This window comes from Ensifer sp. Root142 (assembly GCF_001426785.1).
Taxonomy (GTDB): domain Bacteria; phylum Pseudomonadota; class Alphaproteobacteria; order Rhizobiales; family Rhizobiaceae; genus Ensifer; species Ensifer canadensis.
In genome coordinates this window covers 545601-603271 of sequence record NZ_LMFK01000012.1, presented here as the reverse complement: position 1 = coordinate 603271, position 57671 = coordinate 545601, and the positions used below count along the sequence as shown (strand labels likewise).

The window sequence follows — 57671 nt, the reverse complement described above, 5'->3', positions numbered from 1 at the left end:
TCCACGCCGACGTATCCGTCGGTCTGTCACGGATCCAGAAGTCGGCGGAAGACATTCGCTCCAAGGGGCGCGAGACTAATGTGACGCTTGCGGCATCGACCGCTTTTGCCTCGATGTGGATGCTGCCGCGCCTCAACCGCATGCGCGAGGATCTGCCGGAGATCGATCTGAGGATCCAGACGAGCGTGCGCGATCTCGACCTCGACGAGGAGCCGATCCCGCTCGGCATCCGCGGCGGCGATCCGAGCCATTGGCCGCGCTACCATGCAGCACTTCTGGCCGAGGAAGTCGTCAATGCGGTGGCGACGCCCGCCTATATCGAGCAGCATGGACTGCCAAGCAAACCTGCCGATTTGCTGCGCCACAACCTCATTCATCTGGAAGAACCGGTCCGGCGCGCCTGCGACTGGACCGAATGGTTCGCCAGCGCCGGCCTTCCCTACCCGCCTCAGGCGCGTCGTCTCGCCATCAACGACTATGTCCTGGTGATCCAGGCGGTGCTATCAGGCGAAGGGGTGGCGCTTGGCTGGGAGCACCTGACCGATCCGCAGGTTCGCTCCGGTGCACTGGTGCCGGTCTGCGGTCACGTGCTGAAGACCGGACTGGCGTTTTACGTCGTCTGGCCGCGCTCACGCGAGCTGAACAGTCAGGCGCGACGGGTCAGGGATTGGCTGCTGGCGGAAGGTACGCGAAACCGGGCCGAGAGCGCCAAGGACTGAAACCCACTATTGCGGCAGGGTCTAAAGCTGAGCTGCAACGCCGCGATAGCGGTCCGAGAGGTAGCGCATCGTCGCGACAGCGTCGGCCGGCTTGCCGTAGAAGTAGCCCTGGCCCATGCCGCAGCCGAGCGCCTTCAGCTTCAACGCTTCGGAAAAATCCTCGATGCCTTCGGCGACGACCTCAAGTTCCAGGCCTTCGCACATCGACACGATCGCCTTGATGATATGCTCGGAGGCCCGGTCGGCGGAAATCCGCGACACGAAGGCACGGTCGATCTTGACCTTGTCGAAGGAGAAGTCGCGAAGGCGCCCAAGGCTCGACTGACCCGTGCCGAAATCGTCGAGCGAGACGCGCACGCCGGCTGCCCGAAGCTCAGTCACGATCTTCTGGGCAGTCTCCGCGTCAGCCATGACGGCCGTCTCGGTGATCTCCAGTTCCAACCGTCGCGGGTCGAGACCGATCTGGTTGATGATCGTCAGGAGACGCGTGCTGGTCGCCGGGTCCATCAACTGTGCCGACGACAGGTTGAACGACAGGAACAGCTCCTTCGGCCAGGCGAGTGCCGCATGGGCGGCCTTGCGCAACAGCGTCTCGGCCAGCGATTCGATGAAGCCGCGCTCTTCTGCCAAAGGTACGAACACGGCTGGAGAGACATAGCCGAGGTCGGCGTCGCACCATCTGGCCAGGGCTTCGAAACCGACGACCGCGTCGTTGCGCAGATCGACGATCGGCTGGAAGTGCACGTCGACCTCGTTGGCGATGATCGCGTTGCGCAGCGCCTGTTCGAGCTGCGTCGCGCGCTTCATCTCTTGGGCGATTTCCTGGGAATAGACGGTGATCTGGCCGCGGCCGCGGCGCTTGGAACGATAAAGCGCCGTATCGGCGCTCTTCAGCAGGTCGTCAAAGACCTCGCCGGCAAAAGGATAGACGGCAAAGCCGAACGAAGCGGAAAGGCGGACGTTGCGATCGCCGAGATCGAAGGGCGCCGACAGCACCTCTTTCAACATCTGCCCGACTTTCTCCGCACCCTTGCGCTCGAAGACGAGCGGCAGGACGAAAGCGAATTCGTCGTTCTCGGAGCGAATGATTGTCGCGCCTTCAGGTGCACAGGCTTGCAGCCGATGGGCAACCTGGCAGAGGATCTCGTCGCCGGCTCGCGGGCCGAACAGATCGTTGATCGGTTTGAACCCATCGATATTGGCAAGACCGATGGTAAAGGGAGCGGGATCGCTGGCGCGCTCTTCAGCCAGATCGCAAACGGTCTTGCGGAGTTGGCGCGCGTTGCCGAGCCCGGTCAACAGATCGACCGAGCCGCCGATAGCCGGAGCCTCCCTGCCGATGCGATGATAGGGAGTTTCGCCCGACATCATCGGCCAAGCCCCTGGATCTCAAAAGAACCCGCCCGTCCGTGCCGGTCGGCCGACAAGGCAAGCCGGTCCGCGAAGCGGCGGTGCGCTTCCGGCGAAGTTCCGACGTTGACGGCTGTGGGGCTGCGATGCATTCCGGAGGGGCTCTACACTTTTTGGCAATACGGTGCAGAAGATCGCAATCGGGGGTTAACAATCCGATATCGCCTCGCTCCAAGATCTGCCATCGACATCCCCAATTCTAGCGAGTTGACACGAATTCCGTTCAACCTGCCGTTCGCATGGCCATTACCGGCATGAATTTTCGCAGCACGGCCTCGATCATGTCGGGGCTAACCGGCTTCATGATGTGATCATCCATGCCCGACCTCTTGCACTGCTCCAGATCGATATCGAGGGCCTGAGCGGTCACGGCGATGATTGGCGTTCTGTCGTTTCTCGCCTTTTCCGCTGTTCGAATGGCAACGGTCGCATCGAAGCCGTTCATGACAGGCATGGACACATCCATGAGGACCAGTGCCGGCTGAAGCTCATGCCAGAGTTCGACGGCCTCGCGACCGTTGGCAGCAATGCGATGGGAGACGCCGAGCCCTTCCAGGATCTGCGTGAAGACGAACTGGTTGATCTGGTTGTCTTCGGCAACGAGGACGTCGACCTGTGAAACCGGCACGGACGCTGTGCCCTCGTCCTCAAACGAGATCGACCAGTCCGATTGTAGGAGCGGCGAGGCCTGCGGGCGCTCGGCACAAACACGGAAAACCTCGGTCAGAACAGCGGCAGCATCCTGATCGGATTCGACGGTAACGACCGGGCAATTGCGCCAGGCCCCCGGAATATGCTGCCCATCCGGAAAAGCACCATCCAGCAGCAGAATGTCGAGCTTCACGCCGGCGCTTTCGGCGGCCATGCCGAAGGCGGTCAACTCATCGAGGTTGCGCACCGCACAGGCTTCAAGGCCCGAGCCGCGCAGACGCGCAACCAGCCGATCTTCCGTCAGCCGATCGGCAGAGGCAAGCAGAACGCGCAAACCGCGCGCCGGAAGGGTCTCGATCATCGAGCCCGCCTCGACCAGTTGCTGTACGTTCAGCGCGCGGAACGGATCGTAGAAATTCTGGGCCGGCGCAAAAATGCTGTAGTCGTTGATCTGGAGACCGCCGGAGGGAGCGGAACCATCCTCGGAGCCATTGTACCAGCCGGCGATATCCGTCACGTCGCTCATGCAGGTCACGACGAAATGGCGGCCTGGCATGCCAACGCGATACTTGCGGGTGAGAACCCAGAGGTCGCTGCCATCAGCGCGGACAATATGTTCCGCTTCCGAATGCGGCTTGCCGGTTTCAAGCACGCGCCGATCGGAGTGCTCGAAACGTTCGGCAAGTTCGCTGTCGACCAGATCCCAGGCCGAACGACCGAGGATCGCGTCCTGCGAGAGATCGTGAATTAGGCAGAACGCCTTGTTGACCGCGATGTAGTTGAGGTTGCGATCCTTGACGCAGATCGGATTGGGCTGGACATCCAGGATCTCTTCGGTCAGTTCGACCCGCTCGAGGTCCGTCTGCAACTGCTCGTCACGCTTCCTCTGGTCGGAGACATCGGTGATCGAAAGGATGCCGATACCGTTGGAAAGACGACGCTTGCGCATGGAAACCCAGCGCGTGCGGCCGGCGCGCTCGACATTCTCGTAGCGCTCGCGCCAGTGCAGCGCCATATGCTCGGCAATCCAGTCTTCGCGGTTCGTCCGACGACGGCTGTTTTCGGGAACTGTGCCGGGGCGAACTCCGGTGTCGTAGACGGCGCCGAGGAAATCGCGCAATCGCGTTCCCGGCAACAGCATCTCGGAGGGAACGGGGAAGTACTGCAGCATGGTGCGGCTGGCAAAGAGGATGGTGTCGTCCCGGCCGCAGACAACCATCGCTGAGCCGAGCGCATCGCAGCTCGACTCAAGAATGATCCTGTTGATGTCCGCGCCGTTCGGCGCCCCATCGTTCATTGCGCTGTCCTCACTCGCCCCCTGCGGCGGTTTCATTTCGGGACATGCTGGGATGGCCTTGGAAGGCGTCTCTTCGAGCGGGGGTGACACGACGTCCAGCAACGCCGCGGTGCTCCAAAGACAAAACCCGTGATCATTCAGGTTGTTGTGGAAAATCGCAGCAGAATATTAAGGGGCAATTAAATCTCCGTCTCATTTTTTGGTGCACCAATGGGTTGCACAACCAAAGCCCAATAATAGAAGGCACGAGGCGGGGACAGAGCTGTATTTCCACTTCCGTTCCGTCGCCGAATCCGGGAAAATAGAGCATGGCCATCAAGCAGCTCTCCGAGACCCTCATCAATCAGATCGCCGCCGGCGAAGTCATCGAACGCCCGGCCAGTGCCGCCAAGGAACTGATCGAAAACGCGCTCGATGCCGGTGCGACCCGGATCGAAATCGCCACCGCCGGTGGCGGCAAGACGTTGCTGCGCGTCACCGACAACGGCGCGGGCATGCAGCCGGCCGATCTGGAGCTGGCGGTCAGGCGGCACTGCACGTCGAAGCTCGACGACAACCTGTTCGATATCCGCACACTCGGCTTTCGCGGCGAGGCTCTGCCGTCGATCGGATCGGTCTCCCGGCTTTCGATCACCACTCGAACGGCAGGCGCTAGCGAGGGTGCCGTCATTTCCATTGCCGGCGGCAGGACGGACCCCGTCCGCCCGTCGCCCGCCAATACCGGCACGGTCGTCGAAGTCCGCGACCTGTTCTTTGCGACCCCCGCCCGGCTCAAATTCATGAAGTCGGAAAAGGCCGAGGCCTCGGCGATCTCGGATGTGGTGCGTCGCATGGCGATCGCCTTTCCGAAGGTGCGTTTCGTGCTGTCGGGATCTGACCGGACGACGCTGGAGTTTCCGGCGACGGGCGACGACCGGCTCGCCCGCATGGCGCAGGTGCTCGGCAAGGATTTCCGCGACAACGCCATCGAGATCGATGCCGAGCGCGAGGACATTCAGCTGACCGGCTTTGCCGGGGTGCCGACCTACAACCGCGGCAACTCGCTGCAGCAATATGTTTTCGTCAACGGCCGTCCGGTTCAGGACAAGCAACTGCTTTCCGCCATTCGGGCAGCCTATTCCGAAACGATCCCGCATGGCCGCTATCCCGTGGCGGTGCTGTCGATCGCGCTCGACCCGGCACTCGTCGACGTCAACGTGCATCCGGCGAAATCGGATGTTCGCTTCCGCGATCCGGGCCTCATCCGCGGGTTGATCATCGGTGCCATCCGCGAGGCCCTGGCCCGCGAGGGTGACCGGGCATCGACGACCGGAGCGAGCGGAATGATGCAGGCGTTCCGCGCCGAGCAGTTCCGGCCGCGTCAGCCCTGGAGCGCGGAAACCTCGCCCTACCGGCCGACGCATTTCGAGACCATCGTGCGCGGCCTGTCCGAGACGCCGCAGGCAAGCTTTTCTGCCTTCTCCGCACCCTCGGCCCGCACGGCGTCGCCTTTGGCAGAGCCTGACCGGACCGTTGCGGACGCGCTGGCGCCGCAATCGTTTCCACTCGGCGCCGTGCGCGCCCAGCTTCACGAAAACTATATCGTCGCGCAGACGCAGGACGGCCTTGTCATCGTCGACCAGCACGCCGCCCACGAACGTCTCGTCTTCGAAACCATGCGAACGGCGCTGCATTCGAAGCCTGTCGCCGCCCAGGCGCTGCTGATCCCGGAAATCGTCGATCTTTCCGAAGACGATTGCGACCGGCTGATGACGCATGCGGAAGAACTGGGTCGCCTCGGCCTCGGCATCGAGCGCTTCGGACCTGGCGCCATCGCAGTGCGGGAAACGCCGGCCATGCTGGGCGAGATGGATGCCGCCGGCCTCGTGCGCCAGCTCGCCGACGAGATTGCCGAATGGGACACGGCCAACGGGCTCGCCAGCCGGCTTGAATATCTCGCCGCGACCATGGCCTGCCATGGATCCGTCCGCTCCGGCCGCCGCATGCGGACTGAGGAAATGAACGCACTGTTGCGCCAGATGGAAGCAACGCCGGGCTCTGGCCAATGCAATCACGGCCGGCCGACCTATATCGAGCTGAAGCTCTCCGACATCGAGCGACTGTTCGGCAGGAGCTGATGCCGGGAGCGGTCCGGCGCGGCGAAATGCACTGGCATTTTACCGGGCGTCGGGCTAGATCAGACAGCAGACCACGAAGACGGAACAGGCCCAGAAAATGATGAACCGGTTTGAAGGAAGCGCCTCGCGCGAAGCGAAGGTCCGTTATCTCGACGGCGACTTTCAGATCGTCCTTGCTGGCTCGCATGTCATCTGCGCGATGACGGGCAAGACCATTCCCGTGGACGAACTGCGCTACTGGAGCGTTGCCCGTCAGCAGCCCTATGTCGACGCGGAAGCCTCGCTCGAAGCGGAAAAGCGCGCAGGCGCCCTGCCGAACCAGCGCCGCTAACGTTTTCCGTCAGGAGGGCCTTCCCATGGCTCCGCTGGCGACAAAAACGCTCTAACGGCCAAATCCAGCCTTACTTCTGTTCCGCTTCCCGCAGCTTGCGGGTGCGCGCGGCCGACAGCGCGGTTGTCACGATCTTTGCCGGTGCCGACGGATCGTCGAAGTGCACGTCGATTTCGATCACCCGGCTTGCCCGAGCCAGTTCCGCTGCCCGGCCGTGGCCGGGCTCCAGGCGAACCATGTCCTTGGCCGTGGTCACGAGCGTGCAGCCGAGTGCTGCGGCCCGGTCGAGAAGGTCCGATATCTCGTCCTCTGAGAAATGATGATGGTCGGGGAAGCTGCGGGTTTCCTCGATGACGGCGCCGGTTTCCCGTACGGTGCGATAGAATTTTTCCGGGTCGGCGATACCGGCCCAGGCCAACACTCTCACGCCGTTCAGCGAGCCGTCGTCGAGCCGCACGACCTCCGCCTGGTAGACCTGCTTGCCGGCCCGGGCGGCGCGACGGATCAAGGCATCCGCCTCGGCGCCGTTGCCGATCTTCAACAGCGCGGTCGCATGGCGCAACTGATTGGAAATCGGCGCGCGCACCGGGCCTGACGGCACGAGGTAACCGTTGCCGATGCCGCGGCGGGAATCGATGACGAGCAGCGCAAAATCGAAGGCCAGCCGCGCGCTCTGGAAACCATCGTCCATGATGATGATATCGACGCCTTCGGCCACCAGCCGGCGGGCACCATCGACGCGGCGACGGCACACAACCGTCAGCGCCTCGCGCGCCAGCAACAACGGCTCGTCGCCAACATCGCGTGCCCTGTGGTGTTCAGGCTCGACGATCGTCGTCACATCAAGCGAACCGCCATAGCCGCGGCTGAGGAAACCCGGCTTCAGGCCTTTGGCCCTGACGGCGCGCGCAAGCGCGATCGCCGTCGGCGTCTTGCCGGCGCCGCCGACCGTGAAATTGCCGATGCAGATGATCGGGACCGGAACGGACGCTCGGCGAGCGCGGTCCATGCGCAGGCCGGCGATACGTCCATAGATCCAGGAAAACGGCCACAAAGCCCGCGCACGCCAATCCGCCTTTGTCCACCAGAACGGCGGCGCTTCCGATACCATCTTTGTTTCCGTGGCCCCGTCTGGTCCTTCCGGGAAGGACGATGCACATCTTGGCTGCCGCTGGCCAAAACCGGCGACGGCGTAACTGCCGACAAAAAACGTCAGAACGCGGAAAAAGGCAAGCGGCACAAGACAATGCCTGTTGCGTCAGACTTGTCGTCTAGCTGAGGTCCCGGCTTTCCACAGCAAGGCCGGCTGCTTTCCAATCCGGGAACCCGCTCTCAAGCCGGCGGACGGTAAAGCCGTTGCCTTGCAGAACCCTCACCGCGTCAAACGACAAGGCGCAGTAAGGCCCGCGGCAATAGGCGACGATCTCGCCTCCTTCAGGCAGTTCGGCAAGGCGTCGTTCGAGTTCCGCAATCGGAATATTGATCGCACCGGGAAGATGACCCGACAAAAATTCGTCCTGCGGCCGCACATCCAGCAGCGTGACGTCCCCTCCCCGCATCCGCAGCAGCAACTCTTCGCGCGAAATCGCCTCGAGGCGGTCCGGTCGGTCGAGGCGATCGGCGACGAGTTCGCGGATCTGAGCGCGATTGTGCTCGGCATATTGACGCAGGGCCGAGAGCAGGCCGATCACCGGGCCGGCACCCAGCCGATAAAGCACGCGCTTGCCATCCCGCCGGGTCTCGACAAAACCGGCGCGGCGCAACTGCTGCAGATGCTGCGACGCGTTGGCGATGCTCAGGCCGGCGAGCTCAGCAAGACGCTCCACCGAGCGCTCGCCCTGGGCGATATGCTCGAGCAGGAGCAGGCGCTGGGGGCTCGCAAGCGTGCGGGCAAGCTCGGCAAATTCCTCGAAGATATGGAGTTGAAGGTCGGTCATTGACAGAAGCCTAGCATTTCTCCATGACTCATTCAATTACTCAATTGAATGATGCTTTGACTTGTCAGATGACAGATCGAACGCCCGCATGTGCGCGATCTGTCGATGCAGCGGCCATGAAGATGATGTGAGAGGATACGAATATGGAAAAGGATCTGGTGTTGCAGGCCATCCTGATCGGGATCGGTGCGACTGCGGTCATGGATCTCTGGGCGGTGGCGGTGAAACGTTTGCTCGGCATACCTTCCCTGGACTACGGCATGGTGGGCCGCTGGATCGGACATTTTCCGCAGGGCCGCTTCCTGCACCAGCGTATCGCAGCAGCGGCACCCGTCCGTAGCGAGCGGCTGATCGGCTGGACTGCACATTATGCGATCGGCGTAGTCTTCGCCGGACTTCTGTTGCTGATCTGGGGGACTGACTGGGCGGAGCGGCCGACGCTTGTCCCGGCACTCATTGTCGGCCTCGCGACCGTGGTCGCACCGTTCTTCCTGATGCAGCCGGGTATGGGCGCGGGCATCGCGGCCTCGAAAACGCCGAGCCCCAACATTGCCCGCCTGCGCAGCCTGCTCGCACATGCGGCATTCGGCTTCGGGCTCTATCTCTCGGCGTTGGCTTTATCGGTCCTCTGGCGATCATAGGACCATGCTTGAAACTCGTGAGAGCGGCAACGAAGGAAATACAGCTCGGCAAAACCTAGAGAACGGCTTCAAGCTCGGTGATATCAGCCAGGCAATGGTCAGAGGCATCGGCGAGCGATTGGCGCGAGCCGGTGCCCGTCAGCACTGCGACGGTCATGCCGACGCCGGCGTTGCGGCCCATGTGCATGTCGTGATTGTTGTCGCCGACGACCACGACCTGCTGCGGATCAAGCCCCGTCGCGGCACAGAAGCCGAGCACCATGCCGGGCTCGGGCTTGACACCGTAGCCGCTGTCGTAGCCGGCGACGTAATGCAGATAGCCGTCGAAACCAAAGCGTCTGGCGGTTTCGCGGATCGAGCGCTCGTTGTCGCTGGATGCGACACCCAGGCGATAGCCCTTGGCATGCAGACCGGCGAAGAACGACCCGAGGTCGGTGACCGGTACCGCGTACTCGGCAGAACGGGCAAACAACCCGTCAAGCAGCGTCGTCAACGCTTCCACGGTAAACGGCGCACCGGCGGTGACGAACCCGGTCGAGATCTCGACGGTGTTGCCGGCGGCAAGCAGGCTGTCGGGCAACACATGGCCGGTGTCCGGATCCATGCCGCCGGCCTTGAGCAGGGTGCGGGCCAGGCCCTCGTCGCCCTTGGCTGCGATCTTCGCCAGTTCGTAGTTCACCGGCACCCAGCTCTTGGCGTAGTCGAGCAGCGTTCCGTCCTTGTCGAACAGGATACCGGCGATGGCTGTCGGTGCGCTCATGGTGATCTTACGTCTCCCGGTGTGGTCAGATGTCGTTGCGCGGTTCGAGCCGCGCCTTGACGACGAGCGGATTGATATAGGGCTCGAGCCCCTTCATCGTCGCCGACAGCGCTCCGCGCATCTCTTGCACGGTTTCGAGGCCGGCATCGATCATCGAACGACGCATGTCGTCGTTGGCGAGCAGGTAGTTGACGCCCTTTGCCAGCATCTCGGTATCGCGGACGATCTTGGCGCTGCCGTTCTTGGCGAGCATCTGGTAGGTCTCGCGGAAATTCTGGACGTTGCCACCCGAAAGAACGGCGCAGCCGAGCATTGCCGGCTCCAGCGGATTCTGCCCGCCTTCGGCAAACAGCGAGCGTCCGACAAAGGCCACCTCGGTCAGGCGCAGATAGAGCCCCATCTCGCCGATCGTGTCGCCAAGGAAAATATCGACGTCTGATGTCAGCGGATCGCGACGGGTGCGACGCGCAACTTTCAGCCCCTTGGCCGTTAGCGCCGCCTCGATCGCATCGCTGCGCTCGGGGTGCCGCGGCACGACGATGGTCAACAGACCGGTGCGCTCCTTGAGGGCACGATGCACGACGCCGGCAGCATTTTCCTCGCCGTCGAAGGTCGAGATCGCCGCCCAGGTTTTGCGCGTGCCGATCTGCTGGCGATATTCCTTCAACGCCTGCGGGTCGTGCGGCGGCGCGTCGGTATCGACCTTCAGGTTACCCGATACCATTACCGGCAGAGCACCGAGCGTGCGAAACCGCTCGGCATCGACATCCGATTGGGCGATGACGAGCGCGAGGTTCTCAAACAGTGCATCGGCGAGCGCCGGCCGTTTCTTCCAGCGGGCGAATGTGCGGTCGGACAGGCGGCCGTTGACCAGAACCTGCGGGATATGGCGTCGCCCAAGTTCCAGGATGGTCATCGGCCAGATCTCGGATTCGGCGATGATGGCCAGATCCGGCTGCCAGTATTCGAGGAAACGATTGACCGCCGGCTTGAAATCGAGCGGCACGTATTGGTGAATGACCGCCTCGCCCAGACGCCCAGCCGCGACCCGCGCCGACGTCTTCGTGCCGGTCGTCAGCACGACATTGATACCGCGGCGATGGATTTCCTTGATCAGCGGGATGACCGCATTGGTCTCTCCGACGCTTGCAGCGTGGAACCAGACGAGCGGACCTTGCGGACGCGGCACGCTGGCATGGCCGTAACGCTCGCGGCGGCGCGCCGGGTCCTCCTTGCCCTTCGCAGCGCGCAGGGCAAGATAGGACCACACGAACGGATAGATCGCCGAACCAATCCAGCGATAGCTGGAGAGCGCCAGCCGGGCGCGAAAGCTGCTCATGGCCTCAATCCCCAGCCCAATGGAAAGCTCGGGCGAGGGTCAGACGCAGCGCGCGCGCGGGAACGCGCCACGCATGCCCAAGGCATCGGCATCAATCGTTTTCCGGATCGAGCAGGCGATGCATGTGAACGATGAAATAACGCATATGGGCGTTGTCGACGGTCATATGGGCCTTCGACTTCCAGGCAATGTGGGCGCTTTCGTAGTCAGGATAAATGCCGACGATATCGAGCTTGTCCAGGTCACGGAAATGAACATCGGTGAGTGTGGTCAGTTCACCACCAAAGACCAAATGCAGACGTTGTTTCTTCTCGGAGTCGTGAGCCATTGGAGTTCCATTTTTTTTAGGGTATGGGCGTTGGTTTGCGGCATTCGGCCAGAAAGGTCAATGGCCCTCAAGGGTCCTTGAGGCAGCAAGCAATCCCGGCAACGTCGCCTTCGACGCCGCGCAAAGAAGCCCATGAACGACATTGGGGCGATTGTAGGACAGGGCCCGAGATTCAAGCGTATTGAGCGCCCCGCCCGCCCTTTCGAGGATGAGGTCGGCGGCGGCGAGATCCCAGTCATGTGAGTTCTTCTTGACCACCGTGCCGTCGATCCGCCCGTCCGCAACCATTGCCAGCCTGTAGGCGAGCGAAGGCACATGCGGTACCCGCACGATGCCGTTGCGATAGGACGGTGCTAGGGCCGAGACGACGTCTTCGGCGACCGCCACATGCAGCGCTTCGCCATCGTGGACGTCGCGCACGCGAATGCCCGCACCGTTCTTCAGCGCCGGACCATCCACGGTTGCCTGAAACAGCTCGTCGAGCGCCGGCGCATAGAGCACACCGGCAACCGGCAGGCCACGGTGGACGACAGCGACGCTGACGCACCAGAGATCCTTGCCGGCGATGAAGGCGCGGGTACCGTCGATCGGGTCGATGACGAAGACCGTTTCGCGGGTGAGACGGCTCTCATCGTCGTCCGTCTCTTCCGACAGCCAGCCGTAGTGCGGCCGGGCGCCCAGCAGGCGGTCCCTAAGGATGTCGTTGGCGGCGATATCGGCCTCGCTGACCGGCGAACGCCCCTCGTTTTTCCAGCGCACATCGGGCTCGTTCCGAAAGTAAGTCAAAGCCGTTTCGCCGGCGGCGATCGCGGCGGAAAGGATCAGATCCAGATCCTCCTTCCACGTCGCGATCGATGGTGCTTTGTCTGACATTCAAATCCTTATGCGTCGGCATACGGCCGAACGTTTTTGTCATGGCATCGACGTCAGCAGCTCAGAGGCCGGCGAGCGTCATGCCTTCGATGGCGAGTGTCGGTGCGGCAACGCCGAACTTCCTGTCGATGTCGTCGGCCGGCGTGATCGCCATGAACATCTGCTTGAGGTTGGACGCGATCGTGACCTCGGACACGGCAAAAGTCAGCTCACCGTTCTCGATCCAGAAGCCTGAGGCGCCGCGGCTATATTCGCCGGTCACCATATTGACGCCCTGGCCGATCAGCTCGGTCACGTAGAAGCCGGTTCCGACACTGCGGATCAGGTCTTCGCGTGAAACCGAACCCGGTTCGAGCGCCAGGTTGGTGGAAGCCGGATTGACCGTCGGGCCGCCGCGCACGCCGCGGCCGTTGGTCTCAAGACCGAGTTCGCGCGCCGCGGAGGTCGACAGAAACCAATGGTTCAGCACGCCATCCTCGACCATCGTCAGCTTGGAGCCGCTGACGCCTTCGCCGTCGAACGGACGCGAAGAGGAGCCACGGACGATCAAGGGGTCGTCCGTCACCGACAGGCCGGCCTTCATGACCTGCTTGCCCATCATATCGCGCAGGAAACTGGTCTTGCGCGCGACGGATGCGCCGTTGATGGCGCCGGCGATATGCCCGACGAAGCCGCGCGCCATGCGCGGATCGAAAACAACAGTGACATTCCTGGCAGTCGGCACCTGGCGGGGGTTGATCCGCGCGACGGCACGCTCGCCCGCAAGCCGGCCGATTTCTTCGGCAGCACGCAATTCGTCGAAGTAGATGCGGCTGTCGTAGTCGTAGTCGCGCTCCATCTTCGTGCCTTCGCCGGCAATCGCGCTCACCGAACGGCCGAAGCGGGTCGCCATGTAGGAGCCGGAGAAACCATGCGAGGTCACGAGCACGAGCCCGCCCATGCCGGCGGAGGCACCTGCGCCGCTGGAGTTGGTGACACCAGACACCGCAAGGGCAGCCTCTTCCGCGGCGAGTGCCGCCTCGGTCAGGGCGTCCGTCGAAACTTCGCGATCGTCGAAAAGCTCGAGATCCGGGTAGCATTTCGCCAGCCGGTCCGGATCGGCAAGCGAAGCGAAGGGATCTTCGGGCGATGCCTTGGCCATCGCCACGGCCCGCTCGGCGAGCACCTTCAGGTCGAACCCGGGATTGGCCGAAACGCTGGCGACGCGGTTGCCGACAAAGACGCGCAGCGAGAAGTCGTCGCTTTCGGATGCTTCGGTTGCTTCGACCTTGCCGAGGCGAACCGAGACGGAACGGGAGCGCCCGCGAACGACGACGGCGTCAGCGGCGTCGGCACCTGCCTTGCGGGCAAGATCCACCAGTTCGGCGGCGCGTTTTTCGAGGGAGGCGGAATCGATCGTTTCTGACATGATGTGGCCTTTCATTCCTGCCCCATTTATTGTGCACTGAAGCATGCATCAAGGGCATTGGCATGATTCCCGCCCATACACTGCCCCATACACTGCAATGACACTCCCGCCGAAACCTCTGCCTGCCTGGGCAGGACGAGGCCATATCGAAAGCAATCAGCATGACGACGACCCCGATCATCTACTCCCAGGCGTTGATATTGCTCGGGGGCGCAGTCATCGCGGCGCCACTGTTCAAGCGTCTCGGGCTTGGCACGATCCTCGGCTATCTCGCGGCCGGGATCCTGATCGGCCCGGTTGCCCAGAGCATCACCGATGGCGAAGAGATCCTGCACGGTTCCGAACTCGGCGTCGTCTTCCTGCTCTTCATCATCGGGCTGGAACTGAAGCCGTCGCGGCTTTGGCAGCTGCGGCGCGACATCTTCGGTCTCGGCACGGCGCAAGTCCTCATCACCGGTGTGGTCCTGTCCTACGGGATCGCCCTGACCGGACTGCTCGATCATGCCGGAAGCATCGTCGCCGGCTTCGGCTTAGCGCTGTCGTCCACGGCCTTTGCCATGCAGATTCTCGATGAGGGCAACGACCGCAATACGCGCTTCGGCCAACGCGCCTTCTCGATCCTTCTGCTGCAGGATCTGGCGATTGTCCCGCTGCTTGCGCTGATCCCGCTTCTGGCGGCGCAAGCGCCGGAGGATACGACGCCGCCACTCGAAGACTTTGCCATCGCCATCACAGCGGTTGCGGTCCTTGTGGCCGCAGGCCGCTATCTACTCAACCCACTGTTCCAGATCATCGCCCGAACCGGCGCGCGCGACGTGATGATTGCCGCCGCCCTGCTGGTGGTCATGGGAGCGGCAACGCTGATGCAGATGGCCGGCCTTTCCATGGCCATGGGCGCCTTCCTTGCCGGCGTGCTCCTGGCAGAATCCTCCTATCGCCATGAACTTGAGGCCGATATCGAGCCCTTTCGCGGCATCCTGCAAGCCCTGTTCTTCATGGCCGTGGGCCTGTCGCTGCAACTTGACGTGATCATCGACAATTACCTGGTGATCATTGTTGCCGTACCTCTGCTGATGCTGGTGAAGAGCTTCATCCTCTACTGGCTCTGCCGCCTGGCCGCCTCGCATCACAACGATGCGGTGCGCGTCAGCTTGCTCTTGCCGCAAGGCGGCGAATTCGGCTTCGTCCTGTTTACTGCTGGAGCGGTCGCTGGCGTCTTCTCGCCGGGCAGCGCATCGCTGCTCGTCGCCATCGTTACGCTTTCGATGGCGCTGACCCCGATCGCCTCCATGCTCGCCCCGCGCCTCATGCGCGAACAGGACGAGATGGCCGACGAAATGGAGGAGGACTTCGAAGGTGCTGATGCCGACGTGCTGATGATCGGCTTTTCGCGTTTCGGCCAGATCGCCGCGCAGATCCTGCTTGCCGGCGGTCGCGACGTGACGATCATCGACCACTCGGCCGCGCGTGTTCGCCAGGCGGCGACCTTCGGCTTCCGGATCTACTTCGGCGACGGCAACCGGCTCGACGTGCTGCGTGCCGCCGGCATCGAGCGGGCGAAGCTCATCGCCATCTGCACGCAAAAGAAGGAAACGACCGACCGGATCGTCGATCTGGTTCAGGCCGAATATCCGGACGCCCGTATCTTCGCGCGATCCTACGACCGGCTGCATACGCTCGAACTGAGGGCGAAGGGCGTCGACTACGAGCTGCGCGAAACCTTCGAGTCCGGCCTGCTCTTCGGTCGAAAGACGCTGGAGGCGCTGGGCGTCGGCAACGAAGAGGCGCTCGCCATCATGGACGATATCCGCAAGCGCGACGAGGCCCGCCTGGTGCTGCAGGAGGCAGAGGGCATCACCGCCGGGCGCGACATGCTGCATTCGCAGCCCGTGCGTCCCGAGCCGCTGGTCAAGCCCAAGCGCGACGTCGATCATTCCTCGGAAACGGGCGAGAGCATCCTGCCGGGATTGCCGGCTGACGAGCGGGAAAGCGCCTAGAACATTTCCAGGAAAAGGCGAAGCGGTTTTCCGTCAGGCAATGTGTTAAAATAGGGAGATAGAGCGTTTCTGCGGCTCTGTCGCTCTAACAGAAACGGCGACCGGCCGACAGCCTTATCCGGAGACGCCGGCCACCTTCATTCGCTCCTCAAGCGTCCGCTTGAACTGATCCTTGATGCCGGCGGTCGCCGCCAGGACTTCCTTTGCGCGCAGAAAATCCATCACCCGATAGCGGCCGACATCCGGCCGCAGCAGGATATCCGGCGCACCTTCCTTCAGTTTCATGGCGATGATCGACTGCATCATCAGCTGGCTGGCGCCGAACAGGCTGTCGATGCGGCTGGGGATCGTCTCGCCATCACCGTCCGGGCCGCCGACGACATCGACGCCGACGACGATCTCAGCAAGGCCGCGAAGATGATCGAAGGGGATGGGATTGTAGATGCCGCCATCGATCATCACCCGGCCGTCGATCTTGACCGGCATGAAGACCGCAGGCAGGGCTGCGGACGCCGCCAGCGCCTTCTGCAGGTCGCCTGTCGCGCAGATGTGCTCGGTCTGGCCATAGTAGTCGGTAACGACAACTTTGAGCGGAATATCCAGTTCTGAAAACGTCGCGGGGATGGCTTCGGGCAGGAACGCCTTCAAGACGCGCTCGATGTTGAACTGACCGAAACGAAAGCCGTTGGTCATCGCTTCCGACCAGCTAGCCGGTCGCAACTGCCACAGGCGATTGACGACCTCGCGGCGGTGGCCAACCGTCGCAAGCGTGTGTTCCCGGATTTCCTTGCCGCTGAGGCCCGCCGCCATACCGGCGCCCATGATGGCGCCGATCGACGAGCCGGCGATGACAACAGGGCGAATGCCCAACTCGTCGAAAGCCTCGATGACATGGATATGGGCGAGCCCGCGGGCACCGCCGCCGCCAAGCGCCAGCGCGACCGACGGTTCGCTCGCGCTGACCGGCGAAATATCCGCGGTGGAAACGTCCTGCTTCATCGACCTGCACCTCAGTTCAGCCGGCAGTCTAACTTTGCAAGCGAATCAAAAGTGTGACGTCAGACGCCACGGAAGCGGTAGAAATGCATGCGTGTATCGCCGAACACCCTGACGTCCAGCCGCTCGAAAACGGCTGTTGGCGCAGGCTGAACGTCGGCACGCTCCTCCAGCACGACAAGGGCATTCGGAACCAGCCAATTGCCGAGAGCCGCCGACGCCAACGCCTTCTCTCCCAATCCCATCGCGTAGGGTGGATCTGCAAAGACCAGGTGGAACGGCTCCATCGTGCCGACGGAACCGAGGCTGGTCGCATCCCTGCGGAAGACCTTGGCGCGACCTTGCAGGCCGAACGCCTCGATATTGTTCTGCAGGAGACCCCTGCCCTCGACGCCCTGTTCGACGAAGAGTGCCTGACGGCACCCCCGCGACAGGGCCTCGAGGCCCACGGCTCCGGTGCCGGCAAAAAGATCCAGCACCCGGGTGCCATCGAGAGCCTCCGGATACGAATGGCTCAGGATGTTGAACAGGCTTTCGCGCGTCCGGTCGGTGGTCGGACGGATATCATTCGACTTGGGCGTAGCCAGACTGCGGCCACGGAACTCTCCGCCGACAATGCGCACGACCGCTTAGTTTCCTCTGCCGCGCGGCTTGCCGCCGGCCGGGCGCCCACCGCCACCGGGACGGCCGCCACCACCGGGCCTGCCGCCGCCGCCAGCCGGTTTTCCGCCACCGGGCTTGCCGCCACGCGGACCACCCGAGCGTTCACCAAAGGATTTGCCGCCGGATGGCTTGCCACCGAAGGACTTACCGCGAGGCTTATCGCCGAACGGGCGGTCACCGCCTTCGCGGCGTGGCGGACGATCGCCCTCGGCGCGCGGGGTTCTCGGCTTGTCGGAATAGCTGCGCGGACCACCTTCGGCGCGGGCAGGCCGATCGCCACGTGGGCGGTCGCCATCTTCGCGACGTGCAGGCCGGTCGCCTTCAGCGCGCGGGAACCGCGGCTTGTCGGAGAAGCTGCGCGGTCCTCCTTCTGAACGGGCCGGCCGATCGCCGCCTTCGCGACGCGGGGGACGATCACCGTGATCGCGCGACCTGCGGTCTCCGGCATCGCCCGACTTGCGCCGGCCGAAGCCGCCATCACGGCCTTCATCCTTGCCGCGGCGTGCGGGTTCGCTGGCGCTGATCCATTCGCCCTCTTCATCCCGGCGCTTGACCGGTGCGGCGGAAGCCGGACGGTCGAAGTCCCTGGGCGCACCGCCCTTGCGGTCGGGATCGAACTTGCCGGATGACTTCGTCGCAAATCCATCCTTCGTGCGGCCGTAGCGTTTGGTCTTCGGAGCGCCATCCGGGCGCTCGCGACGGGCCGGCGTTGCCGAGGCATCGCCTTCAGCGGACTTCGGCTTCTTCTCGGCCAGCGGACGCGCACCGGGCGCCATCCACACATTGGCCGTGCGGGCGCGTTGCGCCGGCGTGCGCTTCGGCCGATCCTCGAACTTGGCGTCGCCGCGCTCTTCGCGGGGGCCACCCTTGCCGCGGGGACCTTCCTTACCACGCGGCCCATCCTTGCCACGGCCACCGTCGCGGCGGTCGTCACGACGGGTATCAAGACGGGAAAGCGCGCGCTCGCGCTTGTCTTCCGGCTTTTCCCAGCGGTTGGCACGCTCGGGCTTGCGGGTGTCGGAGGCTTCGCCTTCCGGCGCTTCGCCAGGAAGGGTTGCCGACTGATCGTTGTAGAGCGGCGCGTCGAAGTTCGCCTTGGCGTCTTCGATCAGGCGCGGGCCGAGCTGGTCGCGCAGCGTCCGGCCACGGATTTCCTGCACATGGCCTTCCGGCAATTCGCCGAGCTGGAACGGGCCGTAGGAGATACGGATAAGGCGGTTGACGTCGAGCCCGAGCGCGCCGAGCACGTTCTTGATCTCACGGTTCTTGCCTTCGCGCAGACCCATCGTGATCCAGACGTTCGAACCCTGCACACGGTCGAGCGTCGCTTCGATGCCGCCGTAAAGCACGCCGTCGACGGCAATGCCGTCCTTCAGCTTGTCCAGTTCGTCCTGGTCGATTTCGCCATGGGCGCGCACGCGGTAGCGGCGCAGCCAGCCGGTCGACGGAAGTTCGAGCACGCGGGCAAGCCCGCCGTCGTTGGTCAAAAGCAGCAGGCCTTCGGTGTTGATGTCGAGGCGGCCGATCGATAGAACGCGCGGCAGCTCGTCCGGCAGGTTGTCAAAGACCGTCGGGCGGCCCTCCGGGTCGGCATTGGTGGTCACCAGTCCGGCCGGCTTGTGGTAGAGCCACAGACGGGTGCGCTCGATGCCGCGGATCGGATTTCCGTCGACTTCGATGCTGTCGGCCAGTGTCGCGTTGACAACAGGCGTGTCGAGAATGACGCCGTTGAGCTTCACCCGACCTTCCATGATCATGCGTTCGATATCGCGGCGCGAGGCAACGCCGGCGCGCGCCAGGATTTTGGAGATGCGCTGCGGCTCGTCGCTGCTTGCGGCGGCGGGCTTCGGGCCTGCCTTGGGCGGCCGCGAGGCACCGGCTTCAGGCGCTGCCGCCTTCTTGCCAGCGAATTGAGGTTTCTTGTCCCGGCCAGCGGGCTTGCCGCCAGGCCGCGTGGGCTTGTCTTTGGATGTCATTTGTGTTGCCTGCCTTTTGCGGCTGTCCTATCAGGTCGGAGCCCGTGGGTTAAGAGAAATTATTGTTTGAGCGATGGCTGATACGACACGCTTCATGGATGCGGCCCTCGAAGAGGCCAAAAAGGCGGGCCAACGTGGCGAGGTGCCGATCGGCGCCGTCGTCGTTTTCAACGGCGAGATCATCGCGCGCGCCGGAAACCGAACCCGCGAACTCAACGATATCACCGCCCATGCCGAGGTCGTTGCGATCCGCGAAGCGTCCATGGTGCTCAACGACGAACGGCTGACGGGCGCCGACCTCTATGTCACCCTGGAGCCCTGCACCATGTGCGCGGCAGCGATTTCCTTTGCCCGCATCCGTCGCCTCTACTACGGCGCCGAAGACCCCAAGGGTGGCGCGGTCGATAGCGGCGTGCGCTTTTACGGCTCGCCGACATGCCACCACGTGCCCGATGTCTATTCCGGGCTTGCCGAGCGCGAAGCCGCTGACATTCTCAGGGATTTTTTTGCCGGGAAACGCTAAGTGAGCGAACTCTCAGCCGGCTGCGAAAGACTCTAGCGCCGCACCCGCAAGCCGGTAGCGCGTCCACTCCGACATCGGTTCGGCGCCGACGGCTTCGTAAACGCGGATTGCCGGCTCGTTCCAATCGAGCACGCTCCATTCGAAACGACCACAGCCTTCCTCGACGGCGATCTTGGCGAGATGCTTCAACAGCATCTTGCCCGCGCCGGAGCCGCGGCAATCCGGCGTTACGTAGAGGTCTTCGAGATAAAGCCCCTTGCGCGCCTGCCAGGTGGAGTAGTTGTAGAACCACATGGCAAAGCCAGCCGGCTTTCCGTCCTTCTCGCAGATCACCGCACGGGTGAGCGCATCCGGGCCAAAGAGCGAGGCCTGCAACTGCTCGACCGTCGCCTCGACTTCGTCGGGCGCCTTCTCGTAGGTGGCCAGTTCTGTGATGAAGCGCAGGATGGTTTCCGCGTCTTCCGGTCGCGCGTCGCGAATGCTGATCGTCATGGTTTAAAAGGGCCAGTACCACTTGCTGCCGGAATTCTTGATCTGCGCTTCCTTCTTGCGGCGGCGCTCCTTGAGCTTTTCCGGCTCACCAAGGTCGGCTTCCGAAGCTTCCGGAAGGCGGCGGTATTCGAGCGGCGGATCGCTCAGGAAGCGGCGCTTGTCGGCGTAGGCACCCATCTCGATCTTGCGCGCGTCGCGATAGGCTTGCTGCTGCTCCTTGGCCGAAAGGCGGCGGCCATTGGCGCTGGCCTTTGCGAGTGGCGAGACGTAGTTTGGGTTGTCCTTGTTGGCGTCGGCTTCTTCGCGCAGACGGTTGCGCGCCTCTTCCGGAGATTCGACCCACTCCGGATTGGCTTCGCGACTGGCGAGCGACTTCTGCGGCTCCACGAGGGCGGTCTGCTGGCCGGTAGGCGGCAGCACCAGGCCGGGGCGCGGCTGGTACTTGACCGGATCACGCTTCGTCGGGGTAAAGCTCACAGCGCTTCCGAGATCGTCGATCAACTGCTCGCCAGCCGATTTGTCGGTGCCGTAGGTCGGACCGCCGATGCAGCCGGAAAGTACCAGGCCGCTCGTCATAATGGCGGCAACGCTAGCAAACAGTCGCAACTCTCGCGTCATTTCCATGAAATTCCTTCTAACCGGCCACCGTCACGTGCGCGGCCACTCAGCGCCATGGCGGATAAATCCGCCAAATTTCGGGCAGGTTTTACCGGATGAATGCGGTAAGCGCAATTCATCCGGTAAATGATCCCTTAAGCCTTGAAGCCAAGTTCCCGCAGGGCGGCGGCATCGCGGGCAGACACCTCAGGGTAGAGTGCATCCGAACCGACATCGGTCGTGATCCGCCAGGAGCGGGCGCACTTGCGGCCAACGGCGGCCTCCGGAACGACGCCAACCTTGGCGACCTCAGGCAGACGGAAGGCGTCGGCAGGGCCCTCGCCCGCCTCGACGGTGATCGCCGACGTGATGCAGATCTCGGCGAAGTCTTCGCCTTCGAGCGCCTTCAACAGCTCCGGATCGGCGATGTAGACGACGGGAGCCGCCTCCAGCGACGAGCCGATACGCTTCTCGCGACGCTCGATTTCAAGCGCCCCGGTCACGACCGTGCGCACCGCGCGGATCTTTTCCCACTTCGCCTCGAGGGCGTCGTTCTTCCATTCCGCCGGGATCGCCGGGAACTGCTCGAGATGGACCGAGACAGCGTCAGGCTTGCGCGACAGCCATGCTTCTTCGCAGGTGAAGGGCAGCATCGGCGCGAGCCACAGCACCAGGCAATCGAACAGCTTGCGGATCACCGCAAGCGCCGACCGGCGACGAAGGCTCGACGGTGCGTCGCAATAGAGCGCATCCTTGCGCACGTCGAAATAGAACGCGGAGAGTTCGACGTTCGAGAAATCGATCAGAGCGCGGGCGATCCTCTTGAAGTCGAACGCGTCATAACCTTCACGAACGACCTGGTCGAGTTCGGCCAGGCGATGCAGCATCAGTTTTTCCAGCTCGGGCAGCTCGGCGTGGGCGACTTCCTCGCCCTTGTCGTGCGCCAGCGTGCCCAGCATCCAGCGGATGGTATTGCGCAGCTTGCGATAGGCGTCGATGTTGGTCTGGATGATCGTCTTGCCGAGGCGCTGATCTTCCCAATAGTCCGTCGTCATCACCCAGAGGCGCAGGATGTCGGCGCCGGCATCCTTCATCACTTCCTGCGGCGTGACGGTGTTGCCCTTCGACTTCGACATCTTCTCGCCCTTCTCATCCATGGTGAAACCATGAGTGACAACGGCGTTGTAGGGCGCACGGCCGCGCGTTGCGCAGGATTCGAGCAGCGACGAATGGAACCAGCCGCGGTGCTGGTCGGAGCCTTCGAGATAGACGTCAGCCGGCCACTTCAGATCCGGACGATCTTCGAGCGTGAAGGTATGCGTCGAGCCTGAATCGAACCAGACGTCGAGAATGTCCATGACCTGGTGCCACTTCTCGTGGTCGTGGTCATTACCGAGGAAGCGATCCTTGGCACCTTCGGCGAACCAGGCATCGGCGCCTTCCTGCTCGAAGGCTTCGAGAATGCGGGCGTTGACGGCCTCATCGACAAGGATCTCGCCCTGCTCGTCGGCAAAGATCGCGATCGGAACGCCCCAGGCACGCTGGCGCGAGAGCACCCAGTCCGGACGTCCCTCGATCATCGCACGCAGGCGGTTCTGGCCGGCGCCGGGGACGAAGCGGGTATCGTCGATGGCCGACAGGGCGCGCGAGCGCAGCGTGGTGCCGTCGCCGAAGCCCTTGTCCATGTAGACGAACCACTGCGGCGTGTTGCGGAAGATCACCGGCTTCTTGGAACGCCAGGAATGCGGATAGGAATGCTTCAGACGGCCGCGGGCAAACAGCGCGTGACGGGCGATCAGCGCCTTGATGACGCGATCATTGGCATCGCCCTTCTTGCCCTTGTCGTCGAGCACGCGGCCGGCGCCACCTTCGGCGTCCGGGCCGAAGCCATGGGCGTCGGCGGTGAAATAACCGGCGTCGTCGACGGTGAACGGAATTGCCGAGGAGATGCCGCGGGCTTCAAGCGCGCGGGCATTGTCCATCCAGGCGTCAAAGTCCTCGCGGCCGTGGCTCGGCGCCGTGTGCACGAAGCCGGTGCCGGCGTCGTCGGTGACATGGTCGCCATCGAGCAACGGCACCTTGAACGCGTAACCGCCACCCAGCCCATGCAGCGGATGGGCGCAGGTGACGGCGGCCAGTTCAGCGCCCTCGATGTCGCGGACGAAATTGAAGGTGAGCTTCGCCTTGGCGGCGGACTCGTCTGCCAGACGTTTGGCGAAGATCAGCTTTTCGCCGGGCTGCGGACCGAAATCGTTCTCTGCAGTCGCAACCTCGTAGAGACCATAGGCGTAACGCGAGGAGAAGGCGATGGCGCGGTTGCCGGGGATCGTCCAGGGTGTGGTCGTCCAGATCACGACGAAGGTGCCTGCAAGATCTGCCGAGCCTTCGGTGACCGGGAACTTCACCCAGATCATGTCGCTTTCGACGTCGGCATATTCGACTTCGGCTTCGGCCAGCGCCGTGCGCTCGACGACCGACCACATCACCGGCTTGGAGCCGCGATAGAGCTGCCCCATCTTGGCGATTTTCATCAGTTCGCCGGCGATGCGGGCTTCGGCGTGGAAGTTCATCGTCGTATAGGGGTTGTCGAAGTCGCCCTCAATGCCGAGGCGCTTGAACTCTTCCGCCTGGATCTGGATCCAGCCCGCAGCGAAGTCGCGGCATTCCTTGCGGAACTCGTTAACCGGGACCTCGTCCTTGTTCTGGCCCTTCTCGCGATACTTCTCCTCGATCTTCCATTCGATCGGCAGGCCGTGGCAATCCCAGCCCGGCACGTAGTTGGCGTCGAAGCCGCGCATCTGGAACGAGCGGTTGATGACGTCCTTGAGGATCTTGTTCAGCGCATGGCCGATATGGATGTTGCCGTTGGCGTAGGGAGGGCCGTCATGCAGCACGAATTTCTCGCGACCGGCGGCCGAGGCACGCAGCTTCTTGTAGAGACCCATCTTCTGCCAGCGGGAAACCGTTTCGGGCTCCTTCTGCGGCAGGCCGGCACGCATCGGAAACTCCGTCTGCGGCAGATAGAGGGTGGAGGAATAGTCGATCTTCTCAGCGGTATCTGTCATGGTCTTTGCAATCGTCTTTTCCGCGCGGATCATCGCGCATGCGAAAGGGTTCGGTATCCGGCGCATAACCCTGAAATCGGGATCGATTTTCGGAAAAGGATCATGCGCAGCTTCAAAGTGTTCGAGCTACCTTAGCGTGTCCAAGAGACGCGCGGCGCTCCAGAGATGACTGAGGCGTTGGAAACGCCGAAATCCCGGACCTTCCGGCGGCCTAGTGCGCGCGGAAAGCCGGGCCAATAATTCGCTGATCGATGGTCAGTCGACGGTGCCGGGTCATGGTGGCCGGTTGTTTAAGGCGTTTTCGGCCTTTTGAAAAGGTCCGCCGCTTCGGCGCGACGGATTTCTTTAGGCGAAGTTGATCCGGCGATCGATATCGCTCAAGGGCGTGACGCCGGAGAGCAACGCCCTCGCCTCGTCTTCGTCCTTTCGGATCTGCGCCACCAGCGGGTCGAGCCCGTCGAACTTCAGCTCGTCGCGCAGGTGGCCGAAGAACGAAACCGAACAGACCTCGCCGTAGAGATCGCCGGAAAAATCGAAGACGAAGGTTTCAAGCAACGCCTCGCCGTCGCTGTCGACGGTCGGACGCCGGCCAAAGCTGGCAACGCCATCATAGAGCGAGCCGTCAGCCCGGCGGAAGCGCACGGCATAGATGCCGGTTCTAAGTTCGACCTCGGGCGGTAGACGCATGTTGGCCGTGGGATAGCCGAGGGTCCGCCCGAGTTTTTTGCCGTCGATTACTTCGGCCTCGACCGTGTAGCGATAGCCGAGCAAGCCGGCCGCGTGAGAAACGTCGCCCTGGCCGAGCAGCGAGCGAATGAAGCTCGAGGAGATCACCGAGGCATTCTCATCGCGGAAGGCGTCGACCAGGGTGACGCCGAAGCCGTTTTCGCCGCCCGCCGCCATCAGAAAGGCGGGACCGCCTTCGCGCCCCTTGCCGAAATGGAAATCGAACCCGGTGACCACATGCGAGGCATGCAGCCACTCCAGGAGCACCCGATGGATGAAATCGGACGCGGAAAGTTCGGAGAAGGTGCGATCGAACGGGTATTCGATGACGGCGCCAAACCCCATGCCTTCGAGGATACGGGCTTTCAGCGGTGCGGGCGTCAGCCGGAAGACCGGCGTGTCTGGCCGAAAGACCGTGCGCGGATGCGGCTCGAAGGTCAACACCAGTGCGGGAACGCCGCGTGCCGCGGCTTCTTCCAGCGCTCGCTCCAGCACGGATTGGTGGCCGCGGTGAACACCGTCGAAATTGCCGATGGCGACAACGCCGCCACGCAGACGCTCGGGCAGCGGGTCGCGGGTTTCGTTGCGATGAAAAACCGTCATCTCGATCTTCCCGTCAGGCGAGCCTGGGCATCCACCACTTCGGCGAAGCACCTTCCTTCCTCAGGAAGGCAGTAAGCTTCGCCTCGTCGGTGCGGCTTTCGTTCATGTATTCTTGCGCGTGAATACCGGCACTGATGTAAAGCAGATCGAAGCCGGCATCCTGGGCGCCCTTGACATCGGTCGGCATACCGTCGCCGACGGCGATGACACGCGACAGATCGAGTGGACCGCGAACGGCCTTGGCTTCCGTCAGCGCGGCACGGTAGATGGAGATATAGGGCTTTCCGGCGATCCGGGCTTCGCCGCCGAGCTCCTCGTAAAGCTTGGCGATGGCGCCGGCACAGGGGATCAGCCGGTGGCCGCGCTCGACCACCAGGTCCGGATTGGCGCAGATGAACGGGATCTTGCGCTTGGCAAGTCCGGTCAGCGTCGCGCGATAGTGCTCCGGCGTTTCGGTTTCATCGTCGTAGAAGCCGGCGCAGACGACGGTCTCTGCATCTTCCGACGAGACGATCTCGGTGCCGAGCCCTTCGAGCAACGGCAGATCGCGTTCGGCGCCGATGAAGAAAATCTTCTTGTCGGCTGCGGCGATCAAGGTGCGGGTCACATCGCCCGACGTGACGATGCGATCATAGGCTTCATCGGGAACGCCCAGCCCGCGGATCTGTACCTTGACGCTGGGGCTTGGCCGGGGAGAATTGGTGATGAGGACAACCGTAAGCCCTGCTGCACGCGCTTCCGCCAGGGCCTCGCAGGCCGACGCAAACGCCTGAACGCCGTTGTGGAGAACACCCCAGACGTCACAGAGCACGACGTCATAGCGCCCTGCGATTTCCCGAAAACTGTTGATCCTTGCGGCCATGCGGGCTTCCTGCAAACTCGGTTTCCGGCTTGCATGGCAAGGAAGGGCCGAGAATACAAGCCTCGCGCCTAGAAAATCGCCGCCATTCCCAAGGATTCGGCGCCCGCCCCTCCCTCATGCCGAGGAGACGGTCCACGGGACATCAGCGTCAGGGCCTGCCGACCCCGAGGCTCATGATAACAACCGGATCGGGCAGCGAGACCAGGCAAATCCTCGATATCGGATCTGCCCAAATTCCGACCGCTTCATGCAATAGGCAGGCAAACGTTCCGGCCCGGCCGCCGTTCGTTGCCTGTCATCAGCCGCCGATAATCATGTCGCCTGAAATTTTTTGAACGGCCAATCCTTGACTCGTCCCGGACCCAGCCTTATCTCGGCCTCGCTAGCACTCGACAAAAGAGAGTGCTAACACCCATCCATCGGGTCGTTGAGCGATCCGTAGTGTCATTTGATCGAGGGATTAGACTAATGGCAAGCACCAATTTCCGCCCGCTGCACGACCGCGTTGTCGTCCGCCGCGTCGAGTCTGAGGAAAAGACCAAGGGCGGCATCATCATTCCGGACACCGCTAAGGAAAAGCCGCAGGAAGGCGAAATCGTCGCTGTTGGCTCGGGCGCCCGTGACGAAAGCGGCAAGGTTGTTGCTCTCGACGTCAAGGCTGGCGACCGCGTTCTGTTCGGCAAGTGGTCGGGCACCGAAGTCAAGATCAACGGCGAAGACCTTCTCATCATGAAGGAAGCCGACATCATGGGCATCATCGGCTGATCTGCCGTCGTCCACACCTTTTCATGACAACCAATGGGCAATGAGCCCGGGAGTTTTCTCAAATGGCTGCAAAAGAAATCAAATTCGGCCGCACCGCGCGCGAAAAGATGCTGCGTGGCGTCGATATCCTCGCTGACGCCGTAAAGGTCACGCTCGGCCCGAAGGGCCGTAACGTCATCATCGACAAGTCCTTCGGCGCTCCGCGCATCACCAAGGACGGCGTATCAGTTGCCAAGGAAATCGAACTTGAAGACAAGTTCGAAAACATGGGCGCCCAGATGGTCCGCGAAGTTGCTTCGAAGACCAACGACATCGCCGGCGACGGCACCACGACTGCAACCGTTCTGGCCCAGGCGATCGTTCGCGAAGGCGCCAAGGCTGTTGCTGCCGGCATGAACCCGATGGACCTGAAGCGCGGCATCGACCTCGCTGTCACCGAAGTCGTCAAGGATCTCCAGGCCAAGGCCAAGAAGATCAACACTTCGGAAGAAGTCGCACAGGTCGGCACGATCTCGGCAAACGGCGAGCGTCAGATCGGCCTCGACATCGCAGAAGCGATGCAGAAGGTCGGCAACGAAGGCGTCATCACGGTTGAAGAAGCCAAGACCGCCGAAACCGAACTCGAAGTCGTCGAAGGCATGCAGTTCGACCGTGGCTACCTCAGCCCCTACTTCGTCACCAACCCGGAAAAGATGGTCGCTGACCTCGACGACGTCTTCGTTCTCCTCCACGAGAAGAAGCTCTCGAACCTCCAGGCCATGCTCCCGGTTCTCGAAGCTGTCGTTCAGACCGGCAAGCCGCTCCTCATCATCGCTGAAGACGTCGAAGGCGAAGCTCTTGCTACGCTCGTCGTCAACAAGCTGCGTGGCGGCCTGAAGATCGCTGCCGTCAAGGCTCCGGGCTTCGGCGATCGCCGCAAGGCCATGCTCGAAGACATCGCCATCCTGACCGGTGGTACCGTGATCTCCGAAGACCTCGGCATCAAGCTCGAAAACGTCACGCTCGACATGCTCGGCCGTGCGAAGAAGGTTTCGATCTCCAAGGAAAACACCACGATCGTCGACGGTGCTGGCCAGAAGAGCGACATCGAAGGCCGCGTTTCGCAGATCAAGGCTCAGATCGAAGAAACCACTTCTGACTACGACCGCGAAAAGCTGCAGGAACGTCTTGCCAAGCTCGCTGGCGGCGTTGCCGTAATCCGCGTTGGCGGCTCGACGGAAGTTGAAGTGAAGGAAAAGAAGGACCGCATCGACGACGCTCTCAACGCGACGCGCGCTGCTGTTCAGGAAGGCATCGTACCGGGCGGCGGCGTTGCCCTGCTGCGTTCTTCCGTCAAGATCACCGTCAAGGGTGTGAACGACGACCAGGAAGCCGGCATCAACATCGTTCGTCGCGCTCTGCAGGCTCCGGCCCGCCAGATCGCTGAGAACGCTGGTGACGAAGCTTCGATCGTTGTCGGCAAGATCCTCGACAAGGACCAGGACAACTTCGGCTACAACGCCCAGACCGGCGAATATGGCGACATGATTGCCATGGGCATCATCGACCCGGTCAAGGTTGTTCGCACCGCCCTTCAGGACGCGGCTTCGGTTGCTGGCCTTCTCGTTACGACGGAAGCCATGATCGCCGAACTGCCGAAGAAGGACTCGCCGGCGATGCCGGGCGGCATGGGCGGCATGGGCGGCATGGACATGATGTGATAGGGCGCCAGCCCAATCGCAGCATTGTCCATAGAGCTTCGCCCATGCACCAAGAGCAGTTCAGCGCGTCAAGCGCGCTGAACGGGCGGCATGGACATGATGTGATAGGGCGCCAGCCCAATCGCAGCATTGTCCATAAAGCTTTGCCCATGCACTAAGAGCGGTTCAGCGCGTCAAGCGCGCTGAACGGGCAGCATGGACATGATGTGATAGGGCGCCAGCCTTATCGCGGACCTGTTCAAGCAGATCCACGATGATCCATTCGGATCGGAAAGGGCGACCCTCGGGTCGCCCTTTCTCGTTTTTGCGATAATCCTGCGGTTGCATCTAACGTGCACGTCAAAGCTGTCCGCAGGAAAAATTACCCGGTAGCTGCGGCGGCACTAAAAAAGCGTTGAAGTCGAGAAAAAACGAACTATAACACCGCCCCAAGTGGACAGAGATTCACGAGAGACTGGATGGTGGGCCTAAAGCGAGCGAAAAATCGCTCAAACTTTTCATATTAACTGTGTGTCCAAGCTCTCTTTGAGAACATCACGCAAAGCATATAAGTATTTCATCGCAAATTAAGCCGGCCTTTCCTGCGAAATCATTTCGCTTGGCGAGCTACGTCACAGTTTCGTGACCTTTCCGTACAGAAAGACGCAAACGACTATCGTGCGTGTTCTTCCTGCTATGGGTCGATGGCTGGCGAGGGTTGTATATTGGGGATGGGCCTGCCTGGTGGGAAGACGACATTCGCCAGGGGTCGTGCTGGGGTAGACCGTGTTTAAGATCACGAGAACAAATTCAGTTCCCCTCGGTGTTCCGGGACAGATGCATTCCGGTCTCCCGCATCAGGAATTCCTGGAACAGTTCTGCGTTTCCGAAGGTTGGTCGGGCGACCTGTCGACGGGCCTGTTCCGGCTTGGCGAGAAGGCGTCCGCGATCCACGGTCTCAACGAGAGCGAATGCGGGCTGCTCAATTTCGTGCGCTGCTACGACCTCGCCGACCGCAACCACGTGCTCGAGCTTTTTGAGCAGGCGGCAACCACGTGTTCGTCCTTCTGCTTCTCGACGACGATCAGCCTCGAATCCGGCCACAAGCAGCCGGTGTTCTGCATCGGCGAATCCTCGGGCCTCGAAGAACGCTATTCCGGTACGATCCACGGCATCTTCTTCTTCCCGCGCTTCCTTGTCGAAGGTGCGGGAAAGATGCTTCTGCGCCAGTAGGTGCATTCCCGCCTACAGAGCGCTTCCGCGCTTAAACAGAGTCCCAAAAGCGTTCCAGCTCGTTGTCTTTACGCGTTTCCTGGTGGAAAATCGCATCGCACTTTTCCTGGAAATAGCCTCAATGATGTTTGCCGGGCCGCCGTGTCGTGCAGGCGGCGGCGACCGTCAGGCGGCCGCCACTTTCACCTTGCCCATGGCGAGACTTGAGATCGGTGCTGGTCTGCCGAGCAGGTAACCCTGCGCTTCGTCACAGCCTTCCGCCTGCAGGATATCGAGCTGCGTCTGCGTCTCGACGCCTTCGGCGAGAACAGGAACCGAGAGGCTCTGCCCGAGTGCGAGGATGGCGCGCACGATCGCCTTTGCCTGCGGACTTGCTTCCACCTCCCACATGAAGCTCTTGTCGAGCTTGATCTTGTCGAACGGGAAGGACCGCAGCGTCTCGAGCGACGAATAGCCGGTGCCGAAGTCGTCGATCGCGATGGTGACCCCAAGCTCCTTGATCTGGCGAAGGGTCAGGAGCGCGCGCTCCTTGTCGTCGATGATCGTCGATTCCGTGATTTCGAGTTCCAGCCGCTTCGGGTCGAGCCCGGTCTCGGAAATCACGTCCTCGACCAGGCTGACGATGTCACCATTGGCAAGCTGCACCGGCGAAAGATTGACGGCGATCTTGTGGGTGCTCTGCCAGCCCGCGGCTTCGCGGCAGGCCTCGCGCAGAACCCATTCGCCGATCGGCAGGATCGCGCCGCATTCTTCCGCCAGCGGAATGAACTCGTTCGGAGGCACCATACCGCGCTCGGGATGGTGCCAGCGCAGAAGCACCTCATAACCGATGACGTCACCTGACATCACCGACTTCTGGACCTGGTAGTGCAACGCCAACTGATTCTTCTCGATCGCATCCCACAGATCGTTGGCAAGGCTGCGGCGCTGGCGTGCAGCCTCATCCATCGACACTTCGTAGAAGCAGACGCTCTGGTTCAGCGCGGCCTTGGCGCGGTACATCGCAAGGTCGGCATTGTTGATCAGCGTGTCGGCCGTCTCGGCGTCCTGCGGATAGATCGCGACACCCATGCTGCCACCGGACTTCAACTCGAAGTCGCCGAAGCGCATTTCTTCATGCAGGCTTTTCTCGATGCGGCGGAGGAAGTCGTTGAGTTCGGACAATTCCTCGAAGCGCTTGACGGCCGCGAACTCGTCGCCGCCGAAGCGGGCCACGAACTCGCCCTCCTGCAACAGCGACTTCATCCGCTGGGCAATCGTCACCAACACGAAATCGCCGGCAGCATGGCCATGCAGGTCGTTGACTTCCTTGAACTTATTGAGGTCGAGACCGATCACCGCGACCTTGCGCGAGAACCAGGCGGCCGCATCGAGTTCCTCCTCTAGATAGCTGCTGAACTGCAGCCGGTTCGGGAGGCCCGTCAGGCTGTCATGGCGAGCGAGGAACGAAATCTGCTCCTCGCTGTCCAGGCGCTCGGTGATGTCCTCGTAGGTGCTGACCCAGCCGCCATCCGCGAGGGTGCGGTGCTTGGTCAGGATCGAGCGACCGTTCGGCAGCTTTTCGACGATGTCGCCACCGCCCTTGCCGACCATGTCGACGCGGTGCCTCTGATAGAGTTCTTCCGATTTCGCCCGGGCGATGACCGGATCGGAATAGGTTCGGGCAAAAACCTCGTCGAGGATCTGGCGGAACGTCAGGCCCTTTCCGGCCAGCGTCTCCGAGAAGCCGAAGATCTCGCGGCAGCGCCGGTTGGATAGCAGCAGGCGGTCGCCGCTGTCGAAGAGGCAGATGCCCTGCGACATGTTCTCAAGCGCAATGTCGAGATTCTTGCTCACTTCGGCGATGCGGTCGGCGTCGACCTTTTCCTTGGTGATGTCCTTGACGATCTTGATGAAGCCCGCATGCGTGCCATCCTCATGCAGGAACGGGTCGATCACGACATGCGCCCAGAAGCGCGTGCCATCCCTGCGATAGCGCCAGCCTACACACTCGAACTTGCCGTTGGCATAGGCTTCGTCGAGCGCCTGTTGCGGTACGCCTGCCCGCTGATCCTCGGGAGAATAGAAGCATCCGAAACTCTTGCCGACGATTTCGTCGGCAGTATAGCCCTTGTTGGCTTCGGCTCCGGCATTCCAGCTCGCGACGCGGCCTTTTGCGTCGAGCATGTAGATGGCGTAGTCCTTGACGCTTTTCACGAAGCGGGCGAATTCGCGCTCGGAGGCGGCGGCGGAAAGCTCGGCATGGTGCGCAAAGCCTGCGGCAAGCAAGACCATGGTTAGCAGGAAGAAAGCGGTTCCGGCGATGACGAAAGCAAGAAAATGCGGCTGTATCATCCCCTCGGGCGACGGCAGCAGCAAATCGGCTTCGATCGTCACCGCACCCATCGCCGTGAAGTGCAAGGCGACGATACCGAGCGTCATGAACAGCGTCGCCAGAATTTTGGCTTTCAACGGCCGATCGATGTGTGTGATGGCCCGCAAGGCGCCGATATCGAACAGGGAGCCGGCAAAGACGGAGGCGACGACGAGCGTCCAGTCCCAGCGGATGGTACCTGGAACATCGAGCGCCGCCATGCCGAGGAAGTGCATGCAGGCGACGCCGAAACCGAGGACGATGCCGCCGGCGATCCAGGCGACAGGTCCCTGCGCATAGGTCGCAATCAGCAGTGCCATCGTCGTCAGAACGACCGCGACGGCAAGCGACAGGGCCGTCAGATCGATCTGATAGCCGAGCACGACGCCTGGGTCGTAGGCAAGCATGGCGATGAAGTGGGTCGCCCAGATGCCGAAGCCACTGGCGATGCCGGCAGCCACGGCCCATATCGCCCGCGCCTTGCCTGCGGATGCGCGTCCTCGCTGAAGCAAGGTCACGGCACCGTAGCTCGACAGGAAGCAGATGAGGGCGGCGAGCACGACCAGCTTTGGGTCATGCTCGACCACGAGGCATGTAAGAACCTTGAACATCGCCAAACGCCTAAATGAAATTTCTGGTCCGGAAATGGAACGCCCACTTCCGGTTCATCGCTTCTGTTGGCGTCGTGCCGTTTAAGGAATTGTGAAAAGTCAGGTCGCAACGTCCGTTTCGAAACAGGACGTTGCTTTCGTCCTTAACGAAGGCTGAAATGCCAACGCCTTGTAGTTAAAGATTTCGAAGCGGCCCAATGACGCTGTGACGGTCACACCGCTAAAGCGCATCGGGGTCTCTACTGCATGTTTCCTTAAATCGTCTTCGATATAAGGATAAAAACATGCAGCAATTCAAAGTGCTACAGCGACCTTTGCGCGTCTAATAAGACGCGCGGCGCTGTAGAATTCGCTTGGTGCGCTTCAAGCCCCTGTTTTCGCCTGTCGATGTCGCAAATCCGCTACGCACTTTTGCGCGACAGGCTCTAAGCCTGGGCCAGAAGCGCCTTCAGATCCGATTGCGGATCGGCAATGACGGCCCTGTCCGGATGAATACCCGTCTCCAGCAGCTTCTTGCCGGTGACATAGGCCTTGGCGTCGTTGATCGCGTCGACGGCCAGAAGCTTGCCCTCGCGGAAATACCAGACCGAAACGCTGCCCTCGCGCTGGCCGGGGCGAACGATGGTTTCGTCGTGGCCGAGGCCAAAGCCGGCGATCTGCAACTTCACATCGTACTGGTCCGACCAGAACCAGGGCTTGGGCGCATAAGGCTCGACACCGCCGGCAATGACGGCGGCAACAGCCTCGGCCTGATCCACGGCGTTCTGAACCGATTCGAGGCGGATGCGCATGTTGCCCCAGGGCTGAACGGCGCAATCGCCCATCGCGAAAATCGCCGGGTCGGAGGTGCGGCCGTGGCTGTCGACGACGATGCCGCCGGCGGTTTCAAGACCGGCGTCGTGCGCCAGGTGGTCGTTGGCGGTCACGCCGATACCGACGATGACGAGGTCGACCGGAAGCACCGACCCGTCGGAAAGCTCGACGCCGGTAACGCGGCCATTCTCGCCAACCAGCCGGTTGAGCCCTGTTCCCTCGCGAATATCGACACCGCGCGATCGATGGATTTCTCGAACGATGCCTGACGTCGCCGCGGAGGCGACGCGTTGCAGGATGCGGTCGGCCATCTCGATGACCGTCACCTCAAGCCCGAGCGTTCGTGCAACGGCCGCGGCCTCAAGGCCGATATAGCCGCCGCCGACGACGAGCGCCCGCCTGCCCGGCTTCATCTCTTCAGCCAGCAGATCGGCATCCCTGAAGTCGCGGACGGTGAAAACGCCGTCGAGATCGCCGCCGACCGAGGCTGGCAACCGACGGGGGGTGGCGCCGGTTGCAAACGCGAGCGTCTCATAGTCGAGCGACGTGCCGTCGCTCAGCATCACGCGGCTGGCATCTCGGTCGAGATCCGTCACCGTGGTCGACAGCCTGATGTCGACATCATGCTCGCCGTACCAGGCTTCCGCCCGATAAAGCAGTCGATCAAGGCTCATCTCGCGAAGCAGGTATTTCTTGGAAAGTGGCGGACGCTGATAGGGCAGGCTTGCCTCGGACGCGACGATGGTGATCGGTCTTTCGTCCTTCAACGCCCGCAGTTTGGCGACCAACGCAAAGGCGGCCTGACCGCCACCGATAACAACAAGCTTTCCGGACACGCTCTCACCCGTCATTTATTCGTTTGTACAACAAGGCGTAGCCTTTCCGCCCGAGCCTCGTCAACTCGAACGACGGCCACGCCGGCCGATCGTCAGCCCTTGGCCGGGATCTCCATGCCCTTTTGCGCTGCCGGACGCGCCAGTCCTCGGTCGACCCAGGCCATCACATTCGGGAAGCTCTTGTAGTCGAGCACATCGGCGCCGCCATAGAATTTGCGCGCTCCTTCGACCCAGGGATAGGTGGCGATGTCGGCGATCGTATACTCATCGCCCATCAGCCATTACCGCCCCTGGAGCCGCCCCTCCAGCACGCCCAGCAGCCGTTTCGATTCGTCGCGGTAGCGCTCCACCGGATAGATGTTGTTGGCGACCTTGTCGGCAGCGAATTTGAAGAAGTGACCGAACTGGCCGAGCATCGGGCCGACGCCGCCCATCTGGAACATCACCCAGCAGATCGCTTCATAACGCGCGGCCGCATCCGAAGGCAGAAGTTTCCCTGTCTTTTCCGCGAGATAGAGAAGGATCGCCCCAGACTCGAACAACCCGATCGCCTTGCCGCCAGGGCCGTGCGGATCGATGATCGCCGGAATGCGGCCATTGGGGTTGAGCGACAGGAATTCCGCCGATTTCTGGTCGTTGGTGTCGAACGAGATCCGGTGCGCCTCGTAGGGCAATCCCAGTTCTTCGAGCACAATGGAGATCTTCACGCCGTTCGGCGTCGGCAAGGAATAGAGCTGGGACGATGTCCGGGTTCTTCGCAGGCCAGCGCTTGGTGATCGGAAAGGCGGAAAGGTCGGCCATGGAATGCTCCTCGAAACGAATGGCGCGAACGGCACCCGCCGCTTGCGCCGCGCAGATACCAACCTGCGCTGCGCCCGGCAGAGCGCCTGAGCGGCGGTTCTTAAGTTTCAAAGCGCGTCGCGCACCGCCGAGAGAATGCGACCGACGATCGGGTCGCCGTCATGCGCCGGCTTGCGTGCACGCACCAGGCAGGCCTCCGACCGCAGTATGACGCCGTCGGCAAGGGTCTTCAGGTGGTTGGCATGCAGGGTCGAACCGGTCGAGGTGATGTCGACGATGATGTCGGCAGAGCCGGAGGCCGGCGCACCCTCGGTCGCTCCGAGGCTTTCGACGATGTGGTAGAGCTGGATGCCGTGGCTGCCGGAAAAGTGGTTCTGCGTCAGCCGCCAGTATTTGGTGGCAATCGCCAGCCGCCGCCCGTGGCGGGCGCGGAAGTCGGCGGCGACGTCGCCGAGGTCGGCCATGGTGTCGACGTCGTACCAGATCTCCGGAACGGCGACGACGACATCGGCATGGCCGAAGCCGAGGCGGGCGCAGAACTCGACGCGAGCGTCGGCATTGGCAAGCCCCTCGCGCACAAGGTCTTCTCCGGTGACGCCGAAATCGATCGAGCCGTTGCCGAGCTCGCGCGAAATCTCCGAGGCCGACAGGAAGGCGATCTCGACATCGTCCCAGCCTTCGACACGGCCGCGATAGGAGCGGTCATTGCCGACGGCGACGATCTTCATGCCGGCGCGCTCGAAGATCGCCGAGGCGTCGTCCTTCATCCGCCCCTTGGACGGCAATGCGATGGTGATGGTCATGCGGCACCTCCGCTGGCGGCGATCGCCGCTTCGATCCGGTCGAGCCAGAGCGAGAAGCCGACGGCGGGAATATGTTCGCGCGCGCCAAGCAGGGTTAGGAGCCGGTCGAAGCGCCCGCCACCGGCAAGCACCGCCGGTGTCCCCTCGACTTCGACTTCGAAGACGAGGCCGGTATAATAGTCGAGCGGGCGGCCGAAGGCGGCACGATAGCGAATGACATCGACATCGGCGCCGATGCCGGCAAGCGCCGCCACGCGCGCGTCAAAACGCGCCAGCGCTCCATCGAGCGTCAATCCGGTCTTCTCGGCAAAGCGGAAGAGTGCGGCAGGCGCTTCGGCAAGCGGCATGTCGAGCGCCAGGAATTCACGCACGAGATCCAGCGTTTCCGGATCGAGCCGGGTATTCGCCAGTTCCATCTTTTCCTTCAGGCGGCGGGCGATGTCCTGCGGCGAGCGGCTGGCATTGGTGGAGTAGCCCGTCGCCTCCATGGTTTCGCCGATATGGGCGACAAGCCGCACCTCGTCATCGAGCATGCCGGCGATCGCCAGCCGCTCGACCTCGGGGCCAAAGACGCCGGCAGCCTTTGGATCGGCAAGCTCGGCAAGCAGCTTCTGCAGGTGCTTCTGGTCGCCGAAGGCATGGATCAGCCGCTTCTGCCAGCCGCCCGGCAGGCCACAGGCACCGACGACCGCTTCGAAGACCGACTGGTCGCCGAGCGTGACCGCCAGGCGCCGGCCAGGAAGACGATTGGCAACCACCCGCATGGCATTGCCGACCGCACGCGCGTCGGAGGCGGCGATATCGGTATCACCGAGATCTTCGATGCCGGCCTGATAGAATTCGTTGCCGCCTTCGCGGCGCTGACGAAACACTTCGCCGAGATAGGCATAACGCTTGGGCGTGCCGGTTGCCGTTTCGATGTGGCGAAGGCAGACGGGGATGGTGAATTCCGGCCGCAGACAGAGGCTCTCTCCGGTCTCACTCTCGGTCATGAAGATGCGGCGGCGAAGATCCTCGCCAGCCATGGCGAGAAACGGCTCCGCCGGTTGGATCACCGGTGTGTCGACCCGAAGCGTGCCGAGACTTTCGAACTCGGCAAGCAGATCTGCGGAGAAGGCGGGAAGGTTGATCAGAGGCATCGCCGTCAGCCTGCCCTTGCCCGGTCCTCGGCCTGTGCCGCGAGCATTTCACGCACCTTTTCGACAAGGTCGCCTGCGGGCACGGAGACCTGCGCCACCCGCGCCTCGCGCCATGCCGCATTGTCCTCGATTTCGCCCGACAAGCGCTTGCCCTCGATCAGATCCTTGATCTGCACCAGACCGGCGGCGCGCTCGTCGCCGCCCTGAATGATCGCGAGCGGCGCACCGCGACGGTCGGCGTATTTCAGCTGGTCGCCGAAGTTCTTCTTGTTGCCCTGGTACATCTCGGCGCGAATGCCGGCATGGCGGAGCTGCTGCACGAAGCGCTGGTAGTGGCCCATGCTGTCGATGTCACGGTCCATAACGCAGACGACGACCGGTGCCACGACGTCCGACGTGCCGAGCTTGCCAAGGTTCTTGAGCGCGGTCATCAGGCGCGAAACACCGATCGAGAAACCGGTGGCCGGCACCGGCTGGCCCATGAAGCGCGAGACGAGACCATCGTAACGTCCGCCGCCGCCGACCGAACCGAAGACGACCTTTTCGCCCTTCTCATTGGTGACGGCAAACTGCAACTCGGCCTCGAAAACCGGGCCGGTGTAATATTCGAGACCGCGAACGACCGAAGGGTCGATCTTGATGCGATCGGCCTCGTAGCCCGCGCTCACGACCAGGCTGCGGATGGTGTTGAGTTCCTCGACGCCCTCGCCGCCCTTGGCTGTGCCGGCAACGAGCGCTGCGAGTTCGGCGGCACTTTCGGCGTAGTCCTGGATGCCAACGAAGAACAGGACCTTGTCGATCTGCTCGCCGTTCAGACCGGCGCCCTTGGTGAAGTCGCCGCTCTCGTCCTTGCGGCCTTCGCCGAGCAGCAGGCGCACGCCTTCGGGACCGAACTTGTCGAGCTTGTCGATGGCGCGCAGCACCGTCAGGCGGGCATTCGCCTTGTCGTCGCCGCCGAGGCCAATCGCCTCCATGACGCCATCAAGAACCTTGCGGTTGTTGACCCGGATCACGTAGTCGCCGCGCTTGATGCCGAGCGCTTCCATCGTGTCGGCCATCATCATGCACATTTCGGCATCCGCCTGGACGCCGGCGGCACCGACCGTATCGGCATCGAACTGCATGAACTGGCGGAAGCGACCCGGGCCCGGCTTTTCGTTGCGGAAAACGTAGCCGGCGCGATAGGTGCGGAAGGGAAGCTGGATCTCGTTGAAGTTCTCGGCGACGTGACGGGCAAGCGGCGCCGTCAGGTCGTAGCGCAGCGACATCCACTGGTCGTCGTCATCCGTCAGCGAAAACACGCCCTCGTTCGGGCGGTCGCTGTCGGGCAGGAATTTTCCAAGCGCATCGGTGTATTCGAACAGCGGCGTTTCGACCGGATCGAAACCATAACGCTCATAGACTTCGCGGATCTTGACGATCATGTCGTCGGTGGCGCGAATATCGGCGGCCGAACGGTCGACAAAGCCACGCGGAAGGCGTGCCTTGAGCTTCTGCGGTTTCTTTTGTTTCTCGGTCATGGGGAGCATTCCGGACTGTCAGCGGGTTTCGAGCTTTCCCTATCGGATAGAGGCATGGGCGGCAAGGGTTAGCACGGCGCAAAGCGGCTCCAGGCGTGCGCGAAGGCAACGATCGGACCGGCAGCGTGCCGATCACGTCTTCTCTTTGCCACGGGCCATCCTAAGTAAAGGGCATGCGTTTTGCCGCCGTCATACTCCTGTTCGTTGCAGCCCTGTTCTCAGGCGCGCCTTCGGCGATGCTGCAGGCCCAGGACCTGGCGGCCGGTGCCGCACAAACCGCCGCCCATGACTCGTCGCAAAAGCAAGCCGTTCACGCTGGCCATGCGATCTCCTGCGAAGATATCCGGGCATGCAAGGACCACTCGAAAAAACAGGCGCATCCTTCGTCCTGTTCGGCCTGCATCGCGATCGAGCCAATTGCCTTGATGTTCGATCCGGCGACCACGACATCGTCGCGTCTGGCGGCAGCGACATATCCCGCATTGCACGCGATCGGGCCGCGCTCGCCACCACCCAAGTCGTTCCTGCTTGTGTGACCGTCATCGTGGCTCACCTTCGGGTGTATCGGCTGCGCTGACGAAACGAAATTCCATATGACCGGCCGCAACAACCGGCCGACATTTCGGCGATTGCACGGCGCTGCCTCAGTCGCGCGAGATGATAATGAGATGAAGAAGGAAACCATCATGTCTTTGAAAACGATCATAGCAGCCTCAGTCCTGATCGCGTCACTTTATGCTCCCGCTATGGCCCAGGACCACGGCAGCAGCATGCATCACGGATCGGCTGAGGCGGCGGCGCCGGCCGGCGACACCTCCGCCTCCAGCAAGGCTTTCGCCGAGGTCAACGCCCGCATGCACAAGGGCATGGACATCGCCTTTACCGGCAACGCCGATGTCGACTTCGTGCGGGGCATGATCGCCCATCATCAGGGCGCGATCGGCATGGCCAGGGTCGAACTCGAATACGGCAAGGACGAACAACTGCGCAAACTGGCGGAAGACATCATCAAGGCCCAGGAGGGCGAGATCCAGATGATGAAGGATTGGCTTGCCAAGAACGGTGGCTGAAGCCGTTCCTGGAAAGATGCAAATTCAGGGTTGCGGGCGCGTCAGCGCCCGCCGCATGTCCTCGACCGTCGCGCGGCAATGGCAGCCTTCGATGTGGTCGTTGACAAGCCCCATGGCCTGCATGAAGGCATAGATCGTCGTCGGGCCGACGAAGGTCCAGCCGCGCTTTTTCAGATCCTTGGAGATCAGCGTCGAGGTCGGAGTCGTCGGATTGGCGGCGATCGCTTCATAGCTGACAAATGCCGGCCGCTCGTCCGGGCCGGGTTCGTGCGACCAGAAATAGGCAGCAAGCGAACCAAACTCGGCTTTAAGCTCCTGGGCGCGCTTGGCGTTGTTGATGGTCGAGACGATTTTGCCGCGATGGCGCACGATGCCGGTATTGCCAAGGCAGCGCTCGATGTCAGCATCGCCGAAGGCGGCAACCGCATCGACGTCGAAGCCGGCGAAGGCGGCGCGAAAGGCCTCGCGCTTGCGCAGGATCGTCAGCCAGGAGAGGCCGGATTGAAACCCCTCCAGACAGATCTTCTCGAAGAGGCGCCGGTCATCGGTAACCGGCCGCCCCCATTCCTCGTCGTGATACCGTCTGTAGTCATCGAGATTGCTCTGCCAGGCGCAACGCCCAAGGCCGTCTTCGCCAATCATTATGCCCTTGGTCGTCATTACCAGCCCCGTTTCATCGTGCTCTTCCGCATTTACCATTCACAAACCAGATTCCTAAAGCGACGGATAACCCTACCCAAAGCTTTATCGGCGCTTCCTCCCTTTCGCGGGCTGCCGTTTACCATTCCGTGGCGCCGCGATGACACGATCGCCCCATTGCCAAGGCGCATGCCGTCCGTCCTGGAGACCCGTTCTCCGGCTGGCCGCGCCCCATTTTGATACGTTTCGGCGAAAGGTAGCGAGTCCGTCCGATGTTGAAAAAATCCCTTGTTGTAGCCGCATCCATCCTCACCCTCGTCGCCGGCCAGGCGCAGGCCCAGGACCGGTACCAGAACCGGCCGCCGGTGATCGTCAGCCCAGACCTGACCGCCCCGTGGGTGATGCAGCTCGGCGGCCAGCCGCAACAGGCGCGCCGGGTCATCTACCGCCAGCAGATACCGACCACCACCCGAAAACAGTATTATCAGGGCCTGACCGTGAAGCCGCAGGCAAAACGCCGCGTCGGCGCCCCGCTGGTACAACCGGTCAACGCCACCCGCGCCCAGCGTCCCGTCAAGTCTAAGTTCGACCCGCAGTATCTGCCGCAGACAGTTGCCTACGACGGCAAGGAAAAGGCAGGCACGATCGTCATCGATACCAACAATCGTTTCCTCTACCTTGTCGCCGGTAATGGTCAGGCACGGCGCTACGGTGTCGGCGTCGGCAAGCCGGGGTTCGAATGGGCCGGCGCTCATAAGGTCACCCGCAAGGCGGAATGGCCGAGCTGGACGCCGCCGACGGAAATGATCTCGCGCGAAGCCGCCAAGGGGCACTACCTGCCGGCCCGCATGGACGGCGGCCCGGAAAATCCGCTTGGCGCACGCGCCATGTATCTCGGCTCGACGCTTTACCGCATCCACGGCACCAATGCGCCCTGGACGATCGGTTACGCGGTCTCCTCAGGCTGCATCCGCATGCGCAACGAGGACGTCGTCGATCTCTATGAACGGGTGAATGTCGGCACCAAGGTTATCGTCATATAATTGGCGCCGGACATAGAATATTTCCCTCTCCCCATACGTTTTGCTGTTGCCTGGTCGTGATCTTCAGGCAACAGACGGGCTTAAAGATACAAAATCCGTGACCATGTTCGGTCTATCGGATGTATCCCGGGCTTGAACTTCGGGCCAATTTGCATAGCCTTGATGTAACGAGGGCTTAGAGGGAATCGTATATGAAACGTCATGCCAGCAAATTGGTCGCGATCGCCATCGCGACCAGCGCTATTCTTGCCGCCGCCAATGCCCAGGCTTTCACGCCCGCGCCGACATCCGGAACCACTCCCAAGAGCAGTGATATCGTCCTTGTCGCGACGCAGAAAAAGCCGCCGAAGCAATTCTGGCGCACCAAGGTTCGCTTCAGCACCGACGAAGCCCCCGGCACGATCATTGTCGATACCAACAACAAGTTTCTCTACTACATCGACGGTCCGAACCGCGCGACCCGATACGGTATCGGCGTCGGTCGTGAAGGCTTCGGCTGGTCAGGCGTGGTGAAGGTGGGCCGCAAGGCTGAATGGCCGACCTGGACGCCGCCGGAAGAAATGCGCCGCCGCGAAGCCGCCAAGGGCCGCATCCTGCCGATCACGCAGGAAGGCGGCATCGACAACCCGCTCGGCGCGCGTGCCATGTATCTCTATAAGGGCGGCCGCGACACGATCTTCCGCATCCACGGCACCAACCAGCCGTGGACGATCGGCCAGAATATGTCTTCGGGCTGCATCCGCATGATGAATAACGACATCGAGCACCTCTACGACCGGGCCGACGTCGGCACCAAGGTGATCGTCATCGGACCCGGCAGCAAGACCGGCGATACCTACTTCAACGATCGCGGCGTCGATATCTTCCGCCAGATCTTTGGCGGCTGATACGCTCGCCAGAAATAGCCCAGAAAAACCAATGCCGGCGCCATCGCGCCGGCATTTTTCGTTTCACAATCCAGCCGGTTTCGCGCCGCCATAGGCCCAGTCGAGCAGTTCGACCGTGTGGACGATCGGGATCGCCGTGCCGGTCGCGATCTGGGTGATGCAGCCGATATTGCCGGTGGCGATCACGTCGGGCTTCGTCGCCGCGAGGTTCTTGACCTTGCGGTCCTTGAGCTTCTGCGAGATCTCCGGCTGCAGGATGTTGTAGGTGCCGGCCGAGCCGCAACAGAGATGGCCTTCTGCGGGATCGCGCACGACGAACCCCGCCTGTTTTAACAGTTGCTTCGGCGCCATGGTGATCTTCTGGCCGTGCTGCATGGAGCAGGCGGAATGATAGGTCACGGTCATGCCGCGCGGATCCTGCACTGGAAGATCCAGAGTCGACAGGTATTCGGTGATGTCCTTCGCCATGGCCGAGACCCTTGCTGCCTTTTCCGCATAGGCGGGGTCGAGGCGCAGCATGTGGCCATAATCCTTGATCGTCGTGCCGCAGCCGGATGCGGTGATGATGATCGCATCGAGACTACCTTCGTCTGCCACGCTCAGCCAGGCATCGACATTGCGCCGGGCCGCGTCGAGCGCCTGGCCCTCCCGCCCCATGTGATGCACCAGCGCGCCGCAACAGCCCTCGCCTGCCGAGACGACCACCTCTATGCCGAGACGGGTAAGGAGGCGGATGGTTGCCTCGTTGATCTCCGGCTTCAGTACCGGTTGCGCGCAACCGTTCAGCAGCGCAACGCGGCCGACGCGCTTGCCGCTGGCGGCATGGGTGCCCGTGATCGCGGTCGCCGAGGGCTCCGGCACCGCCTTCGGCGCCAGATCGAGCATCACTCCGAAGGTCTTGAGCGCCGCCACCTTTTTCAGAACCCTGGCAAAGGGCCTTCCGAAAGCGGCCGCCTTCAAGGCAAGGCGAAAACGCGAGGGATAGGGCAGGACTTGCGCCAGCACGGCGCGGGCCAGCCTATCCTTCAATGGCCGCTTGTAGGTCTTCTCTATATGAACACGGGCATGATCAACGAGATGCATGTAGTCGACGCCTGACGGACACGTGGTGGTGCAGGCGAGACAGGACAGACAGCGGTCGATATGCGTCACGGTTTCGGTGTCGGCCGGCCGACTGTTCTCCAGCATATCCTTGATGAGATAGATGCGGCCACGCGGGCTATCGAGCTCGTCGCCAAGCGTCACATAGGTGGGACAGGTGGCGGTGCAAAAACCGCAATGCACGCATTTGCGCAGGATGGCCTCGGATTCGGCCACATGCGGATCGGCAAGCTGCGCGGGCGTAAAGTTCGTTTGCAAGCGGCTACTCCAGTATCGGGGCTCTGCCCCTCACGCGCGTTGCGATCTCTGATCGCTTACCGCATTTCAAGCTCTTGTTTTCCCATGTCGCTGTCGCAAAACCGCTACACACTTTTGCGCCACACGGTTTAGATCATCCAGCTTTCCGGATTGCTGATCGGCTCCTCGCGAGCGGCGCGTTGCAGGCCGACGACACAGCGCACGACGATCCAGACCGCGGTGGCGATAAACCCTAAAAACCCGATCAGCAACACCATCAGCAGCGCCGAGATGAGACCGAACAACAGCGCAATCCAGAAGGTGCGGATCGCCCAAGTATAGTGTGTCTGGACCCAGGGCGCACCCTTGCCGCGGTTGAGATAAGCAAGCACGACGCCGATGACAGACGTGATCCCCACGGCGAAAGCGACGAGATAGAGCACATAAATGACCTGGACGTTGACCTTCCCGGGCTCCAGCCAGCGATCGGTCTCTCTGGGAGGCGGAGCCTGCGGACCATTGTCACTCATCGATACCTCCCTCTCTCGTCATTTCCCCGTACCTCAGGAGACGGCCTGCATCCGGCCCGGATTGAAGATCCGCTGTGGATCGAACTTTTCCCGGACGCGCTCGCTCAACAGCGCCACCGGCGCGGGTTGCGGCTCGAACGATGGAATGGTCGCGCGAAAGCCGTCAGCTGCGCGAACGAGGCTCGCATGGGCGCCGCCAAGCGCCTTGATATAGCGGCGCACCAGCGCCGCCTCCGGATCGGCCTCCATGCGCAGCCACACAAGTCCGCCCTGCCAGTCATAAAAGGCATCGACACCCGTTTGCAGGCGCAACGCGGCAACCAGTTGGTGGCCGGCCGAAGGCGCAACCGAGACACGCCAGAGCGGGCGATCCGTGCCATCTGCATAGGGCTTCACATCGCGGATCTCCAACCAGAGCGCCGCCGTCTGCTCCGCATCGAGCCGCGATACCGGACCGAACTTTTCGAGCGCCTTCGACAGTTTTTCCGCGCGGATCGAGACCGAGGCCTGCAAGCCTTCCAGCCGAAGAACGGTTGCTGCGCCATCGGGCAGGCCGCCGGCGATGAACCGGCCGCGGACGCTCTCGGCCAGATGCGCCGCACCTGATACCTCGACCGTTTGCGCCATGGCTTCTGCCATCACGGCCGCCGCCTCGGCATCGTTCAAGCCCGAGACCACGACGGTTTCGCAGGCTGGCGGCTTCGGCAGCACGCGGAATGTCACCTCGGTCAGAATTCCAAGCGTTCCGTGCGAGCCCGCCAAAAGTTTTACCAGATCGAGGCCGGTGACGTTCTTCATCACCCGGCCGCCAGCCTTGATCGCGTCGCCCCTGCCATTGACGAAACGGACGCCGAGCAGGCTGTCGCGAGCGGCACCGGCGATGAGGCGCCTCGGCCCCGAGACATTGGCCGCGAAAACCCCGCCGATCGTCGGTTCGCCGGTCGTTGCAAAGATCGGGCGGTGGTCCATCGGTTCGAATGACAGCATCTGCCGGTTTTCGGCAAGGGCCGCCTCGACCTCGGCAAGCGGCGTCCCGGCGAGCGCGCTGACGGTCATTTCCGCCGGGTTGTAGCTGACAATACCTGAGAGACGGCGGGTGGACAGCACCCGGTCGGCGCGCACGGGGTTGCCGAGGCCGGAGCGCGTGCCGCCGCCGATGACGGTAAGCGACGCCCTTTCCGCGGCCATCGCCCGAACCACGGTTGCGATCCCCTCTTCGCTCGCAGGCTCGAAATGCACGATCATGCGGCGGGGCGTCCTTCGAGCGGAAAGACCTTGGACGGGTTCAGGATCCATTGTGGATCGAAGGCGGCGCGCGCCGCCATCTGCTGGTCCAGATCGGTCTGGGTGAACTGATGCAGCATGAGATCGCGTTTCTCGATACCGACGCCATGTTCGCCGGTCAGGCATCCGCCGGCATCGACGCAAAGCTTCAGGATGTCGTTGCCGGCGCTTTCGGCGCGTGCCGCATCATCGGGGTCGTTGATGTTGTAGAGGATCAGCGGATGCATGTTGCCGTCGCCGGCGTGAAAGACATTGGCGACGCGCAGACCGTAGGAAGCGACGATCTCGCCGGTGCGGCGCAGAACGTGGGAAAGCTGGCTGAGCGGCACGGTGCCGTCCATGCAGATATAGTCGGCGATGCGTCCGGTTGCGCCGAACGCCGATTTGCGGCCCTTCCAGATCAGCGCCGCCTCGAGCGCCGATTGGCTTTCCTTGATTGTGGTAACGCCGTGGCGCCGGGCAACGTCGATGATGCTTGCGAGCATCGCGTCCATCTCGGCCTCCGAGCCCTCCACCTCGACGATCAGTAGCGCCTCCACATCCAGCGGATAGCCGGCATGGGCAAAGGCTTCGCAGATCTCGATTGCCGGCTTGTCCATGAATTCCATGGCGACGGGGATGATGCCGGAACCGATGACGTCGGCGACGCAGGCGCCGGCGGCTTCAGAGGAGGCAAAGCCGAACAGCACCGGGCGGGCGCCCTCGGGCTTGGCGATCAGCCGCACGGTTGCCTCGGTAACGATGCCGAGCTGCCCCTCCGAGCCGCAGACAAGGCCGAGCAGATCGTAGCCGGCCGCATCGAACGCCTTGCCGCCGAGATCAATGATCGTGCCGTCGAACAGCACCATCTTCACGCCCAGCAGATTGTTGGTGGTGACGCCGTATTTCAGGCAATGGGCGCCGCCGGAATTCATGCCGATATTGCCGCCGATGGTGCAGGCAAGCTGCGAACTCGGATCCGGCGCGTAGAAGAAGCCATCGGCGGAAACGGCTTCGGAAATATTGAGATTGGTCACACCGGCCTGGACCGTCGCGGTGCGGTTGAAGAAGTCGATATCGAGGATGCGCGACATCTTCGAGAGGCCGATTACCACAGCGTCTTCCTGGGGGATGGCGCCGCCGGACAAAGAGGTGCCGGCGCCACGCGGCACGACGGGAATGCCGTAGCGGCTGCAATATTTAAGCACCGCTGCCACCTGTTCGGTCGTCTCGGGCAGGGCGACGGCAAGCGGCATGCGGCGATAGGCGATGAAGGCATCGGTCTCGAACGGCTTTAAGCCGCGCTCGTCGCTGATGAGGCAGCCTGATGGCAGCAGGTCTGCCAGGTCAGCAGCGATCTCGCGGCGCCGGGCGATGACGGCCGGCCTTGGCTGCAGAAAGCCGATCGTTTCCGCCATCAAATCCTCCGCCCATATGTCAATTGGTTCATTTTCTTTACCACTAGGATAGCCCCCTCGCAAATGCTATCGAGCTTTTCCATTTCGGAAACAATGGCAACGATTGATGACGAATTTAGGCGATCTTGAGATTTTTGCACGCGTCGTTTCCTCCGGCAGTATGTCGGCAGCAGGGCGGGCGCTCGGATTTTCCCCCGCGGTCATCTCCAAACGGATCAAGCGGCTGGAAGACCGGCTGGGCACGCGCCTGTTGCAGCGCACCACCCGGCAGATCTCGCTAACCGAGGCGGGCCAGGGCTTCTACGACCGCGTGCTCGGCATCCTCACGGGCATCGAAGAGGCGGAAGCCTATGCCTCAGGACGCTCGTCGCAGGCGCAGGGCGTGCTTCGCATTTCGGCGCCGACCTCCTTTGGCCGCATGCATATCGCGCCGCATCTGACCGGCTTCATGAAGGACCATCTGGATCTCAAGCTGCACATCGTGCTCACCGACGACTTTACCGATATCGTCGCCGAGGGCTTCGACATGGCCGTGCGCATCGGTGAGCTGACCGATTCGAGCCTGGTAGCGCGCAAGCTCGCGCCGGTCCGCAGGCTGCTCTGCGCCTCGCCGGACTACATTGCCAGCAACGGCGCCCCGAACGAGATTGGCGACCTCGCCCGGCATTTCTGCCTGCCCGCCCACAACAACGACAACTGGAAGCTCGAAGGGCCGGAGGGATCGCTCGTCTGGCACCCCGAAGGGCCGCTGGTGACCAATTCCTCTGAAATCGTCCGGGCGGCGGTGATCGCCGGCGCCGGCATCGCGCTCCGCTCCACCTGGGATATCGGCCCGGAGCTGCGCAGCGGCCAGCTGGTGCAGGTGCTGCCGCAATGGGAGGGCTCGAAGAACCTGACGCTATCGGCCGTCTACCCGAGCCGCCAGTTCCTGCCGGCCAAGGTGCGCCTGTTCATCGATTATCTCGCCGGCCTCTACGGGCCTGTCCCCTATTGGGAACGATAGGCGCTATTTGTGCTCGCCGTCGCCGTGATGGTGGCGGATGCGGCGAACGATGAGCCAGACGCCGGCGACCGCGAAGGGCACGGCAAGTCCGGTCAACAGACCGGGATCGATCGGCAGCTCATGGCTGACCGCCTTGGCGAGATAGCCGAACAGACCGACGACGTAATAGGAGATCGCGGCAACCGACAGACCCTCGACAGTCTGCTGCAGCCGCAGCTGCAACTTCGCGCGCCGATCCATCGAGTTCAAAAGGGCGCTGTTCTGCCGCTCCAGTTCGACATCGACCCAACTGCGCAGGAGCGCGGTGGCGCGGGCGAGCTTGCGCGACAGGTTCGCCTGCCGCTCCTCCACCGACTGGCAGGTGCGCATTGCCGGCGCCAGCCGACGCTCGAGAAAGGTGCCGATCGTCTCGTAGCCGGGGACCGCCGTCTCGGCCAGGGTGCGGATGCGCTCCTGGACGATGCCGTAATAGGCGCGGCTGGCGCCGAAGCGATAGAGGCTGAGTGCAGCACCCGCCTCCAGATCGGCCGCAAGCCGGGTGATCTCCGCCAGCATGTCGTCCGCCTCTTCGCGGACGTTCTCCTTCATGCGCTGAGTGATCGCCGTCAGGCCGTCTTCGGTGCGGCGGATCTCCGGCGACAGTGATTGCGCCAACGGCAGGCCGACCATCGCCAGCGTCCGATAGGTTTCGATATCGAGCAGACGCTGGATCAACGCGCCGGTGCCGGCCTCGGTCATGCCGCGGTCGATCACCAGGATCTGCGTCAGACCGTCACCGTTCTGGCGAAAGTCAGTGACGAGGATCGCCTGGCCGTTCTTCGTCTCGCTGTAACAGAGGCTGGTCGGGTCGAAAGCCTTGATCGCCTCGCGGGTCTCCGGTGAGTCCGCGCGGATCTCGAGGCGGATGCCCGAAATGAGCGAGCCGGGCGGCGAAAAGCCGTCGCCGAATGGGTGGATCGCCACCTCGCCACCGAAATGCTCCGGCGCCGGGCCGTCCCAAAAATAGGTCGAAAATTCCGTATGCCGTTCCCAGCGCAGCGTGCCCTGCCCCCAGGCCATGGCATGATGGTTGGCATCGCGTCCAGGCGGCGCAATGCCACGCGAACGCGACAATTCCGACAGAACGGCGTGGTCGACGATCGAGCCGCCCTCGGTCATGAAGGCGAGCTGAAAGATCACGCGCGGCGTCGCCACCAGGGCGTAAGGCCGCGAATGGACCTCGCCCAGCGCCTGCGCTCGCATCGGCGCGACCGGAAATGCAAAACTTCCCTTTGCCATGAAGCGCTTTATCCCCCTCACGCGTTCATCATGACTCTCTTATCAACCGAATGAGCAAAAGCAAAAGGACGCATTGCCGCAGTTTGACTTTTGTCAGGGCGGCCAAAGTGGACAAGGAAATTGACCAGTTGGCTGCCGATGCCTAGATTGCGGCGCATGGGAGACCCAAGCGTGACCGAAGACCAGATCGACCTCTATGCCCGCATCAGCCACAGCCGCACGGCGGACGAGGTTGTCCAACAGATCGAGCTTCTCATCCTCGAAGGCATCCTGCGCGACGGCGACAGGCTGCCGGGCGAACGGGAACTGTCGAAGCGTTTCGACGTGTCGCGGCCGATCCTGCGCGAAGCGTTGAAGGAACTGGAGGCGCGCGGCCTCGTCGAGAGCCGCCACGGCGGCGGTACCTTCGTTGCCGATGTCGTCGGCGAAGTCTTCTCCAAGCCGCTGATCGAGCTGATCGGCCGCCACCACAAGGCGACGCAGGATTATCTCGAATATCGCCGCGAACTCGAAGGCTTGACCGCGGAACTGGCGGCAACGCGCGCAACGGATTTCGACCGCGATATCCTCACGCGCATTATCGAGCGAATGCGAACCGCCCACCGCAGTGGTGACTTCAACGACGAACTAGCCTCCGACGTCGAGTTGCATCAGGCGATCGGCGAAAGCGCCCACAACATCATCCTCATGCACACGCTGCGCGCCTGTTACCGGCTGCTGACGCAGGGGATCTTTTTTCACCGCAATTCGGTCTTCGACGCGCCAGGGGCGCGTGACCGGCTGCTCGCGCAACACGAGGCAATCTACGACGCGATCATGGCCGGAGACCCGAAAGCGGCCAAGGCCGCTGCCCAAAGCCATATCGATTTTGTTGCCGCCTCCACCCGCGAGGCCGAGCGCACCGGCGAGTGGGCGCGCATCGCGCGGCTGCGCCTCCAGCAGCGCGATCAGGCGAGCTGAAGCCGGGACCAACGCCCGGTTGCCGCCCCGCTGGCAAAACAGGCGCGAAAGCACCATATTCTGTCGCATCGGGACCACAGTTTGCAGCGAAGCTGACCGCATATCCGGCAGCCGACACGGTGCGACGTTTACACGCAACGCGACGCTGGCATACTGGCTGGAACGTCCAACGAACACTGATTCGCTAAGAGGAGAGCAAACGACCTTGAACTTCCTGAACCGGCTCGCATCCGATGTGCAGCTGATGCTGCGTCGACCGGCGCGCATGCAATATGCAGCGCTCTGTTTCCGTGTTCGCAAGAAGTCCAAGGCGCTCGAGATTCTGCTGATCACCAGCCGTGATACCGGCCGCTGGGTCATTCCCAAGGGATGGCCTATGCAAGGCAAGCGTGCCCACGAGGTGGCCGAGCGCGAGGCCTATGAAGAGGCAGGCGTCAAGGGCCGAGTGCAGAAGGCCCCGGCCGGCTTCTATCTCTACAAGAAGCGCATGGATCACGGCCTGAAGATCTCGGTCAAGGTCCAGGTGCATGCCCTCGAGGTAGACGATCTCTGCAAGCACTTCCCCGAGGAAGGTGTGCGCAAGCTGGAATGGGTCAGCTGCGAGGAGGCAGCCAGCCGTGTCGCAGAGCCGACACTGAAGGAGCTTATCCTCGCCTTCGGCCGCCGCGTGGCGGCACCGCCCTCGCCGGTCCCCAAGGCCGTCACCGGCTAGCCACCGCGGGCGATATCTTCGGCCATCTTTTGCACAGCTTTGCAGACATCATCAATTCCGCTTGAAAGCATTTCGCGGTGGCAGTAGTGGCCATGGTGAAAAGGGAGACCGCCATTGCCAAAGTCGCGCACGCGCCTTGAAAAGCAGACGCTCGACAAGGATCTGGACAAGTTCAGCCTTGCCGAGGAGGCATCGCAGCAGGTGATGCGTGGTCTGGCAGCCCCGGGCCTCGCTCTCCTGTTCCTGCTGCTCAGCATGGCATTTGCCGCAAGCTTCGTGACGAACTCGGCGACCGCGCCGATCATCATCGCCGCAGCCGCGATCGCCGGCTACATGGCGATGAACATCGGCGCCAACGACGTCACCAACAACGTCGGCGCGGCCGTTGGCGCCAAGGCGATGTCGATGGTAACGGCGCTGACAATCGCCGCCGTCTTCGAAATCGCTGGCGCGATGCTCGCCGGCCGTCAGGTGACACTGACGGTCGAGGCGGGCATCATTTACGGAGAAGACATTCTCGGGGCCCAGACGATCGTCTGGGTGATGATGGCGGCGCTCGCCTCGTCGGCCGTCTGGATCAATATCGCCACCTATTCCGGCGCGCCGGTTTCAACGACCCATTCGATCATTGGCGGCATCGTCGGAGCGGGCATTGCGGCTGCAGGCGTCTCCAGCGTGCAATGGTGGGAACTTGCCGGCATCACCGCCAGTTGGTCGATTTCACCTGTTCTCGGCGGCGTCATCGCCGCTGCCTTCCTTGCGCTTCTCAAGGAATTCATCATCTACCGCGAGGACAAGATCGCATCGGCCAGGCGCTGGATGCCCGTGCTTCTCGGGGTGACGGCAGGTTGTTTTACCGCCTATCTCGCGGTGATCGCCCTGGTGCAGGTTGCCTCGATCTCGCTGGTGACGGGCCTCGGCCTCGGCCTGATCGTCGGCATCGTCGTCTATTTCCTGAGCAAACCGTGGATTCGCCGTCAGTCGGAGGGTCTCGACAACCGCAATCAGTCGCTACGCAAGCTGTTTCGTGCGCCGCTGATCCTGGCGGCTGCGCTGCTTTCCTTCGCACACGGCGCCAATGACGTTTCCAACGCCATCGGTCCGCTGTCGGCGATCGTGTCCGCGCTCGACGGTGTCATCACCACGGAGAGATCGCCAACACCGCTTTGGGAACTTGCGATCGGCGCCATCGGCATATCGCTCGGCCTGCTGCTCTATGGCCCACGGCTGATCCGCGTCGTCGGCCAGGAAATCACACGCCTCAATCCGATGCGCGCCTTCTGCGTTGCGCTGGCAACCGCGGTAACCGTGCTGCTCGCCTCCGCCCTCGGCCTGCCGATCAGCTCGACCCACACGGCGGTCGGCGCCGTCTTCGGCGTCGGCTTCTTCCGCGAATGGTATACTCGGCACTCGCAGCGTCGCCTGGAATATGTGCGCCAGAAGACCGGGCAGGCAGACTTCATGGGATCGACCGAGACCAACTTTGCCGAGGTCCGCCGCCGCCGACTGGTGCGCCGCTCGCATTTTCTGACGATCGTTGCCGCCTGGGTCATCACCGTTCCGGCCTCGGCCCTGCTTTCGGCCGTCGTCTACTTCATCCTTTCCAGCCTGTTCATCTAGAGGTAATCGACATGCGCGCCAATTTTCGCATGCAGCGACTGTTCGTGGAACATGCACTCCATGCCGGTGCAACCCAGGAGACGACCAAGGAACAGTTCAACTATTTGATCAACGTGCTCCGCTACGAGGAAGGCGGGTCCGTCCTCGTGTTCAACGGCCGCGACGGCGAATGGCGAGCCGAGCTTTCGCTCCCGACCAAGAAGCGCCTGATCCTGACTGCCGTCGAGCAGACACGTCCGCAGCCGGCACCTTGCGATCTCGTCTATCTCTTTGCACCGCTAAAGGTCGGCCGCCTCGACTACCTCGTGCAGAAGGCCGTCGAGATGGGCGCCGGGGTGCTCCAGCCGGTGATGACGCAACATGTTCAGGGCAAGATCGGCAACCTCGACCGGGTGCGCGCCAATGTCGTCGAGGCCGCGGAACAATGTGGCGTGCTCGGCATACCCAGTGTCGAAGAGCCCCGCCGGCTTGAGGACCTGCTGCAAAGTTGGCCCGCGGATCGGCGCATCATCTTCTGCGACGAAGGCAGCAACAGCCAGAATCCGCTACCGATCCTGAACGGCATTAAGGAAAAGAAGCTGGCACTGCTGATCGGGCCCGAAGGCGGTTTTTCCGACAGCGAGCGAAGCCTGCTGCGCAGCCTCGATTTCGTCACCGCCATTCCTCTTGGCCCCCGCATTCTCAGGGCCGATACCGCAGCGGTTGCGGCCATGGCGGTCATACAGGCAACGGTCGGTGATTGGCACTAACCGGTCGTTCGCACGCAAGCGCGGCGCATACTTTTTTTGAACAGATCTTGAAAGAAATTGACTTGCACCGCACCTGAATACGGTTCAAGCAGCCCCATCCACTTCCGCTGACCGGCGGAACCGCTCAAGCAAAAGAAGACGCTCATGGCCCGAGATACCACCGACCAGACGCCGGTAACCTCTGTCGCTGACCTGACCGCTTATCTGGCGGAGGGCTCGAAACCGGAGGAGCGGTTCCGGATCGGAACGGAGCACGAAAAGTTTGCCTTCTTTAAGGCGGACAACAGCCCCGTGCCCTATTACGGCGACGCCAGCATCCAGGCGCTGCTCAACGGTATGGCTGCAAAGAGCGGCTGGGATCCGATCGTTGACGAGGGCAATATCATCGGTCTTGCCGAGCATTCCGGCAACGGGGCGATCTCGCTGGAGCCGGGCGGTCAGTTCGAGCTCTCCGGTGCGCCACTCGAAAACCTCCACCAGACTTGCAAGGAATCGAACCAGCACCTCGCCGTCCTGCGCGAAGTGGCCGAGCCACTCGGCATTCGCTTCCTCGGCATCGGTGGCAGCCCGAAATGGACGTTTGACGAAACGCCGCGCATGCCGAAATCGCGCTATGGCATCATGAGCCGCTACATGCCCAAGGTCGGCACCAAGGGTCTCGACATGATGTATCGCACCTGCACGATCCAAGTGAACCTCGACTTCTCCTCGGAAGAGGACATGCGCCGCAAGATGCAGGTGTCCTTGAAGCTGCAGCCGCTGGCGACCGCTCTGTTTGCAAGCTCCCCCTTCACCGATGGCAAGCCGAACGGGCTCCTGTCCTGGCGCGGCGATATCTGGCGCGACACAGACAACCAGCGCTCCGGCCTTCTGCCTTCCGCTTTCAAGCCGGACTTCGGCTTTGCGGACTATGTCGAATGGGCGCTCGACGTGCCTATGTATTTTGTCGTTCGCGACGACCACTATCACGACTGTACCCATGTCACCTTCCGTCAGTTCATGGGCGGAGCGCTCAAGGGCGAGATCGCCGACTGGCAGCCGAACATGGGCGACTGGACCAATCATCTCTCGACCCTCTTCCCCGACGTGCGCCTCAAGCGCTTCCTGGAGATGCGGGGCGCCGACGGCGGCCCCTGGCGTCGGATCTGCGCTCTGCCTGCCTTCTGGGTCGGCCTGCTTTACGACGGCGAGGCGCTCTCTGCCGCCGAAGCACTCACGCGCGACTGGACCTTCGAGGAGGTCGGCTCACTGCGTGACACAGTGCCCGCCCAGGCGCTCAACACAAAATTCCGCGCCGGCAGCCTCTACGACATCGCCCGCGAAGTCGTTTCGATCTCGCGCGGCGGCCTGAAGCGACGCAACCGGCTGAACGGCGACGGCATCGACGAAAGCCAGTTCCTCGCACCGCTCGACGAAGTGCTTGCCAAGAAGGCAACGCTCGCCGAGGATCTGCTGTCGCTCTACAACGGCCGCTGGAATGGCTCCGTCGATCCGGTCTTTGCCGAGTACCAGTACTGAGCCGGTAAGCCTGCCATTACAGCGCCGCGCGTCAGGCATGACGCGCCCAAGGACGCTGTAACCGCTTAAACTTGCTGCATAATTTCGTCCTTAAATCGAGCCGGATTTAAGGAATTATGCAGTAAAAAGCGGTTTCCAGCCTCCAATTTCCCGGTATAGTGCAACGATATGCGTCGCTTGCAGCGCCGCGCATCAGACATGACGCGCAAAGGACGCTGCCACGCTTTACACTTGCTGCATCATTTTCCCCTTAAATCGTTCCGATCTAAGGAATCAGGCAGCAGCCGAAGGGAACCGGGGATGGCACCGCTTTTTGACATGTTCACGCAGGCGCAGAACGGACAGGCCACGGAGCTGATGGCTCGACAATTCGGGCTTGCGCAGGAGCAGATGGCGAAAGCTACCGCAGCGCTGCTCCCGGCCTTTTCCGCCGCCTTCAAGCGCAACACCACAAACCCCTACGATTTCGGCGCGCTGCTGACGGCGATGTCCAGCGGCAGCTATGCCAAATACTTCGAGGACGTGAGCCAGGCATTCACGCCGCAAGGCATGGCCGACGGCAACGGCATCCTCGGCCAGCTCTTCGGCTCCAAGGAAATGTCGCGCGCGATCGCGGCCCAGGCAGCCCAGGTCACCGGCATCAGCCAGGAGATCTACAAGCAGATGCTGCCGGCCATGGCCGATACGTTGATGGGCGGGCTGTTCAAGCAGGCGACGGGCCAGTTTGCAGGCGCGAACGTCGCCTTTGCCAACAATCCGATGGCAACGATGATGCAGCAGTGGATGCAGGCGGCCGGCCTTGCCAGGAAGCCGGAGCCGCAGGCCAACCCCTTCGACAATCCGTTTACGCAGGCGATGCAGGACTTCTTCGGTGCCGGCAAGAAAGAAGAGAAGGCCAAGGCGCCCGACCTCTTCGCCGATAATCCCTTCATGAAGGCGTTCCAGGACATGATGCAGACCGGCGCCGGCACGACAGCCAAGCCGGCTGCTGACAATCCTGCCGTCGCCCAGTTTTCGCAGATGATGAACAGCATGTTCGACAGCGGGCTGGAAATGCAGAAGGAATATCAGAAGAACATCGAGGCGCTGTTCGACAGCTACAAGACCGGCACCGGCGACAAGGCCTGAGCTGGATTAGAGCATTTCCAGAAAAAGTGCGAAGTGGTTTTCCGCCTGGAAATGCGTAAAAACAAAGAGATAGAGCGTTTCTGCGACTCCGTCTAAACCGGAAACGCTCGACGACGCTACCCTCACCAATCCGGCACCTGCTGGAAAAGAAAAAGGCCCGGTACATGTCTTGGTTCATGTACCGGGCCAAGCGGCAGGGTCTATTGGCTCTACCCTGCGGGGAACGTTTGGGCGCGCGATAGAGGCAGCAGCACCGAAACTTCGAAATTCGTAGCATGACCCGCGTTGGCGGCAGCTTGCGCGGATCATGCTCGACTGGCGCATCTCAAGCGGCGGGATGCGCCATAGGGAAATCAATCGTGACGGATCCCCTTGTAGAAGAGGCTCACGCGGTTTCGCGACGCACGCGTCAGATAGCTGGCGGGATTGTCGAAGAAGGGCGAGGTGATCGCCTCGTGCACATCTTCGCGCCGTAGCCCCATATCGAGCAGTTGGCGGTCATCCAGCTCATTCAGACGCGCAATCTGGCATCGGCTTCGAAACAGGCGCCATGCAGCCGTCATCACGCCGATAACGCCAGCGGCGCGGGAGGCATAGGCCTGCTTTCCGGCAACGAGGTCGAGGACGTGGTCGGTCGTGCGCATGACGGTACTCCTTTTTTCAGGCACGAAGGGACCCGTCCCCTGCGCGAGGTCAAACGCAGGGGTGGGCCAGGGAAGTTGGGATTAGCCGGCACCTGTGCCGGCCGGGATCAATGAAATTTGCCCCTGATAGATCGCAAATCCTTATTGATCAGTCCAACGAATGTTTTTAATGATATTCATCAAACAATCTTATGGGTGTATCACGGCCATGTCCGCACCGCTTGACATTGATCAGCTGCAAACCTTTGTCGCGATCGCCGACACGGGCAGCTTCACCAAGGCCGCCGACCGGGTTTTCAAGACACAGTCGGCCGTATCCATGCAGATGCGGCGCCTGGAAGAGCGCATCGGCAAGCCGTTGTTCATGAAGGACGGGCGCGGCAACCGCCTGACCGTCGAGGGTGACCGGCTGCTCAACTTCGCCCGCCGGATGATCCGTCTCAACAACGAGGCGATGGCCTCCTTCGACGACAATCGCCTCGAGGGCACGCTGCGCATCGGCACGCCTGATGACTATGCCGACCGCTACATGCCGGAGATCATCGTGCGGTTTGCCAAGACGCATCCGAACGTCGAGCTCTACATCATCTGCGAACCTTCGGTGGATCTTGCGGAGAAGATGGCCAAGGGCGATCTCGACATCGCACTGGTTACGCACAATCCACGTGCCCGAGCCTCGGACGTGGTGCGCACAGAGCCGCTCTGTTGGGTAAGTTCGATCAACCATCCGCTGCCGGAAAATGCGCCAATCCCGCTTGCGGTCGGCCGACGCGACTGCCAGTGGCGGCAGGCGGCCTGCGCCGCGCTCGATGCGACCGGCAAGGAATACCAGATCCTGTTTACCAGTTGGTCCTCGACCGTGGTCGCGGCCGCCGTGCTTGCCGGCATGGCGGTTTCGGTCCTGCCGGAATCGGCGCTGCGTCCGGGCATGAAGGTGCTGACGCTTGCGGACGGCTTCCCGGCGCTGGCTCCAGTGCAGATCGGCATCATGAAGCGGCCGGGTCTGT

At 62.4% G+C, this 57671-nt stretch carries 50 protein-coding genes and 1 pseudogene (2 of these 51 cut by a window edge); 21 read left to right on the top strand and 30 right to left on the bottom strand.

The window, feature by feature from the left end; translation table 11 throughout:
* A protein-coding gene (locus ASD52_RS15405; RefSeq protein ID WP_025426080.1) for a LysR substrate-binding domain-containing protein crosses the window boundary here: on the top strand, positions 1-719 show its 3' portion. The gene continues 214 nt to the left of window position 1, outside the view; only the last 719 of its 933 coding nucleotides appear in the window; the start codon falls outside the window, past its left edge; its stop codon occupies positions 717-719.
* A 21-nt stretch (positions 720-740) separates the two neighbouring features.
* On the opposite strand, the gene ASD52_RS15400 is transcribed toward ASD52_RS15405, so the two are convergent.
* Together ASD52_RS15400 and ASD52_RS15395 are read right to left on the bottom strand one after the other, a co-directional pair.
* Positions 741-2087, bottom strand: coding sequence for an EAL domain-containing protein (locus ASD52_RS15400; RefSeq protein WP_057224826.1), 1347 nt, complete (start codon positions 2085-2087; stop codon positions 741-743).
* A 265-nt stretch (positions 2088-2352) separates the two neighbouring features.
* A complete protein-coding gene (locus tag ASD52_RS15395; protein ID WP_025426078.1) occupies positions 2353-4077 on the bottom strand; it encodes a response regulator in 1725 nt (574 codons plus the stop codon).
* A gap of 308 nt (positions 4078-4385) precedes the next feature.
* On the opposite strand from ASD52_RS15395, the gene mutL reads away from it, so the two are divergent.
* Both mutL and ASD52_RS15385 read left to right on the top strand, forming a co-directional pair.
* The gene (mutL, locus tag ASD52_RS15390) at positions 4386-6194 is read left to right on the top strand and encodes a DNA mismatch repair endonuclease MutL (protein WP_025426077.1); all 1809 of its coding nucleotides are present in this window, start codon (positions 4386-4388) and stop codon (positions 6192-6194) included.
* Between the two features lie 97 nt (positions 6195-6291).
* Positions 6292-6525 carry a DUF2093 domain-containing protein gene (locus tag ASD52_RS15385; protein ID WP_025426076.1) on the top strand — a complete coding sequence of 78 codons (234 nt, stop codon included), beginning with the start codon at positions 6292-6294 and terminating at the stop codon, positions 6523-6525.
* A gap of 70 nt (positions 6526-6595) precedes the next feature.
* Here the strand turns inward: ASD52_RS15385 and lpxK are convergent, their stop codons facing one another.
* Both lpxK and ASD52_RS15375 read right to left on the bottom strand, forming a co-directional pair.
* Positions 6596-7636: a tetraacyldisaccharide 4'-kinase gene (lpxK, locus tag ASD52_RS15380; RefSeq protein ID WP_025426075.1), complete on the bottom strand. Its 1041-nt coding sequence runs from the start codon at positions 7634-7636 to the stop codon at positions 6596-6598.
* A 160-nt stretch (positions 7637-7796) separates the two neighbouring features.
* Positions 7797-8462, bottom strand: a complete 666-nt coding sequence (locus ASD52_RS15375) for a metalloregulator ArsR/SmtB family transcription factor (RefSeq protein WP_038575925.1) — start codon at positions 8460-8462, stop codon at positions 7797-7799.
* Positions 8463-8605: 143 nt separating this feature from the next.
* Here ASD52_RS15375 and ASD52_RS15370 point away from each other — a divergent pair, with 143 nt between their 5' ends.
* A complete protein-coding gene (locus ASD52_RS15370; RefSeq protein WP_025426073.1) occupies positions 8606-9103 on the top strand; it encodes a DUF2938 domain-containing protein in 498 nt (165 codons plus the stop codon).
* Between the two features lie 55 nt (positions 9104-9158).
* On the opposite strand, the gene ASD52_RS15365 is transcribed toward ASD52_RS15370, so the two are convergent.
* The 5 genes from ASD52_RS15365 to ASD52_RS15345 all read right to left on the bottom strand — a co-directional run bounded on the left by ASD52_RS15365 (position 9159) and on the right by ASD52_RS15345 (position 13811).
* Positions 9159-9863 carry an HAD family hydrolase gene (locus tag ASD52_RS15365; protein WP_025426072.1) on the bottom strand — a complete coding sequence of 235 codons (705 nt, stop codon included), beginning with the start codon at positions 9861-9863 and terminating at the stop codon, positions 9159-9161.
* Between the two features lie 25 nt (positions 9864-9888).
* On the bottom strand, positions 9889-11202 hold the full coding sequence (waaA, locus tag ASD52_RS15360; RefSeq protein WP_025426071.1) for a lipid IV(A) 3-deoxy-D-manno-octulosonic acid transferase: 1314 nt from the start codon (positions 11200-11202) through the stop codon (positions 9889-9891).
* A 91-nt stretch (positions 11203-11293) separates the two neighbouring features.
* A complete protein-coding gene (locus tag ASD52_RS15355; protein WP_025426070.1) occupies positions 11294-11530 on the bottom strand; it encodes a DUF4170 domain-containing protein in 237 nt (78 codons plus the stop codon).
* Between the two features lie 57 nt (positions 11531-11587).
* Complete coding sequence (locus ASD52_RS15350; protein WP_025426069.1) at positions 11588-12403, bottom strand: 3'(2'),5'-bisphosphate nucleotidase CysQ; 816 nt, start codon at positions 12401-12403, stop codon at positions 11588-11590.
* Between the two features lie 61 nt (positions 12404-12464).
* Positions 12465-13811: a TldD/PmbA family protein gene (locus ASD52_RS15345; RefSeq protein ID WP_025426068.1), complete on the bottom strand. Its 1347-nt coding sequence runs from the start codon at positions 13809-13811 to the stop codon at positions 12465-12467.
* A gap of 161 nt (positions 13812-13972) precedes the next feature.
* Between ASD52_RS15345 and ASD52_RS15340 the strand changes: the two genes are divergently transcribed.
* The gene (locus ASD52_RS15340; RefSeq protein ID WP_025426067.1) at positions 13973-15808 is read left to right on the top strand and encodes a monovalent cation:proton antiporter-2 (CPA2) family protein; all 1836 of its coding nucleotides are present in this window, start codon (positions 13973-13975) and stop codon (positions 15806-15808) included.
* A 114-nt stretch (positions 15809-15922) separates the two neighbouring features.
* Here the strand turns inward: ASD52_RS15340 and ASD52_RS15335 are convergent, their stop codons facing one another.
* Genes ASD52_RS15335 through ASD52_RS15325 form a run of 3 tightly spaced genes read right to left on the bottom strand, consistent with a single transcriptional unit; the run spans position 15923 to position 19443 of the window.
* Positions 15923-16807 carry a patatin-like phospholipase family protein gene (locus ASD52_RS15335; protein WP_025426066.1) on the bottom strand — a complete coding sequence of 295 codons (885 nt, stop codon included), beginning with the start codon at positions 16805-16807 and terminating at the stop codon, positions 15923-15925.
* A 59-nt stretch (positions 16808-16866) separates the two neighbouring features.
* The gene (gene rsmD, locus ASD52_RS15330) at positions 16867-17427 is read right to left on the bottom strand and encodes a 16S rRNA (guanine(966)-N(2))-methyltransferase RsmD (RefSeq protein WP_025426065.1); all 561 of its coding nucleotides are present in this window, start codon (positions 17425-17427) and stop codon (positions 16867-16869) included.
* Between the two features lie 6 nt (positions 17428-17433).
* Positions 17434-19443 carry a pseudouridine synthase gene (locus ASD52_RS15325; protein ID WP_025426064.1) on the bottom strand — a complete coding sequence of 670 codons (2010 nt, stop codon included), beginning with the start codon at positions 19441-19443 and terminating at the stop codon, positions 17434-17436.
* 73 nt (positions 19444-19516) lie between these two features.
* Between ASD52_RS15325 and ASD52_RS15320 the strand changes: the two genes are divergently transcribed.
* Positions 19517-19966: a nucleoside deaminase gene (locus tag ASD52_RS15320; RefSeq protein WP_025426063.1), complete on the top strand. Its 450-nt coding sequence runs from the start codon at positions 19517-19519 to the stop codon at positions 19964-19966.
* 12 nt (positions 19967-19978) lie between these two features.
* Here ASD52_RS15320 and ASD52_RS15315 read toward each other — a convergent pair whose 3' ends face one another.
* The 5 genes from ASD52_RS15315 to ASD52_RS15295 all read right to left on the bottom strand — a co-directional run bounded on the left by ASD52_RS15315 (position 19979) and on the right by ASD52_RS15295 (position 26311).
* On the bottom strand, positions 19979-20458 hold the full coding sequence (locus tag ASD52_RS15315) for a GNAT family N-acetyltransferase (RefSeq protein WP_025426062.1): 480 nt from the start codon (positions 20456-20458) through the stop codon (positions 19979-19981).
* A 3-nt stretch (positions 20459-20461) separates the two neighbouring features.
* Positions 20462-21082, bottom strand: a complete 621-nt coding sequence (locus tag ASD52_RS15310; protein WP_025426061.1) for a hypothetical protein — start codon at positions 21080-21082, stop codon at positions 20462-20464.
* 128 nt (positions 21083-21210) lie between these two features.
* Positions 21211-24120: an isoleucine--tRNA ligase gene (ileS, locus tag ASD52_RS15305; RefSeq protein WP_025426060.1), complete on the bottom strand. Its 2910-nt coding sequence runs from the start codon at positions 24118-24120 to the stop codon at positions 21211-21213.
* A gap of 345 nt (positions 24121-24465) precedes the next feature.
* The gene (locus ASD52_RS15300; protein ID WP_025426059.1) at positions 24466-25449 is read right to left on the bottom strand and encodes a bifunctional riboflavin kinase/FAD synthetase; all 984 of its coding nucleotides are present in this window, start codon (positions 25447-25449) and stop codon (positions 24466-24468) included.
* Between the two features lie 13 nt (positions 25450-25462).
* Positions 25463-26311: a TIGR01459 family HAD-type hydrolase gene (locus ASD52_RS15295; protein ID WP_025426058.1), complete on the bottom strand. Its 849-nt coding sequence runs from the start codon at positions 26309-26311 to the stop codon at positions 25463-25465.
* 468 nt (positions 26312-26779) lie between these two features.
* Here ASD52_RS15295 and groES point away from each other — a divergent pair, with 468 nt between their 5' ends.
* The 3 genes from groES to ASD52_RS15280 all read left to right on the top strand — a co-directional run bounded on the left by groES (position 26780) and on the right by ASD52_RS15280 (position 29988).
* Entirely contained in the window at positions 26780-27076 is a 297-nt protein-coding gene (groES, locus tag ASD52_RS15290; RefSeq protein WP_004675403.1) for a co-chaperone GroES, read from the top strand.
* A gap of 62 nt (positions 27077-27138) precedes the next feature.
* On the top strand, positions 27139-28776 hold the full coding sequence (gene groL, locus ASD52_RS15285; protein WP_025426057.1) for a chaperonin GroEL: 1638 nt from the start codon (positions 27139-27141) through the stop codon (positions 28774-28776).
* Between the two features lie 765 nt (positions 28777-29541).
* A complete protein-coding gene (locus ASD52_RS15280) occupies positions 29542-29988 on the top strand; it encodes a hypothetical protein (protein ID WP_025426056.1) in 447 nt (148 codons plus the stop codon).
* 165 nt (positions 29989-30153) lie between these two features.
* Here the strand turns inward: ASD52_RS15280 and ASD52_RS15275 are convergent, their stop codons facing one another.
* The 6 genes and pseudogenes from ASD52_RS15275 to hisS all read right to left on the bottom strand — a co-directional run bounded on the left by ASD52_RS15275 (position 30154) and on the right by hisS (position 38864).
* Positions 30154-32952, bottom strand: coding sequence for an EAL domain-containing protein (locus ASD52_RS15275; protein WP_025426055.1), 2799 nt, complete (start codon positions 32950-32952; stop codon positions 30154-30156).
* A gap of 425 nt (positions 32953-33377) precedes the next feature.
* Positions 33378-34616 carry an FAD-dependent oxidoreductase gene (locus tag ASD52_RS15270; RefSeq protein ID WP_038575919.1) on the bottom strand — a complete coding sequence of 413 codons (1239 nt, stop codon included), beginning with the start codon at positions 34614-34616 and terminating at the stop codon, positions 33378-33380.
* Between the two features lie 77 nt (positions 34617-34693).
* Positions 34694-35402 (bottom strand): annotated as a pseudogene (locus tag ASD52_RS15265) (glutathione binding-like protein).
* Positions 35403-35509: 107 nt separating this feature from the next.
* On the bottom strand, positions 35510-36205 hold the full coding sequence (gene hisG, locus ASD52_RS15260) for an ATP phosphoribosyltransferase (RefSeq protein WP_025426053.1): 696 nt from the start codon (positions 36203-36205) through the stop codon (positions 35510-35512).
* Positions 36202-37344, bottom strand: coding sequence for an ATP phosphoribosyltransferase regulatory subunit (locus tag ASD52_RS15255; RefSeq protein ID WP_025426052.1), 1143 nt, complete (start codon positions 37342-37344; stop codon positions 36202-36204). Before ASD52_RS15255 ends, hisG begins: the two co-directional genes overlap by 4 nt.
* Positions 37345-37349: 5 nt before the next feature.
* Positions 37350-38864, bottom strand: a complete 1515-nt coding sequence (gene hisS, locus ASD52_RS15250; RefSeq protein WP_025426051.1) for a histidine--tRNA ligase — start codon at positions 38862-38864, stop codon at positions 37350-37352.
* Positions 38865-39037: 173 nt separating this feature from the next.
* Here hisS and ASD52_RS15245 point away from each other — a divergent pair, with 173 nt between their 5' ends.
* Both ASD52_RS15245 and ASD52_RS15240 read left to right on the top strand, forming a co-directional pair.
* On the top strand, positions 39038-39400 hold the full coding sequence (locus ASD52_RS15245) for a hypothetical protein (RefSeq protein ID WP_057224780.1): 363 nt from the start codon (positions 39038-39040) through the stop codon (positions 39398-39400).
* A gap of 150 nt (positions 39401-39550) precedes the next feature.
* Entirely contained in the window at positions 39551-39934 is a 384-nt protein-coding gene (locus ASD52_RS15240; protein ID WP_025426049.1) for a DUF305 domain-containing protein, read from the top strand.
* Positions 39935-39958: 24 nt separating this feature from the next.
* Here the strand turns inward: ASD52_RS15240 and ASD52_RS15235 are convergent, their stop codons facing one another.
* On the bottom strand, positions 39959-40594 hold the full coding sequence (locus ASD52_RS15235; protein WP_025426048.1) for a DNA-3-methyladenine glycosylase I: 636 nt from the start codon (positions 40592-40594) through the stop codon (positions 39959-39961).
* Between the two features lie 251 nt (positions 40595-40845).
* Between ASD52_RS15235 and ASD52_RS15230 the strand changes: the two genes are divergently transcribed.
* Both ASD52_RS15230 and ASD52_RS15225 read left to right on the top strand, forming a co-directional pair.
* The gene (locus ASD52_RS15230) at positions 40846-41616 is read left to right on the top strand and encodes a L,D-transpeptidase (RefSeq protein ID WP_025426047.1); all 771 of its coding nucleotides are present in this window, start codon (positions 40846-40848) and stop codon (positions 41614-41616) included.
* Positions 41617-41807: 191 nt separating this feature from the next.
* Positions 41808-42503: a L,D-transpeptidase gene (locus tag ASD52_RS15225; protein ID WP_025426046.1), complete on the top strand. Its 696-nt coding sequence runs from the start codon at positions 41808-41810 to the stop codon at positions 42501-42503.
* Between the two features lie 63 nt (positions 42504-42566).
* On the opposite strand, the gene glcF is transcribed toward ASD52_RS15225, so the two are convergent.
* The 4 genes from glcF to ASD52_RS15205 all read right to left on the bottom strand — a co-directional run bounded on the left by glcF (position 42567) and on the right by ASD52_RS15205 (position 47052).
* Positions 42567-43862, bottom strand: coding sequence for a glycolate oxidase subunit GlcF (gene glcF / locus ASD52_RS15220; protein ID WP_025426045.1), 1296 nt, complete (start codon positions 43860-43862; stop codon positions 42567-42569).
* Between the two features lie 128 nt (positions 43863-43990).
* Positions 43991-44371, bottom strand: a complete 381-nt coding sequence (locus ASD52_RS15215) for a DUF4870 domain-containing protein (RefSeq protein WP_025426044.1) — start codon at positions 44369-44371, stop codon at positions 43991-43993.
* A gap of 33 nt (positions 44372-44404) precedes the next feature.
* Positions 44405-45616: a glycolate oxidase subunit GlcE gene (gene glcE, locus ASD52_RS15210; protein WP_057224778.1), complete on the bottom strand. Its 1212-nt coding sequence runs from the start codon at positions 45614-45616 to the stop codon at positions 44405-44407.
* Complete coding sequence (locus tag ASD52_RS15205) at positions 45613-47052, bottom strand: FAD-linked oxidase C-terminal domain-containing protein (RefSeq protein WP_025426042.1); 1440 nt, start codon at positions 47050-47052, stop codon at positions 45613-45615. Before ASD52_RS15205 ends, glcE begins: the two co-directional genes overlap by 4 nt.
* A gap of 106 nt (positions 47053-47158) precedes the next feature.
* Here ASD52_RS15205 and ASD52_RS15200 point away from each other — a divergent pair, with 106 nt between their 5' ends.
* Complete coding sequence (locus tag ASD52_RS15200; protein WP_025426041.1) at positions 47159-48055, top strand: LysR family transcriptional regulator; 897 nt, start codon at positions 47159-47161, stop codon at positions 48053-48055.
* A 3-nt stretch (positions 48056-48058) separates the two neighbouring features.
* Here the strand turns inward: ASD52_RS15200 and ASD52_RS15195 are convergent, their stop codons facing one another.
* Complete coding sequence (locus ASD52_RS15195) at positions 48059-49333, bottom strand: DUF3422 family protein (RefSeq protein WP_025426040.1); 1275 nt, start codon at positions 49331-49333, stop codon at positions 48059-48061.
* A gap of 171 nt (positions 49334-49504) precedes the next feature.
* Between ASD52_RS15195 and ASD52_RS15190 the strand changes: the two genes are divergently transcribed.
* The 6 genes from ASD52_RS15190 to ASD52_RS15165 all read left to right on the top strand — a co-directional run bounded on the left by ASD52_RS15190 (position 49505) and on the right by ASD52_RS15165 (position 56020).
* A complete protein-coding gene (locus tag ASD52_RS15190; protein WP_025426039.1) occupies positions 49505-50293 on the top strand; it encodes a FadR/GntR family transcriptional regulator in 789 nt (262 codons plus the stop codon).
* 205 nt (positions 50294-50498) lie between these two features.
* Positions 50499-51005 (top strand): NUDIX hydrolase, encoded by a 507-nt coding sequence (locus ASD52_RS15185; protein WP_025426038.1) that lies wholly within the window; start codon positions 50499-50501, stop codon positions 51003-51005.
* A 114-nt stretch (positions 51006-51119) separates the two neighbouring features.
* Positions 51120-52625, top strand: a complete 1506-nt coding sequence (locus ASD52_RS15180; RefSeq protein ID WP_025426037.1) for an inorganic phosphate transporter — start codon at positions 51120-51122, stop codon at positions 52623-52625.
* An 11-nt stretch (positions 52626-52636) separates the two neighbouring features.
* Positions 52637-53374, top strand: a complete 738-nt coding sequence (locus ASD52_RS15175; RefSeq protein ID WP_025426036.1) for a 16S rRNA (uracil(1498)-N(3))-methyltransferase — start codon at positions 52637-52639, stop codon at positions 53372-53374.
* 144 nt (positions 53375-53518) lie between these two features.
* The gene (locus ASD52_RS15170; RefSeq protein WP_025426035.1) at positions 53519-54892 is read left to right on the top strand and encodes a glutamate--cysteine ligase; all 1374 of its coding nucleotides are present in this window, start codon (positions 53519-53521) and stop codon (positions 54890-54892) included.
* A 300-nt stretch (positions 54893-55192) separates the two neighbouring features.
* Positions 55193-56020, top strand: a complete 828-nt coding sequence (locus tag ASD52_RS15165) for a DUF937 domain-containing protein (RefSeq protein WP_057211571.1) — start codon at positions 55193-55195, stop codon at positions 56018-56020.
* Between the two features lie 353 nt (positions 56021-56373).
* Here ASD52_RS15165 and ASD52_RS15160 read toward each other — a convergent pair whose 3' ends face one another.
* A complete protein-coding gene (locus ASD52_RS15160) occupies positions 56374-56664 on the bottom strand; it encodes a DUF1127 domain-containing protein (RefSeq protein ID WP_057211569.1) in 291 nt (96 codons plus the stop codon).
* 208 nt (positions 56665-56872) lie between these two features.
* Here ASD52_RS15160 and ASD52_RS15155 point away from each other — a divergent pair, with 208 nt between their 5' ends.
* Positions 56873-57671, top strand: the 5' portion of a protein-coding gene (locus ASD52_RS15155; protein ID WP_025426032.1) for a LysR substrate-binding domain-containing protein. It continues 152 nt past the right edge of the window; 799 of the gene's 951 nt are visible here — the first part of the coding sequence; the start codon lies at positions 56873-56875; its stop codon lies beyond the right edge, outside the window.

Coding starts and splice junctions, on each gene's coding strand:
- ASD52_RS15235 (WP_025426048.1), bottom strand. CDS start 40,594: ATGACGACCAAGGGCATAATGATTGGCGAAGACGGCCTTGGGCGTTGC.
- hisG (WP_025426053.1), bottom strand. CDS start 36,205: ATGACCATCACCATCGCATTGCCGTCCAAGGGGCGGATGAAGGACGAC.
- groL (WP_025426057.1), top strand. CDS start 27,139: ATGGCTGCAAAAGAAATCAAATTCGGCCGCACCGCGCGCGAAAAGATG.
- ASD52_RS15200 (WP_025426041.1), top strand. CDS start 47,159: ATGACGAATTTAGGCGATCTTGAGATTTTTGCACGCGTCGTTTCCTCC.
- hisS (WP_025426051.1), bottom strand. CDS start 38,864: ATGACCGAGAAACAAAAGAAACCGCAGAAGCTCAAGGCACGCCTTCCG.
- ASD52_RS15230 (WP_025426047.1), top strand. CDS start 40,846: ATGTTGAAAAAATCCCTTGTTGTAGCCGCATCCATCCTCACCCTCGTC.
- ASD52_RS15375 (WP_038575925.1), bottom strand. CDS start 8,462: ATGACCGACCTTCAACTCCATATCTTCGAGGAATTTGCCGAGCTTGCC.
- ASD52_RS15365 (WP_025426072.1), bottom strand. CDS start 9,863: ATGAGCGCACCGACAGCCATCGCCGGTATCCTGTTCGACAAGGACGGA.
- lpxK (WP_025426075.1), bottom strand. CDS start 7,636: ATGGTATCGGAAGCGCCGCCGTTCTGGTGGACAAAGGCGGATTGGCGT.
- ASD52_RS15165 (WP_057211571.1), top strand. CDS start 55,193: ATGGCACCGCTTTTTGACATGTTCACGCAGGCGCAGAACGGACAGGCC.
- ASD52_RS15245 (WP_057224780.1), top strand. CDS start 39,038: ATGCGTTTTGCCGCCGTCATACTCCTGTTCGTTGCAGCCCTGTTCTCA.
- ASD52_RS15270 (WP_038575919.1), bottom strand. CDS start 34,616: ATGACGGGTGAGAGCGTGTCCGGAAAGCTTGTTGTTATCGGTGGCGGT.
- ASD52_RS15345 (WP_025426068.1), bottom strand. CDS start 13,811: ATGTCAGAAACGATCGATTCCGCCTCCCTCGAAAAACGCGCCGCCGAA.
- ASD52_RS15240 (WP_025426049.1), top strand. CDS start 39,551: ATGTCTTTGAAAACGATCATAGCAGCCTCAGTCCTGATCGCGTCACTT.
- groES (WP_004675403.1), top strand. CDS start 26,780: ATGGCAAGCACCAATTTCCGCCCGCTGCACGACCGCGTTGTCGTCCGC.
- ASD52_RS15355 (WP_025426070.1), bottom strand. CDS start 11,530: ATGGCTCACGACTCCGAGAAGAAACAACGTCTGCATTTGGTCTTTGGT.
- ASD52_RS15335 (WP_025426066.1), bottom strand. CDS start 16,807: ATGAAGCAGGACGTTTCCACCGCGGATATTTCGCCGGTCAGCGCGAGC.
- ASD52_RS15205 (WP_025426042.1), bottom strand. CDS start 47,052: ATGGCGGAAACGATCGGCTTTCTGCAGCCAAGGCCGGCCGTCATCGCC.
- ASD52_RS15195 (WP_025426040.1), bottom strand. CDS start 49,333: ATGGCAAAGGGAAGTTTTGCATTTCCGGTCGCGCCGATGCGAGCGCAG.
- ASD52_RS15350 (WP_025426069.1), bottom strand. CDS start 12,403: ATGTCAGACAAAGCACCATCGATCGCGACGTGGAAGGAGGATCTGGAT.
- ASD52_RS15225 (WP_025426046.1), top strand. CDS start 41,808: ATGAAACGTCATGCCAGCAAATTGGTCGCGATCGCCATCGCGACCAGC.
- ASD52_RS15175 (WP_025426036.1), top strand. CDS start 52,637: ATGCGCGCCAATTTTCGCATGCAGCGACTGTTCGTGGAACATGCACTC.
- glcE (WP_057224778.1), bottom strand. CDS start 45,616: ATGATCGTGCATTTCGAGCCTGCGAGCGAAGAGGGGATCGCAACCGTG.
- ASD52_RS15300 (WP_025426059.1), bottom strand. CDS start 25,449: ATGACGGTTTTTCATCGCAACGAAACCCGCGACCCGCTGCCCGAGCGT.
- mutL (WP_025426077.1), top strand. CDS start 4,386: ATGGCCATCAAGCAGCTCTCCGAGACCCTCATCAATCAGATCGCCGCC.
- ASD52_RS15315 (WP_025426062.1), bottom strand. CDS start 20,458: ATGACGATCAGCATTCGCGACGCGCGACCGGAAGACGCGGAAACCATC.
- ASD52_RS15395 (WP_025426078.1), bottom strand. CDS start 4,077: ATGAACGATGGGGCGCCGAACGGCGCGGACATCAACAGGATCATTCTT.
- ASD52_RS15400 (WP_057224826.1), bottom strand. CDS start 2,087: ATGTCGGGCGAAACTCCCTATCATCGCATCGGCAGGGAGGCTCCGGCT.
- ASD52_RS15320 (WP_025426063.1), top strand. CDS start 19,517: ATGGCTGATACGACACGCTTCATGGATGCGGCCCTCGAAGAGGCCAAA.
- ASD52_RS15340 (WP_025426067.1), top strand. CDS start 13,973: ATGACGACGACCCCGATCATCTACTCCCAGGCGTTGATATTGCTCGGG.
- ASD52_RS15310 (WP_025426061.1), bottom strand. CDS start 21,082: ATGGAAATGACGCGAGAGTTGCGACTGTTTGCTAGCGTTGCCGCCATT.
- waaA (WP_025426071.1), bottom strand. CDS start 11,202: ATGAGCAGCTTTCGCGCCCGGCTGGCGCTCTCCAGCTATCGCTGGATT.
- ASD52_RS15275 (WP_025426055.1), bottom strand. CDS start 32,952: ATGTTCAAGGTTCTTACATGCCTCGTGGTCGAGCATGACCCAAAGCTG.
- ileS (WP_025426060.1), bottom strand. CDS start 24,120: ATGACAGATACCGCTGAGAAGATCGACTATTCCTCCACCCTCTATCTG.
- ASD52_RS15325 (WP_025426064.1), bottom strand. CDS start 19,443: ATGACATCCAAAGACAAGCCCACGCGGCCTGGCGGCAAGCCCGCTGGC.
- ASD52_RS15170 (WP_025426035.1), top strand. CDS start 53,519: ATGGCCCGAGATACCACCGACCAGACGCCGGTAACCTCTGTCGCTGAC.
- ASD52_RS15215 (WP_025426044.1), bottom strand. CDS start 44,371: ATGAGTGACAATGGTCCGCAGGCTCCGCCTCCCAGAGAGACCGATCGC.
- ASD52_RS15370 (WP_025426073.1), top strand. CDS start 8,606: ATGGAAAAGGATCTGGTGTTGCAGGCCATCCTGATCGGGATCGGTGCG.
- ASD52_RS15385 (WP_025426076.1), top strand. CDS start 6,292: ATGATGAACCGGTTTGAAGGAAGCGCCTCGCGCGAAGCGAAGGTCCGT.
- ASD52_RS15160 (WP_057211569.1), bottom strand. CDS start 56,664: ATGCGCACGACCGACCACGTCCTCGACCTCGTTGCCGGAAAGCAGGCC.
- ASD52_RS15295 (WP_025426058.1), bottom strand. CDS start 26,311: ATGGCCGCAAGGATCAACAGTTTTCGGGAAATCGCAGGGCGCTATGAC.
- ASD52_RS15255 (WP_025426052.1), bottom strand. CDS start 37,344: ATGCCTCTGATCAACCTTCCCGCCTTCTCCGCAGATCTGCTTGCCGAG.